This is a genomic window from Microcoleus sp. CAWBG58, assembly GCF_020883045.1.
GTDB lineage: Bacteria > Cyanobacteriota > Cyanobacteriia > Cyanobacteriales > Microcoleaceae > Microcoleus.
The window spans coordinates 1-48,409 of record NZ_JAHRFA010000007.1; the positions used below are offsets into that span (position 1 = coordinate 1).

At 45.0% G+C, this 48,409-nt stretch carries 37 protein-coding genes, 1 tRNA gene and 1 pseudogene; 17 read left to right on the forward strand and 22 right to left on the reverse strand.

Translation table 11 applies throughout. The features are described from left to right. Positions 1-237: 237 nt before the first annotated feature. Complete coding sequence (locus QZ918_RS04255; protein ID WP_367275227.1) at positions 238-513, forward strand: MerR family DNA-binding protein; 276 nt, start codon at positions 238-240, stop codon at positions 511-513. Positions 514-947: 434 nt separating this feature from the next. Here the strand turns inward: QZ918_RS04255 and QZ918_RS04260 are convergent, their stop codons facing one another. The 5 genes from QZ918_RS04260 to murA all read right to left on the reverse strand — a co-directional run bounded on the left by QZ918_RS04260 (position 948) and on the right by murA (position 5,689). Next, entirely contained in the window at positions 948-1,973 is a 1,026-nt protein-coding gene (locus tag QZ918_RS04260; protein ID WP_293331486.1) for a spermidine synthase, read from the reverse strand. Positions 1,974-2,097: 124 nt separating this feature from the next. Further along, entirely contained in the window at positions 2,098-2,973 is an 876-nt protein-coding gene (locus QZ918_RS04265) for a DMT family transporter (protein WP_293331489.1), read from the reverse strand. Positions 2,974-3,148: 175 nt separating this feature from the next. Next, positions 3,149-3,230 (reverse strand) — tRNA-Leu (locus QZ918_RS04270). Then, on the reverse strand, positions 3,209-4,081 hold the full coding sequence (locus QZ918_RS04275; protein ID WP_293331492.1) for a M48 family metallopeptidase: 873 nt from the start codon (positions 4,079-4,081) through the stop codon (positions 3,209-3,211). The genes QZ918_RS04270 and QZ918_RS04275 overlap by 22 nt, the downstream gene beginning before the upstream one ends. Positions 4,082-4,297: 216 nt before the next feature. Continuing rightward, on the reverse strand, positions 4,298-5,689 hold the full coding sequence (gene murA / locus QZ918_RS04280) for a UDP-N-acetylglucosamine 1-carboxyvinyltransferase (protein ID WP_293331495.1): 1,392 nt from the start codon (positions 5,687-5,689) through the stop codon (positions 4,298-4,300). A 223-nt stretch (positions 5,690-5,912) separates the two neighbouring features. Here murA and QZ918_RS04285 point away from each other — a divergent pair, with 223 nt between their 5' ends. The 6 genes from QZ918_RS04285 (at position 5,913) to QZ918_RS04310 (ending at position 14,394) form a co-directional block, all read left to right on the forward strand. Continuing rightward, a complete protein-coding gene (locus tag QZ918_RS04285; protein WP_293331498.1) occupies positions 5,913-6,101 on the forward strand; it encodes a hypothetical protein in 189 nt (62 codons plus the stop codon). Next, positions 6,088-9,900: a chromosome segregation protein SMC gene (gene smc / locus QZ918_RS04290; RefSeq protein ID WP_293331501.1), complete on the forward strand. Its 3,813-nt coding sequence runs from the start codon at positions 6,088-6,090 to the stop codon at positions 9,898-9,900. The genes QZ918_RS04285 and smc overlap by 14 nt, the downstream gene beginning before the upstream one ends. A 451-nt stretch (positions 9,901-10,351) precedes the next feature. After that, positions 10,352-11,368 carry a PRC-barrel domain-containing protein gene (locus QZ918_RS04295; protein ID WP_293331504.1) on the forward strand — a complete coding sequence of 339 codons (1,017 nt, stop codon included), beginning with the start codon at positions 10,352-10,354 and terminating at the stop codon, positions 11,366-11,368. A 130-nt stretch (positions 11,369-11,498) separates the two neighbouring features. Next, on the forward strand, positions 11,499-11,816 hold the full coding sequence (locus tag QZ918_RS04300) for a DUF433 domain-containing protein (protein WP_293208271.1): 318 nt from the start codon (positions 11,499-11,501) through the stop codon (positions 11,814-11,816). Further along, on the forward strand, positions 11,813-12,160 hold the full coding sequence (locus QZ918_RS04305; protein ID WP_293208269.1) for a DUF5615 family PIN-like protein: 348 nt from the start codon (positions 11,813-11,815) through the stop codon (positions 12,158-12,160). Before QZ918_RS04300 ends, QZ918_RS04305 begins: the two co-directional genes overlap by 4 nt. 386 nt (positions 12,161-12,546) lie before the next feature. After that, positions 12,547-14,394: a DUF6798 domain-containing protein gene (locus QZ918_RS04310; RefSeq protein WP_293331507.1), complete on the forward strand. Its 1,848-nt coding sequence runs from the start codon at positions 12,547-12,549 to the stop codon at positions 14,392-14,394. Between the two features lie 104 nt (positions 14,395-14,498). On the opposite strand, the gene QZ918_RS04315 is transcribed toward QZ918_RS04310, so the two are convergent. From QZ918_RS04315 to rfbC, 5 genes are all read right to left on the reverse strand, one after another. Beyond that, a complete protein-coding gene (locus tag QZ918_RS04315; protein WP_293331510.1) occupies positions 14,499-15,473 on the reverse strand; it encodes a glycosyltransferase family 2 protein in 975 nt (324 codons plus the stop codon). Between the two features lie 139 nt (positions 15,474-15,612). After that, on the reverse strand, positions 15,613-17,415 hold the full coding sequence (locus QZ918_RS04320; RefSeq protein WP_293331513.1) for a hypothetical protein: 1,803 nt from the start codon (positions 17,413-17,415) through the stop codon (positions 15,613-15,615). A 194-nt stretch (positions 17,416-17,609) separates the two neighbouring features. Further along, entirely contained in the window at positions 17,610-17,855 is a 246-nt protein-coding gene (locus tag QZ918_RS04325; protein WP_293331516.1) for a hypothetical protein, read from the reverse strand. Between the two features lie 4 nt (positions 17,856-17,859). Beyond that, positions 17,860-18,732 (reverse strand): dTDP-4-dehydrorhamnose reductase, encoded by an 873-nt coding sequence (gene rfbD / locus QZ918_RS04330; RefSeq protein WP_293331519.1) that lies wholly within the window; start codon positions 18,730-18,732, stop codon positions 17,860-17,862. A gap of 3 nt (positions 18,733-18,735) precedes the next feature. Next, on the reverse strand, positions 18,736-19,281 hold the full coding sequence (gene rfbC / locus QZ918_RS04335) for a dTDP-4-dehydrorhamnose 3,5-epimerase (protein ID WP_293157105.1): 546 nt from the start codon (positions 19,279-19,281) through the stop codon (positions 18,736-18,738). A gap of 50 nt (positions 19,282-19,331) precedes the next feature. Here rfbC and QZ918_RS04340 point away from each other — a divergent pair, with 50 nt between their 5' ends. After that, entirely contained in the window at positions 19,332-20,012 is a 681-nt protein-coding gene (locus tag QZ918_RS04340; protein WP_293331522.1) for a class I SAM-dependent methyltransferase, read from the forward strand. 50 nt (positions 20,013-20,062) lie between these two features. Here QZ918_RS04340 and QZ918_RS04345 read toward each other — a convergent pair whose 3' ends face one another. Then, on the reverse strand, positions 20,063-20,611 hold the full coding sequence (locus QZ918_RS04345; RefSeq protein ID WP_293331525.1) for a Uma2 family endonuclease: 549 nt from the start codon (positions 20,609-20,611) through the stop codon (positions 20,063-20,065). Positions 20,612-20,774: 163 nt separating this feature from the next. On the opposite strand from QZ918_RS04345, the pseudogene QZ918_RS04350 reads away from it, so the two are divergent. The 3 genes and pseudogenes from QZ918_RS04350 (at position 20,775) to QZ918_RS04360 (ending at position 22,212) form a co-directional block, all read left to right on the forward strand. After that, positions 20,775-21,380 (forward strand): annotated as a pseudogene (locus QZ918_RS04350) (Uma2 family endonuclease). A 78-nt stretch (positions 21,381-21,458) separates the two neighbouring features. Beyond that, positions 21,459-22,091 (forward strand): hypothetical protein, encoded by a 633-nt coding sequence (locus QZ918_RS04355; RefSeq protein WP_293331528.1) that lies wholly within the window; start codon positions 21,459-21,461, stop codon positions 22,089-22,091. Then, on the forward strand, positions 22,063-22,212 hold the full coding sequence (locus QZ918_RS04360; protein WP_293331531.1) for a hypothetical protein: 150 nt from the start codon (positions 22,063-22,065) through the stop codon (positions 22,210-22,212). Before QZ918_RS04355 ends, QZ918_RS04360 begins: the two co-directional genes overlap by 29 nt. A 196-nt stretch (positions 22,213-22,408) precedes the next feature. On the opposite strand, the gene QZ918_RS04365 is transcribed toward QZ918_RS04360, so the two are convergent. From QZ918_RS04365 to QZ918_RS04380, 4 genes are all read right to left on the reverse strand, one after another. Continuing rightward, positions 22,409-26,926 (reverse strand): NACHT and WD40 repeat domain-containing protein, encoded by a 4,518-nt coding sequence (locus tag QZ918_RS04365; protein WP_293331534.1) that lies wholly within the window; start codon positions 26,924-26,926, stop codon positions 22,409-22,411. A gap of 379 nt (positions 26,927-27,305) precedes the next feature. Further along, positions 27,306-27,701: an NUDIX hydrolase gene (locus QZ918_RS04370; protein WP_293331537.1), complete on the reverse strand. Its 396-nt coding sequence runs from the start codon at positions 27,699-27,701 to the stop codon at positions 27,306-27,308. A 63-nt stretch (positions 27,702-27,764) separates the two neighbouring features. Then, complete coding sequence (locus tag QZ918_RS04375; RefSeq protein ID WP_293331540.1) at positions 27,765-27,950, reverse strand: ribbon-helix-helix domain-containing protein; 186 nt, start codon at positions 27,948-27,950, stop codon at positions 27,765-27,767. A gap of 84 nt (positions 27,951-28,034) precedes the next feature. Then, a complete protein-coding gene (locus tag QZ918_RS04380; protein ID WP_293331543.1) occupies positions 28,035-28,223 on the reverse strand; it encodes a ribbon-helix-helix domain-containing protein in 189 nt (62 codons plus the stop codon). Between the two features lie 232 nt (positions 28,224-28,455). On the opposite strand from QZ918_RS04380, the gene QZ918_RS04385 reads away from it, so the two are divergent. From QZ918_RS04385 to QZ918_RS04395, 3 genes are all read left to right on the forward strand, one after another. After that, a complete protein-coding gene (locus QZ918_RS04385; protein ID WP_293331546.1) occupies positions 28,456-28,689 on the forward strand; it encodes a hypothetical protein in 234 nt (77 codons plus the stop codon). 108 nt (positions 28,690-28,797) lie between these two features. After that, positions 28,798-29,421 (forward strand): hypothetical protein, encoded by a 624-nt coding sequence (locus QZ918_RS04390; RefSeq protein ID WP_293331549.1) that lies wholly within the window; start codon positions 28,798-28,800, stop codon positions 29,419-29,421. A gap of 139 nt (positions 29,422-29,560) precedes the next feature. Further along, positions 29,561-29,710: a hypothetical protein gene (locus QZ918_RS04395; protein ID WP_293331552.1), complete on the forward strand. Its 150-nt coding sequence runs from the start codon at positions 29,561-29,563 to the stop codon at positions 29,708-29,710. Positions 29,711-29,717: 7 nt separating this feature from the next. On the opposite strand, the gene QZ918_RS04400 is transcribed toward QZ918_RS04395, so the two are convergent. After that, positions 29,718-30,782, reverse strand: coding sequence for an NAD-dependent epimerase/dehydratase family protein (locus QZ918_RS04400; RefSeq protein WP_293331555.1), 1,065 nt, complete (start codon positions 30,780-30,782; stop codon positions 29,718-29,720). A 48-nt stretch (positions 30,783-30,830) separates the two neighbouring features. Beyond that, on the reverse strand, positions 30,831-31,664 hold the full coding sequence (locus QZ918_RS04405; protein WP_293331558.1) for a glycosyltransferase family 2 protein: 834 nt from the start codon (positions 31,662-31,664) through the stop codon (positions 30,831-30,833). A 122-nt stretch (positions 31,665-31,786) separates the two neighbouring features. Here QZ918_RS04405 and QZ918_RS04410 point away from each other — a divergent pair, with 122 nt between their 5' ends. After that, positions 31,787-32,953 (forward strand): RNA-guided endonuclease InsQ/TnpB family protein, encoded by a 1,167-nt coding sequence (locus tag QZ918_RS04410; RefSeq protein WP_293153525.1) that lies wholly within the window; start codon positions 31,787-31,789, stop codon positions 32,951-32,953. A gap of 8 nt (positions 32,954-32,961) precedes the next feature. Here QZ918_RS04410 and QZ918_RS04415 read toward each other — a convergent pair whose 3' ends face one another. From QZ918_RS04415 to QZ918_RS04435, 5 genes are all read right to left on the reverse strand, one after another. After that, on the reverse strand, positions 32,962-34,758 hold the full coding sequence (locus QZ918_RS04415; RefSeq protein ID WP_293331561.1) for a hypothetical protein: 1,797 nt from the start codon (positions 34,756-34,758) through the stop codon (positions 32,962-32,964). Between the two features lie 397 nt (positions 34,759-35,155). Next, positions 35,156-37,162 carry an HlyD family secretion protein gene (locus QZ918_RS04420; RefSeq protein WP_527250385.1) on the reverse strand — a complete coding sequence of 669 codons (2,007 nt, stop codon included), beginning with the start codon at positions 37,160-37,162 and terminating at the stop codon, positions 35,156-35,158. Positions 37,163-37,476: 314 nt separating this feature from the next. After that, positions 37,477-40,485 (reverse strand): peptidase domain-containing ABC transporter, encoded by a 3,009-nt coding sequence (locus tag QZ918_RS04425; RefSeq protein ID WP_293331568.1) that lies wholly within the window; start codon positions 40,483-40,485, stop codon positions 37,477-37,479. Continuing rightward, on the reverse strand, positions 40,482-41,231 hold the full coding sequence (locus QZ918_RS04430) for a peptidylprolyl isomerase (RefSeq protein WP_293331571.1): 750 nt from the start codon (positions 41,229-41,231) through the stop codon (positions 40,482-40,484). The genes QZ918_RS04425 and QZ918_RS04430 overlap by 4 nt, the downstream gene beginning before the upstream one ends. Positions 41,232-41,357: 126 nt before the next feature. Then, positions 41,358-45,224 carry a glycosyltransferase gene (locus QZ918_RS04435; RefSeq protein WP_293331574.1) on the reverse strand — a complete coding sequence of 1,289 codons (3,867 nt, stop codon included), beginning with the start codon at positions 45,222-45,224 and terminating at the stop codon, positions 41,358-41,360. A gap of 360 nt (positions 45,225-45,584) precedes the next feature. Here QZ918_RS04435 and QZ918_RS04440 point away from each other — a divergent pair, with 360 nt between their 5' ends. After that, positions 45,585-47,258, forward strand: a complete 1,674-nt coding sequence (locus tag QZ918_RS04440; RefSeq protein ID WP_293331577.1) for a methyltransferase domain-containing protein — start codon at positions 45,585-45,587, stop codon at positions 47,256-47,258. 237 nt (positions 47,259-47,495) lie between these two features. Beyond that, entirely contained in the window at positions 47,496-48,365 is an 870-nt protein-coding gene (locus tag QZ918_RS04445; RefSeq protein WP_293331580.1) for a calcium-binding protein, read from the forward strand. Positions 48,366-48,409: the final 44 nt, after the last annotated feature.

Here is a 48,409-nt window from a genome sequence, read left to right on the forward strand (position 1 = left end):
TTTAGCTGAATTTAACAAGCTTCTGTAACGCTAACGCTGCATAATTTCAGCCCAAAAGCGTTTGGCTTTCAAGTTTTCACAACTGATAAAAAAATCCAACCCACATCTGCGGAATGTGGGTTGGATCTTTGAGGCTTGCTGTATGAATATTACTGTTGCCGATCGACTCTACAAAATTGGCTCTGTAGCGGGTTGTAGCAGTTTATCTGTGAAAACTGTTCGTTAAACTATAACGAGATGGGCTTGCTTTCTCCGGCGGTAGAGCGATCGCCCGCTGGTTATCGCTTGTTTGGAGAAGCCGCATTCAACAGGTTGGCATTTGTTAAACGCTCTCAGGTTCTGGGTTTGAGGCTTCAGGATATTAAGGATATTTTACAAGTTCGCGATCGGGCAAAGTTGCCTTGCTCCGAAGCGAAACAGCATCTAACGGCGAAGGTTGAGGCAATTTCCGGGCAAATTGCAGCGTTAGAAACTTTGAAAGGGGAATTGCAAGGAATTCTCAACCGCTGGTAAGAGCAACCCTTGTCGGAGTGTATCACTCGCACGATTTGTCCGAACACTCAGCGGAATTGAGCAACGGCAGTAAAGAGACAAAAAAGGGAAGGAATTATCGGTTTCCTTCCCTTTGTTGTTTGGTTTGTGGTTTGGGCGATCGTTTGGTTTGTCGTTTGGGCGATCGTGCTGGGCTTTTAACTGTTTTCGGAGAGTTTGCTGTTGCTTTTTGAGCTGTCGAGCCCTGGCCGATCCACCTTTGCCTTTGGAATTTCTGCCCTCACTGCGGGGAGACTCCCAACTTTTTAGTCTCATGTTTTTATTTATGTGTACTACTTATATATTACACCGTCACCCTGGCAGTGTCAAGTAATTTGTTTCATACCAATTTCAAAAATCAATGCAACAGTATGTATGGTGCGTTGCGATCGCTCATGCTTAGTATAATATGGCGCTCAGTCCAAATATTCCCTCGGCATTGCAGCATCTGTAAAAATTGGTAGCGTTTCCCAAATTTTCAGCCATTCAGGCAATTCCGCTAATGTTTTGAGCTGAAGGGACATTTCTGTTAACGAAAATTCTAAATTGTGGAAATTTTGAATAAGTTCAGCTTTCAAGAAGATTTCATCTTTAGCTAAATCTGGAGCATTAGTCGCGAACGCTATACAGTTACCAGCATCTAAATTGCATATATAAACTTGGGCGAACACAGTTTGAATTGTTTTAACCGCCGCTGCATTAAACTTTTGTTTGTGGAATAGGTGGATAGCTACAACGCCCGTATTTGACAAGCGCGTTTTGCAGAGTTGGTAAAATTCTTGTGTTACCAAAGGATAGGGCATATAGCCGCTGCCAAAACCAGCATCTACAATAATTAGATCGTTTTTTATGGTGGGATTTTGTTCGGCAAGATATTGACGACCATCTTGAATCGCGACTTTTAGTCTATCATTTAATTGAATGCCAAAAAATCTTTGAGCAACTTCGACAACTGTTGCGTCTATATCAGCAGATTCAACTATCGCCTTAGGGAAATAGTGATGCAAAATTCTGGGAAGAGTGCCACCCCCAAAACCGATTATATAGATATTTTTGGGTTGACTTTTCCAGAGTAATGCTAACAGCATTGCTTTGGAATATGGGAATATTAATTTAAGTGGATTGTTGAGGTCGAGGATTGATTGAGCTACACTTGTAGTCAAAGTTTCTCTGTCTACCAAAACCAGGAGCAAGCACGATCTATCTTTTTTTATTGCTACGATGCTGTCGCCGGAGTCTTGTTGAAATATGATGCCGTCTGGCTGTTGTTGAATCCAGTTAATCTGTTGGCTGGCAATTGCTAAATAATACCAATTATCTAAAATTGTGCAACACTCTTCGACCCCCCCTAGCCCCCCATGAATCAGGGGGGGGACAAGAATACTGTTATTTCGTTGAAAATTGGTATAGTTATTGTTTTGCTTGCCTGTATCATAATTCATAGTATTCTAAATTAGACGTTTGAGATTAAAAATTGATGACTAAAATCGTGGTTGGGATCTGACGTATAGTTTCATTATTGTTGAGAACTTATATCAAATCTAAAATCTAAAATCTAAAATCGAATCACCTCAAACCCAATAATAGCGCGATTCCGCCGATCGCACAAACCACGCCCACAAAAGCCCGAAGACTAACCTTTTCGCCCGCGAGTACGGCTAGAGGCAGTACAAACAGGGGACTTGTGGAGCTCAGTGCTTGGGCGATAGCTGCGGGTGCATATTTTAGGGAAGTCTGTTGCAGGAAAATTCCGAGATAGGTTCCCAAAAAAGCTGCTAAAATTATTGCGCCTAAGATTTTGGGGGCTTTTAATTGTTGGAAAGTGCCAAGGTTTGTGGAGTTGAGAAAGCACAGCATAACTGCCATACTGCCACTCAAACGCAAAACCGCTGTCCACAAAGGATCGATATCTATTTGAGCAAATGCAGCACGGGATAAAACTGCTCCGGTTGCGTGGGCTGTTTGTCCTAACAAACTAATGCCTAATCCTTGCCAAAGATGTTTTGATGGTAAGGTTGTTTCGGCGGTTCTTTCGGCAATTACCCAAGCTACGCCACAGATTGTTAAAAGAATGCCGGTACAAGCAATGGGCGATAGCTTTTCTTGCAAAAATATTAAGCCGAATAAAGCTGTCAAAGGGGGAGATAGGGTTTCTAGAAGCAGCGCTCGCCTCGCACCTAAATATTTTAAGACGATAAAGAAAGCGGTGTCTCCGATGCCTATTCCTAGGGCGCCGCTGACGAGCAGCATTGTTAAGATATTGGGGTTGACGGCTGGTAAGGATTTACCTAAAATTAGTATGGTGGCAAGAAGCATGACCAGGGCGATCGCGCCTTTGAGCAAGTTTAGTACAACTGCCGGGATTTGCTGTCCGACTCGCTGCCAAATCGTGGAAGATAGAGCCCAGACAAATGCAGCACCTAAAGCGGCGATTTCACCCATAAAATTCATGTAAATTTAGATTTTAGTTGTCAGTGTTTGTAGTGAGGACTTTAGTCCTCAGATTTTAGAAGGACTAAAGTCCTTACTACAAACCAGTGGCACCTTCGGAAACAATATAAATTAGGGTTCCAGATGATATATCTGGAACCCTAAATTTATCAAGCTCTGTAAGTAGTGGGCGGGGAGAGAATCGAACTCTCATACCTTTCGGTGTCAGATTTTGAGTCTGATGCGTCTACCAATTTCGCCACCCGCCCTTTTTTGTGGCTTCACCATCATAACACACCGATCGAGATTGTGCAAGCAAAGATTCATAATTTTTTGAACTTGCCCAGCGATCGATCTCTTTGGCGCGCAATACTGGTACAGGATGGGACAACTGAGCCGTTTGAGCTTGCTTGAGCATTTCCCCTAGTTCACTGCTGCTGAGGTCGTCGTAGGCACGCGCTTGCGCCAAAAACGCATCCAAATTCAGTTTCGGAGCTAACGTCGGCGAACCTCCGGCCAGTTTCATCAACACCGATGCTACCACTCTGGGGTCTTGGGTTGCGAGTAAGGCGGCGCGATCGCACGTAAATTCTGCACAGCGCAACCATTCCAACATTTGCGTTTGCAAACCCTGGGCGAGTACGGTTCCCAAAGGCGAAATTTGACCGGCGGCCAACACAATTAAATTAGCCAGAGTCAGATAAACTCCGTGTTCGCATTTCAAATGTCCCAACTCGTGAGCGATTACGGCTTTCACTTCCTCGTCGGTGAGCAAATCAATCAGCGAAGTGTGCATCACCACAAACGGCTGTTTTCCACGCATCGCAAAGGTGTAAGCATTGGGCATCGGATGCTGGCGGACATAAAGCTGCGGTACTTCCAAATCCAGAGTTTTGCAAGCATCCACCAGCAATTGATGCAGGTGCGGTAATTGATTTTCGCCGACTTGGACGCTGGAAGCCAGATTTTCGAGCATAAAAAACTGTTCGCCAAGTTGTCCCAGCAACTGTCGCACCATCAAATCGAGTCCTGGCAGTTGTTTGAGAGTGTTGGTGGCTTCCAAGTCCAGCGGGTGCCGAAACTGGTCTGCTTTTAAACCGATGAGCGGGATGTTCGACATTTTAGTCCTGAGTCATTAGTCATTGGTCATTAGTCATTGGTCATTAGTCATTGGTTATTTGCCATAAGTCTTTGATTGATAGGTCAACCGCAGATCTAAGGCAGATTAACACAGATAAACGCAGATTCATTTCCGGATGATTTGCCAATGAAAGCAATCTTGTCTACTGGCTAGTGACTGCCAACTAATGACTAATGACTGCTGACTGCTGACTACTTAACAGTTTAAACTCGATCGCACGGGATTGACAGGAGCCTCAACCATCGCTGGATCCGTGCCCTCTTTGACTCGTCGCAACTTAGCTCCCAATTTTTGAAGTTTCATCTCTAACTGTTCGTAGCCGCGGTCTAAATGCTGCAAGCTGCTGATGGTGGTGACACCATCTGCTGCAAGTCCCGCGATTACCAAAGCCGCCGAAGCCCGCAAATCTGTTGCGACTACCGGCGCACCCGACAGCATTGGGACTCCGCGCACCACGGCGACATTCCCTTTAACGCGAATGTCGGCGCCCATGCGGTTGAGTTCTGCTACGTGGCGCAAGCGGTTCTCAAATACGGTTTCTTTGATCATGCTGTCTCCCTCGCTCAGCGTCAGCAAAGCCATAAACGGAGCTTGCATATCTGTGGAGAAACCGGGGTAAGGCAGAGTTTCGATGTCTGTGGCAGTGAGAATTTTGCCGGGAACTATCCGCACAATGTCGGACTCTACAATAATTTTCGCCCCCATTGTCTGCAATTTGGCAATAACTGCGGTCAGGTGGTCGGGAATTACCGACGACAAACTGATTTCTGAGTGAGTGATGGCTCCTGCTAATAAAAATGTTCCGGCTTCGATGCGATCGGGAATAATTGCATAGTCTACCGCGTGGAGTTTCTCAACTCCCGAAATGACGATCGTATTTGTGCCTGCGCCTTGAATTTTGGCTCCCATCGCGCGGCAGAAATTCGCCAAATCGACGACTTCCGGTTCTTGAGCCGCGTTTTCAATCACGGTTTCTCCTTCAGCCAAAGTCGCCGCCATCATCAAAGTTTCAGTGGCACCGACGCTGGGGTAGTCCAAATAAATTTTGGCTCCTTTGAGGCGGCGGTTCGGCCCTTTGACGTAAGCGTTAACTGTACCGTGGTCAATGTGGACTTCGGCGCCGAGGGCTTGCAACCCCCGAACGTGAAGTTCAACAGGCCTGGCGCCGATGGCACAACCACCGGGTAAGGGTACTTTGGCAAATCCCAAACGCGCTAGCAGCGGCCCGATGATGAAGAAGCTCGCCCGCAGTTGGCTGACTAATTCGTAGGGGGCTTGAGCATCCATGAGGTTGCTGGCGTTGATGTCTAAAGTATCGCCATTCTGCTGTACTTTGACTCCTACAGCCGAGAGAATCTGACCCATGCGGGCGACATCGACCAATGCGGGAACGTTGCGGATGTGGCAATCGTCAGGGCATAGTAGAGCTCCTGCCATGACTACTAAGGCAGAGTTTTTGGCGCCACTGATTTTGACGTGTCCTTTCAGGGGCTGGCGACCCCAAATTTGTAATACTTGTTGGTCGCTTTCTGGTGAAGCGGACAGGTTAGACGAGTTTTGAGCTGGTGTAATGATTTTGCCCTCCATAATATTCGCTTCGTTACTTTATACATTATTAATTTTGGTTTCGATTTTACCGGAAAGTTTGAATATGTCTAGGGGGTAATGTGAGGAAGGTCTGACTTTATCTTGGCTAAATTCTTACTGGGTGGGGGTTTCAGGTACGATCGCCAAATTAATGTTGATTTAGTTTCATGAAGTTATTTGTATCAAACTTTACTTTTCTTTGATGGTGTCGCTGGGGGCGCAGATGTTGAACCATTTTCAACAAGCTTTCAGTGAAGAAGTTGAATCTGACTCGGTTGTTGACAAAAGTGGCAGATACCTGTTCGATCGACAATGCCGAGAAGTTCTCACGTTGTCGATCGCCCCAATGCCTGTGCTAACCTGTGACAACACCCTAGAGCCAAAGTTAGTGCTAGCAAATGGTTCACATTAAGCGGATCGAACTAACTAACTTTAAATCTTTTGGCGGCACAACGTCGATTCCCGTGCTGCCTGGTTTTACTGTGGTTTCCGGGCCCAACGGTTCGGGGAAGTCCAATATCCTCGATGCTTTGCTGTTTTGTCTGGGACTTTCGACTTCTAAGGGAATGCGGGCTGAACGTTTGCCGGATTTGGTGAACAGCGCCCAAAATAAGCGCGGTACGATTGAGGCTAGCGTGACTGCTACCTTTGCGCTGGAAGATGTGGGTGATGAATGGTTCGCTGAGGATGAAGCTGAGGATGAGGTAGAAAAGGCAGCGGATGATTTGTCTGTTGAGTCTGGTGAAGCAGAAGATGTAGAAGCAATCGAAATTCCAGAAACTGAAGACAACAACGGACAATCATCCAATCGAAAATCTCAAATTCCCAATCAAAAATCGGATGAGTTATCTGTTGAAGAAGTCGAAGAAATAGAAATCGCCGAAACTCAAGATAATAACGGACAACTACTCGCTACCAATCGAAAATCTAAAATTCAAACTCCCAAACCGGATGAGTGGAGTGTGACGCGCAAACTCCGAGTCACTCGTCAAGGAACTTATACGTCAAATTATTACATTAATGGCGCACCTTGCACGCTGACTCAACTGCACGAACAACTTAACCGTTTGCGAATTTATCCCGAAGGTTATAACGTTGTTTTGCAAGGAGACGTTACTAGCATTATTTCGATGAATTCTAAGGAACGCCGCGAAATTATTGACGAATTAGCTGGAGTGGCTCAATTCGATCGCAAAATCTCTCTCGCACGGCAGAAGTTGGATGAAGTTAAGGAAGTTGAAGAGCGCAGCAGTATTGTCGAAAAAGAGCTAATTTCTCAGCGCGATAGACTGGCGAACGATCGCGCAAAAGCTGAAAAATATCAAAAGTTGCGGGCGGAATTTCAAGAGAAGTCACAGTGGGAAATTGTTCTGAAGTTCCGCCAGTTGCAAAAGCAAGAGTGGAAACTGCGCGAACAAATCGAAACGGGCGATCGCAATTCTGCATCTCTTACCGAACAATTGCAAGCCGTTACCACCCAAATTCAAGCTGCAACCGCTGAACTAGACGCCCTGAATGCTCGCGTTAAAGCTTTGGGCGAGTCGGAATTGTTGGCTTTGCAAGCAAGTATTGCCACTCAGGAAGCGGAACGGCGGCAACTCCAAAACCGCAAACAAGATTTGGAAACAACTGCTGGACAAATGGCGGCTAATATAGCACAAACTGAGGAAGAAGTGCGGCAGTTTCGGCAAAGTTTGGAGCAAATTGAGATTGAAATATCCTATGTGATGTCTCAAACAGGAACTTTGCAGGAACAGCGAGACGAAGCCCAGCAAAGTTTAGCTGAAAGTCGGGAAGTTGCCAATGCGATCGCCTCGACGGCGGAAGCTTGGGTACAGCAACAAACGGAACTTCACCGCCAAATCGAAACAATTCAGCAAACTTTGGAGCCGCAGCGCACCGAGCAAGCTACTATTGGCGAAAGAGCCGATCGCCTGCAAAGTCAAATTCAAGAACAAAACCAATCGCTGCAAGTATTGGAACAGGAAATTACAGCCAAAAAAGTTCAGCAATCAAACCTTGGGGAAACCCAAAAAGTTGCTGCTTTGCAAGTAGAATCGCTGAATCAGATTGTAGTCGCCGCCGAACAAGAATTGCAATTACAACAGGAAACTCAAACTCGTTTGTTGGAAGAACAGCGGGAAAGACAGCGCAAGTTAGATAAGCTAGAAGTGCAGTTTCAAGCCCAGCAAGAAGCGAGCGGCACGTTTACTGCAAAAATTATCATGCAAAGCGGAATTGGCGGAGTTTGTGGTTTGGTGGCTCAACTGGGCAGGGTGGAACCGCGCTTTCAGTTGGCGCTGGAAATTGCAGCCGGTGCCCGCATGGGTAATATGGTGGTGGAAAATGATAGTGTGGGGGCTGCTGCGATCGAATTGTTGAAGCAAAAACGGGCGGGAAGGATGACGTTTTTGCCTTTGAATAAGATTAGAGGCGGCAGGTTTTCGGTGAATGAAAATTTGCGGCGCGCGGCTGGGTTTCTCGATGCGGCGGTGAATTTGATTGAGTGCGATGCGCGCTATCAGGAGATTTTTGCTTACGTTTTTGGCAGTACGGTGGTGTTTAGCAATCTGACTGATGCCCGCCGCTATTTGGGACAGTACCGAATTGTCACTTTAGATGGGGAAATTCTGGAAACTAGCGGCGCGATGACTGGAGGAAGTTCTACTAATAAATCTACCTTGCATTTTGGTACGGTTGATGCTAGCGATGCTGCGGATGAAGCGCGGACAATTGCTGCTTTGCAAGAACGGATTGAGGAAATTGAGCGAATTTTGGAACGGTGCAAAATTGCGATCGATCGCGCTGCTGTTGCTGTCAAAACTCGCAGCCAAGAATTGATGGAAGCAAAGCAGAATTTGCGCGAACATCAGTTGCGCTTGGAACAGTTGGAGTCGGAAATCAAGAATTTGCAAGCGCAACAGGAACAAGTGCGATCGCAAATTGCTAAAAATACTCAGGAATTGACTGATTCGCGATCGCGATTGCAGTTGCTTGCGAGGGAATTGCCCGCCCAGGAAACTCAATTGCAAGAGTACCGCAAAACTTTGGCGCAGTTGGAAGAGTCCAACAGTCACAGCGAATGGCAGCAAATGCAGTCGGGTTTGCGCGCTCTAGAAGCACAACTGCAAGAGCGCGAATTGGCTCACAGAAACGCCCAGCAGCGCCAAGGAGACCTGCAAAATCAATTCGGACGCTTGGAAGAAAAAATTAAGGAAGGCAGCGAGAAATTGCAGGAATGGCAAGTGCAGCAAAATGCGGGAACCGATGCTGTCAACCGGATTGTTTCGCAGCAGTTAGAACTAGACGCACAGATTGCAGCAGCTAAAGAGGCTTTGACTCAAATTGAAGAGAGATTGGGTTTGGAGAAGGGAGAGCGCGATCGCGCCGAATCGCAACTGCGAGAGCAACATTTGGCCAAACAACAGTTACAATGGCAGTTGCAAAAACTGCACGAAACTCAGCAAGAACGCCGGGAACAATTAGCCGCCGTCCGCACTCTCATGGAAACGCAGCGCGCGGAAATGCCGGATCCCGTGCCGTCAATTCCGGAAAATGTCGAGAAAGCCAATTTGACCGAATTGCAGCAAGAAGTAAAGGCGATCGCCAAACGCATTCAAGCTTTAGAACCGGTGAATATGCTAGCATTGGAAGAGTACAACCGCACTCAAGAACGCCTGCAAGAATTGAGTCAAAAATTGACGACATTGGCAGGAGAACGCACCGAACTTTTGTTGAGAATCGAAAATTTTACCACCCTCAGGCGGCGCGCTTTTAAAGAAGCTTTCGATGCGGTTAACGAGAACTTCCAGACTATCTTTGCGGAACTTTCCGAAGGTGACGGGTATCTTCAGCTAGATGACCAGGAAGACCCCTTCAGCAGCGGTTTGAATTTGGTCGCTCACCCGAAGGGGAAACCCGTTCAACGGCTGGCTTCCATGTCGGGAGGCGAAAAATCGCTGACGGCGCTGAGTTTTATTTTTGCGCTGCAACGCTACCGCCCATCTACGTTCTATGCTTTTGATGAAGTGGATATGTTTTTGGATGGGGCAAATGTGGAGCGATTAGCTAGAATGATAAAACGACAGTCTGAACAAGCCCAGTTTATTGTTGTGAGTTTGCGGCGACCTATGATTCAATCGGCTGAGCGTACAATTGGTGTTACTCAAGCACGGGGAGCTTATACTCAGGTCATCGGACTTAAGTTGTAGTCCCAGTGTTTCTGTTGACGAACGTGTTCAGTAATATATGTACTTGTTGACACTCCTCGACCTAAAGGTACGAGGATTCTTGGCTCACCGAGACCACTTAAACTAGATTCCTTGCAGTCTCTAGCCCAGAGGTGGGACTCTCCCCAAGCGTTAATTCGGGTATGCCCTACCCTATTTGCTTTTGAGCAAGTCCTATTTCAGTTTGAAGCAAATTCGCTTCAAATGCTGTTCGTCTAGCTCCTCTGAATCTTTTACCTACTGCGAGGTGGAGTCTAGAAAAATGCAGTAGAACCGCTTAGATTCGATTTTCAAGGTTCAGCGCTTTGTCTTTCGACAGCTAGGTTTTTAGAGTGGTTGATTACCTTTCCACTACTACAAGCATACAGCAAAGCCGATGCTCCAAGCACGAGGTTTTGGGCCCATTTTTATGATAAATCAGGATTAGAGTTAGATGACATCCGAACAAATCTGCCAACGCTCCGATATTCTAGGCACTCAGGTAATCACCCGCGACAGAGGTAAACGCCTGGGTGTAGTCAGTCAATTGTGGGTGGACATTGACAGGCGGGAAGTTGTGGCGATCGGTCTGCGTGATAATATATTCGCGGTCGCTGGAATGCCGAAGTTTATGTTCCTAAGCAATGTTAGCGAAATTGGCGACGTACTGTTGGTGGAAGATGAAAGTGCGATCGAAGATGATGTAGATGTTGAAGTCTACAGCATTTTGATTAACAGCGAAGTAATTACCGAAACCGGCGAACTTTTGGGAAGGGTGCGCGGCTTTAGGTTTGACCCGGAAGACGGTAAGTTAGTTTCTATCGTCATCGCTTCCCTCGGAATCCCCCAAATCCCAGACCAAGTTCTCAGTACCTACGACTTGGGGATTGAAGAAGTTGTCAGCAGCGGCCCCAACCGCTTGATTGTGTTTGAAGGTTCCGAGGAAAGGCTGAGACAGCTTAGCGTGGGCTTGCTGGAACGCGTAGGTTTGGGACAAGCACCTTGGGAAAGAGAAGAAGACGAGCAAGGCTATTATCCCAAACCTGTGGCTCCGGGAAATCAATTGGGCCCCGGCGTGCGGATTCCTGCGCCGGAAATGCGCAGCCGAGTAGCAGCACCCGTGGTAGAAGAGGTTCCTTGGGATGAGGATTCGCAGTGGAATCGCCCGCCAGTACGACAGCAGCAGATGCGCGCGATGCCGCAGCCCCAGCAGATAGACGATTATGATGAGTATGAAGAGGATAATTGGGGCGGCGAGGACGATTACGAGGAAGACGATTACGAAGAGAAGCAGTACAGCCCTCAGGTTTCTCGCCCGAAGGAGCCTGTCGTGGTGGAGTACGAGTATGAGGATGATGTGGAGGCGGATGCTTGGGCTGACGAGGAAGTACCGAAGCCTTACCAAGCTCCTCGGGTGAATATCCCCGAGAAGACTAAGACTCCTGAGTACGAGGAAGAGCCTGGTTATTAGGATTAATCCACGGAACTCTTTCTGTAAGATACTGTTGGAAAACCCGCTTTGGCGGGTTTTGTGGTGATTGGGGCGATCGATCTAATAGATATAATAGAAGTATAAAAGTGCGATCGAAAAGGTAAAAACCGTGACTCTAACTGCAACCGAATACAAATATGTGGAATTAGACGAGAAGAACGTTCCTCTCATCGCCGGAACCACAATGAAAGTTGTTGAATTAATAACTTCGGTAAAAGCTTACGGCTGGACTCCTGAAGAATTATTCCAATCCTATCCTCACCTGACTTTGAGCAAAATTTACTCTGCCTTATCCTACTACTGGGATCACAAACAAGAGCTTGATGCAGATATGCAGCGCAGGTTCGAGTATGCCGAAAAATTGCGTCTAGAAGCTGGCGAATCTGCTTTGGCTAAAAAACTCCGAGCCCAGGGACTAATTAAATGAGTATAAATCTGTACATGGATGAGAATGTTCCTCTACCTGTTACAGAGGGATTGCGGCGACGGGATGTAGATGTTCTGAGAGTTCAAGACGACGGTAGAAAAGGTACCCCAGACAATATTGTACTCGATCGCGCAGCCGAGCTTCAGCGCGTTGTTTTTACCCAAGACGAGGATTTTTTAGCCATAGCAAACCGCCGCCAGCAAGAAGGAATAAATTTTGCTGGCGTCATCTACGCTCACCAACAAAGTGTAACTGTTGGCGATTCGATTCGTGATTTAGAAATCATTGCTAAGGTTAACGAACCTGAAGATTTAGCTAACTGCGTTCAGTACCTGCCTTTGTAGCAAAACCCGAAAGAGCGATCGCGCTAATCCGTGATATTATATCCAGTGATTAGATTTGCTATATTCCATCTGGGGCAAATTTATTCAATCTCTAGCTGATATTACAGATACTGGTTAAGTTAGCAAAGGATGTCATTGCGAGCGAGCGAAGCAATCGCAGAGACTATGACGCTTCTCGATTAACTGATGTACGCGCGGAGCAATTGCTTGTTTAACTGAACAGTATTGGCTGATATTACAGATACTGGTTAAGCCGTCCTACAAAAATTATAGATATAAATTCGCCCCTGCTTTCGCTCTTTTTCCTCCCCTGAGTCCTCTGCGCCTCTGCGGTTCATAAAAAAGCCCCTTCACTTTAATATCAGCTCAAAAAAATTGAACCGTCAATGCAGAAAACTGAAAAATCAAACAGGTATTTTAATCTATCTCTCTATACTGTTATCATCATCGGTTCATTCATAGCAGTAGGGTATAAGTTCCCGATTGGAGGCAACTTTCCCGAATTGCCACAAATCCAATCCCTGCTCAATCCTGAACTCTACAAAAATGACTATCACGTTCAGGAAATGGTTAAATTCAATCCGAGATACTATTATTATCAGATCATTTATTTGTTAGCAAGCTTAGGGTTAAGCATCCCCTCAGTACATTTTATTTATCAATTCCTAGCCTTTGGTTCAGTTATCCTAGCTTGTCGGGCAATTATCAGAATATATACTAATTCACAACTGCCAGTAGCAGCAATGAGTTTCTTGTGTTTGGCCGCTTCATTTACAGATGTGGGTAACACGCTGATATTTTCCACAAAGACAGTACCGAGTACCTTCGCAATGGGTGTCGCAATCTGGGGAATTTACTTTAGTTTGCGCCAGAAATGGCTGACAGGATATTTCTTTTTTGGACTGGCTTGTTTGCTGCAATTTTTAGTGGGTTTGCTGCCGGGATTGATGATGATTCCCGTTTTACTGATAGAATCTGTAAGAGAGCGGCAATTCAAAACGTTGATTTGGGCGATCGCACTTTTAGCAGCAATGTCAAGTATAGTGTACCTACCCATGTTATTGACAGGTACTACCGGTACTCCAACCATGGACAATGCCGAGTTTGTATTCATCCACGCCAAAGTCCGCAATCCTCACCACATCCTGCCGTCAAATTGGACTGTGGGGAATTGGTTGAACTTTATCTGCTTCATCAGTGGTGGCTTGCTGTGCATCAAAAATACCGACTTACTCCAAAAAGCAGACAAGATTAATTTTTACATAATTGTTGGCACTTCAATTTTCGCGCTTTTCCTAAACTATATATTTGTAGAAGTTTACCCGCTGGCTTTAATCGCCAAACTACAATTGGCGAGAACTGTTCCATTTGCTCAGTTAATTATATTTATTGCTGTTAGTTTAACCGTCGAGAGACTTTACACAAATAAAAAAATAGCTGTTAGCTTGTTGCTGCTCTCTGTACTGACGTTGCCTTTTCGAGGTGTAATTTTCCTCGGATTATCAGTTTGGCAAAGCAGAAACTACGTATTTCCCAAGAGATACAATATATTGCTGTGGATTTTTACAGCAGTAACGTTGATTTTTAGTTTGATATATCCGGCGACTGATTCGTGGGAAATTATAGGAAATCGCCTAATTAGCATACCTATCCTCTTTTCAATTCTTGCCTTGCCTTTCATTTTAGAACAAACATCTATATCTACAGCACTCACACAAATAGTAACCCATATTTTAGCTTTGGCAACTACCGCCATCTTAGTTTTGGGAGTAGGAGGAATTTTACCAAAGCCAATGTTAGAAGTATTTCAAAAAAGAGTTAATATTAATGTAGTTCCCAGCGACGACTTAAACAGATTAGCTTTACACTTTTCGCAAATTAGCAATCAAGATGCACTCATATTAATTCCACCTTCAGTTACCAGCTTCCAGTTTTACTCTCAAAGAGCTATAGTAGTTAACTTTAAGAATTTTCCCTTAACAGAAACAGGAATCAAAGAGTGGCAAAATCGCATGGAAGCTGTTTTAGGAGTTTCCTTAAACCCGCAAATGATTTGGGGAGGGAACGACTTATTCAGCCGTCGCAGCAGTGAGGATTTAGTCAAAGTAGCCGAAAAATATCATGCCGATTATATCCTGACTCGCAGCGATTGGCATCCCAACATTGCAGGAGAAATAGTAGATAAACAAGGCAAATGGATAATCTTTAAAATCACAAACAAAACAGGTTCGTAGTGAGGACTTCAGTCCTTCTTCATTCAGGTTCGTAGTAAGGACTTAAGTCCTTCTTCAAAATCAGAGGACTAAAGTCCTCACTACAAACATCATAAGATAAACAGTTAAATATCAAAATCCGAATCATCAATAATTTCGCAAATCTGCTTATCCACATAATCAGCAGCGACATTCCGGGCAATCAACTCAGCTAAAATCCCCAAAGAAATCAACTGCACAGACAGAATTGTACACAAAATCCCAAAAAATAGCAAAGGTCGATTCCCGATCGGCCCAAAGTGCATCCCTGCTAAATTCAAAAACCAAATTACAATCAAATAACCCAGCGATGCAGTCCCAATCAAGCCAAAGCACAACCCCAATCCGCCAAACAAATGACCTGGTTTGTGCAAATACTGAGTAGTCGCCAACACCGTCAACAAATCAATAAAACCCCGGGCGTAGCGTTCCCAGCCATAATTCGATTTACCATGTTTTCGCGGATGGTGTTCGACAACTACTTCGCCAATTTTAAAACCTAAATTATTTGCTAATGCTGGAATATAGCGGTGCAATTCCCCGTACAATTTAATTGAGTGTAAAACTTCCCGCCGATAAGCTTTGAAACCGCAATTCATGTCGTGCATTTTCACCCCAGTCAGCAAACACGCAACTGCATTAAACAGCCTCGAAGGCAAGGTTTTCGAGAGGGGGTCGTTCCGCTGTTTTCGCCAACCAGAGACCAAATCAAATCCTAATTCTAGATGATGTAAAAATTTGGGAATTTCGGCGGGGTCGTCCTGTAAGTCTGCATCTAAAGTAAAAATAATTTTCCCTGCTGCATTGCGAAATCCTGCTGAAAGTGCGGAGGATTTGCCAAAATTGCGGCGCATTCTTATCGCTTTAATTTGTTGGGGAAATTGACTGGCTAAATCAGCAATTTCTCGCCAAGAAGCATCGCGGCTACCATCGTCTATGAAAATGACTTCGTAACTGTCAATTCCTGTTTGGGACATGACAATGCTAATTTTTTCAAACAGCATTTTGAGGGTTGCTTCTTCGTTATGAACGGGAATTACGAAGCTGATTTGTTTGGGCATAAGGCAATTATATTTTATTTGTGTTGTCAATGAGTTTTTTTATTAACCGCAGAGGGCGCAGAGGGCGCAGAGAAGGAGGAGCACAGAGAGAGTAGGAAAAAGGGGTTTATAAATTATTTATGGTTGTTATGGATAAATTTTAATTTTTATCGATAAATTGGGAGTTTCGCAAAGCTACCCAACCTTCGCGGTTTTTGAATGAAGCATAGGCTGTCAATAATTTATCTGTTGGCGATGTTTGAATGTATCCTCTCCAAGCTGCGGATTCGTAGGCTGTCCCAAATAAGTTAACTAAGTCGGGGCGGGGAAATCCTGACATGGCGAAACCTCGAACTACATTTTCTTGGTTGAGAATGACAATACATTTTACATGATTTTCGGGATCTCCTATCCAACCAATTACTCTGGCGGCGGCTGGTGCGAGTTTGGTGATTGTATCAAAATATCCGGGTACTCCGTCTTTGGGGGCCGAGAGTAAATTCGGGTCGATTTTTGTGTCTAATGCTGCACAGAAGTTGTATTTTTTGATGTTTCGATTGAATGGTACTAAGTTGTTAGTTTTTAAGGCATCAATTAATCCGACAAATGCGGCGGGTTTGTTTCCTACTCTCTCTTTAATTAGGGTGATGTCGGTGATACCTAATTGCAATGATAGTGCTACTAGCGGTTGATAGGTTGCTCTGCGGCCGATCGCCCTTGCAGTTTCGCCGCCCACCCCGTACATTAAAATGACGGCGGCTGTTACGACTGCAAACAGCGGTGTCAGCCATCGTCCTTGATTTCTCGGTTTCGGCTGCAACTCTCGCACTGCAAGCACTGTGAGGATAATTGTACTCATCCAAAACAAGGCTGGGAGTGTGGCGTAGCGGGAAGCGGTAGCCTGTTCGACTCCAAATCCCGATCGACTAACTGCTGCCATTAAAGCCGTTTGCAGGGTGTACAATTGGATGGACAGCCAAGGCAGCCAATTTGGGCGATTCCCTACAGGATAGCCAAGCTGCACAGACTTTTTTGCCAATAGCCAATAACCGACAAAACCCGTTACAGCGATCGAGCCAATTATACCAATAATTGACGCAACAATAATATTTTCGCTAAAAATACCTCCGAGATAAATCGGAATATATTCGAGAGTTTTCAGCGGATTGATTTTAGTTAAAGAAGGATGGTTGGACGGAGTTTTGTAAGTTAAAAAATAAATACCAATCACCGCAATCGAAGCAGCAAAATATAAATAAGTTATCCGCCGAGGAAACCGCAGCACAATCGCAGCCCCACACAATATCGGCCACAAACCTAAAGGAGTGCTGTAACTAATACAACCTAAAATCCCAAAAACAATACTACCAATTACCCACTTGTTTTGTTGCACTCCCTCATTACCCATATCTGCCGGGGAATGAATATCTAAAGGTTCTGCTTCTCTGCTATTTAATAATAAATTCACGTAGGATTGCAAACAAAATATCGCACAAATCACAAATAGATTAGCAATAATCCAGTGGACGCCACTGAATCCCCGCATCCAGTTGTGTGCCGCCGCCGGAGTAAAATTAAAAATAGAAATACACAGGATGACTGAGATAAATTGTAGTGGAAAATTCCTTAATTTTAAAGGCAGTAAAGCAATCAAGACATAGCACTGAATCAAAGCCAAAAACCAAGCAATCAAACATAAACCAATATTTGAACCTTGGGTGACAATAATATTCAAGCCATAGATAATCGCTGGAATCAAGACAAAATGCTCGTTTGCCCGAAATATCCAATTAAAAGGATTTGTAGAGAAACCGTCTACTGAATAAAAATTCCAAGTCATCCACCAATAATCAAAATTAGACAAATCTCCGGCTTGGGATATCAAGTACAAAATATATGCAGCGGGTATCAAAATGCTGATAACTGAGGTGATAATTAAAACATATTGGTTGTTGATTTTCATTGATTCCGACATGGGGAGATTTTGAATTAATCGGGGGGTTTAGCCTAATAAAGTTCAGTTAAACCGGATCCCCCCTAACCCCCCTTAACAAGGGGGGGACAAGAAAACTGTCAAAGTCGATCTTTTTAAGGGAGATTTAGGGAATTTCCGGGGATAAACAGCGCCACAAAGATACAAACTAAGCACAGTAAAGCTTATAACTGAGCACTTGCACCATTCTCAACTAGCCTTTTATGGACGGGCAGGATGCCCATCCCACAAGAAATTTCCTCTTTGTGGAACAGGCATCTTGCCTGTTGCTGACGGGCAGGATGCCCATCCCACAAGAAATTTCCTCTTTGTGGAACAGGCATCTTGCCTGTTGCTGACATTGGTGGAAGATCAGTTATAACAGATAATTTCCAAACAAAACCCACCCTCGCGTTTTGAGTTTTACTCAATTTTTCACTTCATTTCTTTAACCAGCATTTCTCTGAGCCCTTGTCGCCAATGGGGAGGATAGGTTCCCAGAAGTGCTGATATTTTTACTGTAGAAAGTACAGAAAAAGCGGGACGTTTTGCGGGTGTGGGATATTCGGCGGTGGTGATGGGAATTACGCGCTTAATTTTGAGGGGAAAGCCGAGTTTCTCTGCTTCTTCAAAAATGGCGATCGCAAAATCGTACCAACTACACACACCGCTGTTAGTATACTGGTAAGTCCCAAAACTTTCCAAGCCAAGCAGAGGGATGATTTGGGCAGTCGCAGCACCTAAATCTGCTGTCCAGGTTGGACTTCCAATCTGATCTGCTACTACCCGAAGTTCTTCCCTATCTTTGCCCAATCTCAGCATGGTTTTGACAAAGTTGCCTTTGCCGCCGTTACCGTAAACCCAGGCGGTTCTAATAATAATATGTCGGTTTCCCGCTTTTTTAATTGCTTCCTCGCCTGCTAATTTGGACTTCCCGTAAATTCCCAATGGGTTTGTCGAATCTGTTTCGAGATAAGCAGAACCGCTGCTACCATCAAATACGTAATCAGTGGAAAAGTGGATTAAACTTGCTCCCAGTTTCTCGCATTCTTCGGCAAAGATTCCCGGTGCGATACCGTTGACTGCATGGGCTAAGTCTGCTTCGGTTTCGGCTTTGTCCACCGCAGTGTAAGCAGCGGCATTCACGACGACATCCGGTTGAATGTCAGCCATTGCTTGACGGATGGTTTCGGGCTGGGATAAATCGACGGAAGTGCGATCGACTGCAACAACCTCTCCCACAGATAATAAGATGGGATGCAATTCTTGAGCTAGCTGTCCGCTACCGCCTGCGAGTAAAATTTTCATTATCTAAAACACTTGAGCTCTTTTCAATGTTTGTCCGGCTTTGTCTTTAGGTGATAAAATTGGTTCGGCACCATCTAGTGGCCAGGCGATCGCCAAATCTGGGTCATTCCATACAATACACCGCTCGTGTCCCGGTGCATAGTAGTCTGTAGTTTTGTACAAAACTTCAGCAATGTCTGATACTACTAAAAAACCGTGAGCAAATCCCGCCGGCACCCAAAACTGCCGCTTATTTTCTGCACTAATCAAACAGCCCACCCACTGTCCGAAAGTCGGCGAAGTTTTTCTAATATCCACCGCCACATCATATATTTCGCCCGCCACAACCCGCAGCAATTTACCTTGAGGCTGCTGCATTTGGTAGTGCAAACCGCGCAGCACATTTTTAGAAGACTTGGAATGATTGTCTTGAACAAATTCTGCCGTCACGCCTGTTTTTTCGACAAAAGCTTGGTGATTGAAACTCTCAAAAAAGAAACCGCGATCGTCTCCGAAAATTTTCGGCTCAATTATCAGAACGTCCGGTATTTCTGTAGATATAACATTCATAGTTGGCTGTGTCGCGTGATAAACTCATACTTAGTCTATGCTATCTTACTATGAAAACTGACACATATCTCAAAAAGTTGTACGCCAACCGATTTAATTCCCGACAGATGCAAGCCAAGGTTGGACTTTGGAAAGTTTTAATTGACGAATTTTTACAAGATTATGTTCCTCCTGAAGCGGCAGTTTTAGATATTGGCGGCGGTTACTGCGAGTTTATCAATCAAATTCGGGCGCGCAAAAAATGTTTAATTGACCTGAATCCCGATTCCAAGTTATTTGCTAATGCTGATGTCAAGGTACTGAATATTGATGTGCTTAATTTAGATAATCGTACTTCTTTTACCGAACAGTTCGATCGCATTTTTATCTCGAATTTCTTTGAACACCTCCGCAACAAAGAGGAACTTGTAGAAATCATCTCATTTTGCTTTGATGCGCTAAAGCCTAGCGGTTCTCTTTTGGTGATTCAGCCAAACTTCAAATACTCTTACAAGGAATACTACGATTTTATCGACCATCAATTACCGATTACACATTTATCGCTGCAAGAGCTTTTACAAACTGTCGGGTTTAAAGTTGATGTAATGATACCGAGATTTTTACCGTTTTCGACGAAAGGGCGGCCGGCATCGCCGTTGTTGTTAAAGGTTTATTTGAAGTTGCCTTTTTTGTGGCGGTTTTTGGGAGGGCAAATGTTTGTTAAGGCATCGAAGATAAGAGTCGGCGGTTGAAACCGCGTCTACAAAAACAAAGTCCGCCTTCGCAGACTGAAGAAAATAGCTCATTTTAATAATTCATCGACTGGGATGCTAAAACCAGGTAAAACAATTTGGGTGCTAACAACTTCCCCAGCAATAAAGATAATTCTAGTTTGTTTTGTAACGACAATAACCCACTGATTTTCTGGATATACCAGCCAAACTTCCTCACTTCCAGATTCTAAATATTCCGTAGCTTTAGCTATTACATCTTCAGCCAAATCTGTTGGCGAAACAATTTCAGCACATAGAGGGAAACTTTGCGGTAGGACTTTGAGATTGCCAAATTGTGCTACTAATTCCCGAGGAAGGTAGGCAACATCAGGATAGCGTCCTTGCTGGTTTGTGCGGCAGGGAACATTAGTATAAACTTTTCCTCCATGCCCGCTAGAGTCTTTATAAGTTCTCCAGTAATAGTAAAGATTTCCTTGCACCTTACTATGCTTGAGAGTTATGCCATTTTTCTCCAATAATTCGCCATCAACCCACTCTTCTAGATCCGGTGGATTTTCCATCCATGCTTCTAGAGAGTAGGTTTTCGATGCCGGGGTGACAATTGTAGAAGTTATCATTTTTCGGTTCTCCGTGTGGAACTTTTTTCTATGATATCAGATACGATCGCCCTTTATGCCTCTCACATCCAAGTGTTATCATAAAAATGACGCATTATCAAGCATTTCAGACTGTCTGCTATTGAGATGAATCTGCCATAAAAGGATCAGTTTGAGGACAAAAATGATGAGACAAACTAAATCATCCGCCGCCCTTGCAATCAATCTTCCGCCAACACTCATACTCACCGTTACCCGCGAACAGTTCATCGAATTGGCGATCGCAAATCGGGATGTACAATTAGAACGCACAGCAACAGGAGAATTAATCGTCAACCCTCCCACAGGAGGCGAAACAGGAAGAATAAACATGGAAATCGGCGGACAACTTTGGTTGTGAAACCGACAAAATCAACTAGGTACAGCGTTTAGTTCTTCTACTGGTTTTGACCTACCAAACGGAGCAATTCGCTCTCCCGATGTGGCTTGGGTGCGTCAAGAAAGGTGGGACGCACTCACCTCAGAACAAAAAGAAGGTTTTGCTCCTATTGCTCCTGATTTCGTGGTGGAACTCCGTTCTAAAAGTGACAGAATGCAGCCGCTGCGAGATAAAATGAAAGAATATATGGCAAACCAAGTTCGTTTAGGTTGGTCGATCGATCGCAAAAACCGAAAGGTGGAGATTTACAGGCTAGATATGGAAGTACAAGTGCTGGACAATCCTGCAAGTTTGTCTGGTGAAGATGTTTTGCCGGGGTTTGTCTTGGATTTGGCGGAAGTTTGGGCGTGAAGTGCGATCGGCCGCAAAACCATAAGTGTTATAATTATGAAGAGCGATCGCACAAAATCTACTGCGAGTTAAAACATCATGATTAAGCGAAAAATCTTACAAGAAGGTCGGGAATACACTTTTCGCTCATACTTTGAAATGCCTTACGAAACCGACGAAATTGTAGCACAGTTCGATTACTCGCTAGTGAAAACTGAATTATCTTTACCGCATACATCTAGAGAAATAGAAGAAATAGACTATCTCAAACAAAGAATTAGAGCTACATTACCTTTTCTCGGCCTCAGCAGCGAAACAGCAAGAAGAGAATCATTAGTAGCGCCAGTTTTGCTAGATATCATTCGGTACTGCCAATGTCAGCTAAAGTTTGAGTACACTCTCAATGTTAATAGCTGGTTAAAGGGTAATTTAGATTATCTCGTACAGTCCGATCGAGAGTTGCTAGTTATTGAAGCAAAAAACGATGATATGACTAGAGGATTTACTCAACTTGCTGTACAATTAATTGCGATGTCCCACATTGAAGAGCGAGATATCTTGTACGGGGCGGTGACAATGGGCGATGTTTGGAGATTTGGCAAGTTAGACAGAGAAAGGCAGACGATTTTTCAAGATATGAATTTGTTTAAAGTTCCTGACGATTTAGAAGATTTAGTTAAAGCAATGGTGGGAATTTTAGACGGTGTTGAAGTTGAGTGCGATCGACCTTAATATTATAGCTGAACTGATTTATGAAACCAGGCAGAAACCGGGTTTTTGGCAAAATCCCCGCCGCAGCCTTAAATCTCCGAAAAACCCGGTTTCTTTAAGTGCGATCGCCCTCGATCGATAATTTCACAGTGTTCATTTTAGCAACTCCCAAAATTCACTACTTATAGTTGATTTTATCATAAATAAGGTCGATCGCCCTTAATATCCCAGCACGAGTTGACTAAAATGTAGGTAGAAACCGGGTTTTTTCGACAATTTCCGCCGCAGTTTTAAATCCACGAAAAACCCGGTTTCTTAAGTTCGGATCGCCCGCAATATTAAACCAGATCGCACACAGCCCCTAAAGATGCGATCGTCGCTTTTTCAGCCTCAGTCAAACCCGTAACACCAGCGATATTCATACCCTCATAAGGTCTTTCAGCTATCAGCGTTTTGAGGCACTCACCAGTCTTGACATCCCAAAGCTTAATTGTGCCATCACCGCTACTACTAGCGAGAGTTTTACCGTTTGGACTAAACGCGACTGAAGATATCCAATCGTTGTGACCTTGCCAAGTCTGGAGGCATTCACCACTGTGGCAATCCCACAATTTTATAGTTCGGTCATTACTGCCAGTAGCCAGAGTTTGACCATCTGGACTGAACGCGACTGAATTTATCCAATCAGTGTGAGCTTGGCAAATCTGGAGGCATTCACCACTGTGGTAATCCCACAATTTTATACTTCGGTCATTACTGCTACTAGCCAGCATTTGACCGTCTGGACTAAAGGCAACTGAACGTAGCAAATCGCTGTGACCTTGCCAAGTCTGGAGACAGTCACCACTGTGACAATCCCACAAATTTACAGTTCGGTCATTACTACCACTAGCCAAAGTTTGACCGTCTGGACTAAAGGCAACTGAACGCACCACATTGCTGTGACCTTGCCAAGTCTGGAGACAGTCACCGCTGCGACAATCCCACAACTTTACAGTGCTGTCATTACTGCTGCTAGCCAGAGTTTTACCGTCTGGACTAAATACAACTAAAACTACCTGATTGCTGTGACCTTGCCAAGTTTGGAGACAGTCACCGCTGCGACAATCCCACAGCTTAACAGTGCTGTCATCACTGCCACTAACCAGAGTTTGACCGTCTGGACTAAACGCGACTGAATTTATCCAATCAGTGTGGCCATACCAAGTCTGAAGGCATTCACCGCTGTGACAATTCCACAACTTGACTGTTCGCTCATCACTACCGCTAGCTAGAGTTTTACCATCTGGACTAAAGGCAACTGAACGTACCAAATTGCTATGACCTTGCCAAGTTTGGAGACATTCGCCACTGCGGCCCCACAACTTGACAGTTCGGTCATTACTGCCACTAGCCAAAATTTTACCGTCTGGACTAAAGGCAACTGAACGTACCCAATTGCTGTGACCTTGCCAAGTCTGGAGACAGTCACCGCTGCGACAGTCCCACAACTTGACAGTGCTGTCACAACCGCCACTAGCCAGAGTTTTACCGTCTGGACTAAAGGCAACTGAAAGTACCCAATTGCTGTCACCTTGCCAAGTCTGGAGGCATTCACCACTGTGGCAATCCCACAATTTTATAGTTCGGTCATAACTACCGCTAGCCAAAGTTTGACCATCTGGACTAAAGGCAACTGAACGTACCCAATTGCTGTGACCTCGCCAAGTCTTGAGGCATTCACCATTGCGACAATCCCACAATTTTATACTTAGGTCATTACTACCGCTAGCCAGAGTTTGACCATCTGGACTAAATGCAATTGAACGTACCCAATTGCTGTGACCTTGCCAAGTCTGGAGACATTCACCACTGTGGCAATTCCACAACTTGACAGTTCGGTCATCACTGCCAGTAGCCAGAGTTTTACCATCTGGACTGAATACAACTGAACGTACCATATCACTGTGACCTAGCAAAGTTTGGAAGCATTCACCACTGTGGCAATTCCACAACTTTACAGTGCTGTCACTGCTGCTAGCCAGAGTTTTACCATCAGGACTAAATGCGACTGAACTTACCCAACTATTGTGACCTTTACCAGTCAAAATTTCTCTTCCACTAGCAACATCCCAACAACGAACTACGCCATCTGTACCACCTGTAGCTAACAGTTTGCCATCAGGGCTAAATGCTACTGCAAAAATCGTACCGAAAGATTTAATAAAACTAGACTCACTCAAATTCGCCCCAGCAAAATTGACACGCCGCAAACTAGCATTAGAAAAATCCGCACCTTTAATCACAGCCCGCGATAAATCTCTCCCTTCCAAAGCAGCATTATCAACCTTCACCAATACCGTCGCCGCATTCCCCCCCACATAACCAACTTCCGCCTCAGTTTTACCTTTCGTCGCCTCCAAAATTTCCAACAGTCTCGACTTAACCTCACCAACAAACTCGGTTTTTGCCAACATCGGCACCAACAAATCCATCACCGCTTTCGTCAAAGGTTCCCGCCCGAAACTGTTAAGAAGTTGCCCTAAACTTTCACTAACAAAACCCTTCAAAGCCGGAATCGGCACAATCTCACCCGCATTGTCCGCCTGACGGCTAAAATACCCAGACCAAGTATAATTCACCGACTCAACAGAATTATCCAAATACAATTGTGCTTGCGATAACTCCGTAAAATCAGCGGGCAAAACCCCCAACTCCGCCGCCAATTTATACGCTATAAAAAACTCCAAAAGTGACCTGTGTGCCGGAGAATAATCGCCCTCAGCATTGCGAATTAACATCGTTTGACCCATCATGTCGTAATGCCAGTGGTCTAAATCCTTTTCTGCTTGCACCACAGCCCCAAACAAGCGGCGAATTCTGTCGGGAAACAGCCGATAATTCAAACTCATCTGGTCTGTTGATAGCATTTCCCAGGACAGTTCGCACAGGAAAAATAGCTTATCTGCCAGCGATGTAAACGTCCTTTCTGCCTTAATATCCCGTTCCATCTTCCGGCGCACCGCATACAAGTATACCCGCGACATATCCACGTATTTACCTGCTTGAATATCGGGCAATGATTCTAAGATTAATTCCGCCATCACCGGCCGCCGCGCCAAATCCAATAACTGCGGATTATTCATCACCTGTGCTACAGTTTCGGCATCGGCTTGGTGAGACAATACTTGACGGATTTGGTCGTCGTCGAATGCTGCCAATTCCAATACTTCAAACTGCGGGGTTTCTCCGCTGAGATTGGCAGTCGAGGCTTTTAATTCGGCATTCAATAAAGCGCGTCCTTCCTTGGCTTCGGGAAAGTGTTCTGTCCGACAGGTTAAGATGACTTTTGCACCGGGAACAATCACCTTTGCTAGTTCCCAGAAGTTGTTAATTGTTTGTTGTCGATCGCACTTAGCGGCCATCTCATCAAACCCATCAAAAATCAACAGCAACTTACCCATCCGATTCAGTTGGTCGAACACTTCGCTATTCAGTCGGATGTTGTGCTGGGTAAAAAAGAAACCAGCCAAAACATTCTCAACATTCAAAGCTTTTGCATAGTCGCGCAAAGTAATAATTAAAGGCAAGCGAGGCCGTTGAGTTCCTTTTTGTTTTGCCTGTTGGTAGCGCTGCAAAGCCGTCCAAGCATAGTGAAAAGCAAACCAAGTTTTCCCCGTCCCGAATTCGCCCAAAACTGAGATGTGTTCCTTCGCCGGATCGTCCATCCACAAGTCGATATAACCGTCAATCCAGCCGTCCTCTTCGCCGTAATAGCTGGCATCAATTTGTCGCTTATTAACGGAGTCTAACTCAGCTTTCGTACAACCGAGAGGCACGTATTTACCATCAATTTTCCGGCGCTTAACTTCGTTTTCCAACCATTCGATGTAGCCGCTAAAATCAGCATCAACATCAATCAATTCGTCAAACGTATAACAATCGAGATGGCGATTTTCTGGTTGGTCAACTTCCTTGCGGGCTGCTTTAGAAATCCGCCGCGATGTCACCAACCAACCTTCATCGGTTTTTTGCGTTTTTACCGACTGTCTCAGCGCCCCAACATCTTGAATTCCCGCTTCTCCCGCCATACCGCGAATCAAAATGCGATCGAACCTTCCCCGCCTTACCGGAATCCGAATAATCCATTCAAAATAGTTATCTTCCCAAACCTGATACGGCTCAAAATCGTAGCCCAATATTTCAAACCAACCGCGCATTTGCTGCGCTAAAGCAAACTCTTGGGATTTTACCGCAGTTTCATTTCCTGCTGGTAAAGCCGGGTTAATTTCCACAGCCAGCCGCGCCATTTCCGCGCGCATTCCTTCGAGAGTTGGCAGTCGATCGAGCCTTTCGTGAAGTGCTACAATTTGTTTGTGGACTGAATCAATCTGATGATTCGTCAAAGCTTCTTTGGGATTGCGAGTGCGTTTGGTGACGGCGATAAAAACTGCGGAAAAAGCAGCAAATTCGCGCCGAATGTCAATCCCTAAATCTTTAATTTCATCTCCCAAAGCATAGGTATCGAGAAAATCTTCTCCTTGTTTGAGAAAAATAGCGGGAGAATTGCGATCGAACGCTTGGCGAAAAGCTTGTTTAATCTCTTCTTTCCGAAACAGTTCTAAAATAGGTTTGGGTTTGCCGATGCCGTATTCTACTAACGTATAGGCGTAAATGCTGCTGAAATCCGGTAGCGGGTGTTCGGGGTCGAGATTAAATTGTTTGAGTAATTTGATGACTGTTTCGCTGCGCTGAAACTTATCTTTAATTATAGGATTGGCGATGCTGGTAATCGCGCCGATAATCATATCAAGATTTGGTACAATCATGCTGGGATTTTGAGGTAGTTGGTGGGGAATTAGGAAATGCGATCGCACCCGACAGACTTGTTTTTATCTTAAGGTCAAAAGTAGTCACAGACTGCTGGCAAGATTATTAAAGCCCGATCCCCCGGCGCCTTGAGGGCGGGCACGGGGGCGCCGCCCCTACGAAGGGGGGGATCGGAATCTTCTTAAAGTCCCCCTTTTTAAGGGGGATTTAGGGGGATCGAGACTATGGTAAAAACGAGATTTCTCAAGACGTTTAGTCTTAAATTAACACCAGTGGCTACTGCCGTCTCCCTACGGTATATTATGAAAATTCATCAATTGGCAGTACATCTAACATCAGCATCCTCACATTAGTTTCCGCAAATCCTGTTCGAGATAAGAGCGATCGCCCTTCAACGCCGCTTTTACCAAATCTTTAACCAAAAGATTAGTCCTGCGTCTTCAGCAAAACCGCGCTGTGCCCAGCGTAGGCGTCATGGATGCGTTCAACATGATTGGAAAACGTGTTAACCGGCAACTCCGAGGGCAGATACCACTGGATTTCGTCTGCTTCTTCCGTCGTGCGCGGGCTACCTCCGACGACTTCGCAGCGGAATGTAAACACCAAGTCCGATCGCACTGGTATAGCATAAATGCCGATCGCACCTATCACCTTAACCAGCAAACCAACCTCCTCTTCCGCCTCACGCACAACCGCAGCCCACGGAGTTTCCGCCGCCTCAACCCTACCACCAGGCAAATTCCAAGCATCCCTATCGGTGCGATGGCACAGCAATACCTTGCCGCCGTTATCAATAATCGCAAAAGCACCAATAGTGTGCATGGTTGACAAGCCTAATTTTTGTAATGAATAGCATTGAAATTTTCAGCGAAGTGCGATCGCACTTCACTGCTGTGTATCCTGTTTTGCCTCGGTTTCCTGCTGTTGAAGGTTTTCCAAAGCTTTGTCGATCGCCTTGCTAACAATCCATGAAACAGAACGTTCTTCAGAAGTAGCCCATTCCTCAAGAGCCTCCTTTTTTTCCTTTGTTACATACACAGCTATCAACTCAAGCTTGCGCTTTCCGCCCATTAGGTTTTTCTCTCTTAAATTGACTCACATTTTAACTTATATCCAATCTTTAACCAACTCACAGAGCGTTAATAGCTGCTGGATTCATTCTTTCACCTCCGGTGTAGATGCTCGTTGTTGTTCTTGACTTTGATACTCTTTAACACCTTTTTCAATCAGCTTTCCAGCCAACCAAGACACGGATCGCTCGTCTTTTTCCGCCCATTCCTCTAATGCTTTGGCTATTTCAGGATTGACGTAAGTTGTTACTCGTGTAAGATTTTTTGCTGCCACGCTTGTGTTTTTTCCATAACTACTTTAGATAACATTCTACTTTTTGACGTTACCTCTTGACATGGTGTCACAAAGAATGGTACTACTTTACTAAGTAACAAAAGATGTTACTCAATTTCGACAAAAACCAAACCCCCGCCGTTTCAGACTGGAATCGAGACGCGGCAGGGGTTTGGACTCCCAAATTCAGGAAATAACCCTATTAGGAGATAACTCATTAGGAGACAACTCTATGATACCAACTCTCAAGTCCGTTCCCGAACTACTGCGCGAAGAAATTCCCGACGCGCCGCCCGACAAAAAACCCGTCCGCTTGCTGCTGTGCGGCACTCCCAAGGGCGTTAACTGGATCGTAGATATCCTGCAAATCTTGGGTTTTGCCAAGGTTGAGGAATGGAGCCCGCCTTTACCCTCGCCGATTAGCGGTGAAATCATGCGGATTTTGACTCGCTATTTTGCTGAGTAGAAATTGATGGTGATGAGGGGTAGGAACGAGGACACTACCCCTACAAATCTGTATGAATGATTTAGATTTGTTATAATGTACCAATAAAATATTGCGATTTCAAACACTATGAGCAAGCAAAAAATCTTACAGGAAGGTCGTGAATATACCTTTAGTTCATACTTTGACTTACCTTACGAAACCGATCAAATCTTAGCAGAATTTGATTACTCACTAAGCAAAGGAAGGTTATCTTTACCGAAAACAACTAGACAGTTAGATAGACTTATAGAGCTGAGAGATAAAATAGAAGATATCCTTCCCTTAGTCAGTCTCAGCAGCGAAATAGCTAGAAGAGAATCTTTAGTATCCCCTGTACTTCTGGATCTAATCCGATACTGTCAATGTCAACTGCGATTTGAGTATACTCTCAACGTTAATAGCTGGTTAAAGGGAAATTTAGATTATCTCGTGAAGTCAAATCAAGAGTTGCTAGTTATTGAAGCAAAAAACGACGATATGACTAGAGGATTTACTCAACTAGCTGTACAATTAATTGCGATGTCGCACGTTGAAGACCAAAATATATTTTACGGTGCTGTGACAATGGGAGATGTCTGGCGATTTGGCAAGTTAGATCGAAATCAGAAAACTATTTTTCAAGACACTCTTTTGTTTAGAGTACCTGACGATTTAGATGATTTATTCAAAGTAATGGTGGGAATTATAGATGGCGATGACATTTCGCGGTAGGGTGCGTCGCCTCCAACCACTCAAATAGTGGCGAAAATTCTCATAGCGACGCACCTGACTAAATTTCGCGGTAGGGTGCGTCGCCTCCAACCACTCAAATAGTAGCGAAAATTCTCGTAGCGACGCACCCTACTATTTCTTGTTTAAAGTCCCCGACGATTTAGTCGATCGCACTTATCCAAGAAAGTGCGATCGAGTTGTAGTTGTAGAGTGCGTCGCTGCGAGTCACTCAAACAGTGGCGCAAATTCCCATACCGACGCACCCTACTATTTGCAATTCACCATTTAAAAAATTCCTACAATATAGAACTCAAAACAACCTCATTAGCAGCAATCCAATCATAAATATCTTGCAAAGCCGCTTCCGGGCCAATGACAGGTTGCCATCCAGTCTTCTCCATCACCCTAGAAGAATCGGTGATAAAAATCGGAATATCCCCCGCCCGTTCCTCCAAAACCGGATTAATTGTAATAGACTTTCCCGTAATCTTTTGGCACAATTCAGTTGTTTCAACTAAAGAAAGACTGTTATTCAAACCCCCACCAACATTGAACACTTCGCCGTCAAATTCCGCAAAATGTTCCAACTGATAATTAACTAATCTCAGCAAATCTTCAACGTGCAGCAAATCCCTAACTTGTTTACCACTGCCGCCAAAACCGATATAATTAAGCGACCTTTGAAAATAGTGAGCCGCCACCCACAAACCGCAAACACCCTGATCCACTTTGCCCATTTGCCAAGCACCGGTAATTAACCCGCAGCGGTTGATAATTGCCTGCACGTTGTATGCTTCCCTGTACTCCTCAATCAGCAATTCCGAAGCTAATTTAGTTGCTCCGTAAAGCGAACGGTGTCCTTTTAACGGGAAGTCTTCGGAAATGCCTAACTTGGAGATACCGGGTAATGTTTGTTCTGGGGCGATCGCAAATCTATCATCCAACTCCAATAACTCGATCGACTTGACAGAGGCGATCGGATAAACCCGACTCGTAGACAAAAACAACAAACTCGCACCAGTCTGTCTCGCCAACTCCAAAACATTCACAGTACCCAGCAAATTCGTCTGCAAAACGTACTGAGGCGAACTAAAACCGGCCAGCACAGAAGGTTCTGCCGCGCAATCTATAATACAATCAGCATTGAGTGCAACTGGATCTAAATCAGCCGCCGTGCGAATATCCCCGTAAACAAACTGAATCCCAGAACTTTTAAGTCTGGGAATATTCAATTCCGAACCCCGGCGGCGCAGGTTATCCAAACAAATTATTTGCCATTCTGGGTGAAGTTTCTTCAGGCCAATTGCCATACAACTGCCGATAAAACCCGCACCGCCCACAATTAAAATTCTTTCAGGCATTAACTAAATTTCTTGCTAAAATATGGTTCGTAGTAAGGACTTCAGTCCTTATTCCTTCGCAGTCAGGACTTCACTCCTTGACTTAGGCAACAAATCTAATTTCAACTCATTCATCTTTTTAGTCCGGTGGTAGTCGCCGCGAGAGAGATGTTTTTCCAGCCAGACATACAAGACAATAAACAAGTATCGACTGCCCATCTCTTTGATTTTCAGCTTAGAAATACCAGCAGTCCGATTGTACCACCTCAGAGGAATCACCGTATAGGAAAAACCCCGGACAATTGCTTTTAGGGGAAGTTCGACAGTCAAATTAAAGTGATGGCTCAAAATCGGTTGTATGCCTTCAATCACTTCTTTCCGGTAGATTTTAAAAGCATTGGTGACATCGTTGTAGCGCAACCCAAAAATACTTTTGACAAACCAGTTTGCTAAGCGATTAATTCCTAACTTGTGAATTGGATAATCAACGACAAACCCGCCTTTGATAAATCTGGAACCGAAAACGCAGTCATATCCTGCTTGCAATTGGCGGTATCCTGCTACCAAATCTACGGGATCGTCGGAAGCATCCGCCATCACGATCGCCACAGCATCGCCTTCAAATTCCGCCAATCCCCGGCGCACGGCAAATCCGAAACCGTTGGGAGGTTGATTGTTGACGTATCTAACTGTCGCAAAAGTCTCTGACAATTCCTGGCAAATGTCAACGGTTTTATCCGTACTATTGTCATTCACAATCAAAATTTCGTGCTCGATCCCTTCTAAATCAAGCGTCTGGGCTAAAGCCCGCACAGTACCTTCCAAACAGCCCTCTTCATTGTGGGCTGGTATAACCACCGAAATTTTCACCAAAACCTCCGAGAAGCCCCTGGCTTCAGACATGGGGAGGGATAGGAGCGGCGATTGAGGGGGTTCGATGCCCCCTCAATCGCCATGCAATCTCCAGGAATGGCTCGTAATCTTGCTGTATAATTAGACATATCAATTGTCAAATTTTTTGAATTGTGGAACAAGTATTGACGTTAGTTTGCAAACTCCAACCAACGCCTGAGCAAGCTTCTAAAACAGATGCTTTGTTGAAGGCGTTTGCGGATGGTTGCAACTGGGTCAATCAGGTTGTTAAAGGTGGCGTGACCAGCAAAACGACGATTCAAAGCTTGACCTACCAAGAATTGAGAAAACAGTTTGGATTGAGCGCAAATCAGGCTGTGCGCGTCTGTGCCAGGGTTGGCGCAAATCGTAAAACCGCCAAGCTGAAAAACAAACCTGTGCAAGCGTTCAAAGCAACTAGCGCTGATTATGATGCCCGAATCTTTGGCTTTAGAGAAAAGGATTGGACGGTTAGTTTGACTCTGCTTAACGGACGTGAGCATATCAAATTGGATTTGGGAAACTACCAGCGAGGCAAGCTCAAAGGTCGAGTTCCTACCAGCGCTCAATTGTGCAAGCACAGGGACGGACGCTACTACATTCATATTCAACTCAAAGACGAAACGCCAGAGCCGATTCATTCCGATCGAGTGATTGGTGTTGACTTTGGGCGGCGTGATATTGCGGTAACAAGCGAGGGTGATAAATGGGACGGTAAGCAAATTCAGCAGGTCAGGGATAGGTTCTCTAAGGTTAGAGCATCGCTTCAAGCAAAAGCCTCGAAGGGCACAAGATCGACTCGTCGTCGGGCGAGACAGATTTTGCAACGGCTGTCGGGACGTGAGCGGCGCTTTCAACAATGGTTGAACCATAACATCAGCAAAGTAATTGTTCTGTCTGCCCTTCAACACAATGCCATTATTGCAATTGAGGATTTGACGGGTATCAGGGAACGCACCAATCAGCAACCCAGAAACAAAACCGAACGCCGCCGATCTAATAGTTGGGCGTTCTTCCAACTGAGGATGTTTCTGAACTACAAGAGTTTGAATTACGGCGCCCTGTTGGTGACAGTTAACCCTGCCTACACCAGCCAAACTTGCCACGTGTGCAACCATATCGGGTCCAGAAGCGATAAGCGATTTAAGTGTGGCAACTGTGGCTGGCATGGTGACGCTGATGTAAATGGTTCGTTTAATATTGCCAATCTTGGAGCCGTTGTAAGTCGGCTTAGAGGCTCGGACACGCTTAGTTGCGATGTCCAGGGCTACCAAAAGCCCCCCGCTTCAGCGGTGGGGTAACTTACTCCTCATCCTCCGCGCAACTGGACAAACTGGTTGTCAACAGGATTATACACCCAAGCTTTGATTTCGGTTTGGCCGATCGCCAAATTACTACCCGACACATCAACCGCCCACCTCGCATTGTTGTACAACTGCGATTTCAAAGTCTTAGCAATATCCGGGCTGTCCAAATTTACATAAGCGTTAGCAAAAAAAGATTGTTTGTCACCCACAGATAGCAGTACAATGTTCGGCTGTTTCCTGTTGTCTGGCAAAACCGCCCAACCAGCAGCTTTCAAGAATTTATCGCCCGTTGCAGGTTTGTCTAAATAGCCGTAAACTTTCTTGGTATTAGTAATAAACTCTACATTTTTCGCAAACTTTCTCCAACCAAATTTATCGAGAATAGCAGCACCATCTCTCACCAGCCAAGTTTTTTTGCTCAGCACCCTCAAACAGCTTTCTGGCGAATTATTGAAAAAATCCGACGGTTCTAGGTAGTTAATTAACTGCAAACAATCTTGAGCGCCTTGTTTGTAAACGAGTGCAGAGCTAGTTTGGGCGATCGCCTTTTGAGAATTAACAATAATTATCCCAATTAATAGCAATAAAACTCCTCTATAAATAAATTTATAGTTGAATTTAAACAGAGCTTTTGTTTCTCGAATAAACAATTGTCCTAACTGAACCAAAACAATTAACAGTAAAATCGAATTAGTCGTATATCTTGAAGATTCGATCGCCTGAATTGCCCCAAAATTAGCCCTACCAGCCGTAATAAACAAAGCCGACAAAACCGAAAACAAACCTATTGACAGCCAAGGCAAAGCCTGAGATCGCAATCCTAAATCAATTGTGGGATCGGCATCTTGCCCGTCCCCACCCAATCCCAAATCTGTTGATAAAATATTCTTCCCAAAATACCATACAAAAAATCCGAAAATTGCAAATACTACCAATCCTACAAATGCCGAAATTCCCGGAAATCTAACAATTGGTGAACCCAACAAACTCAAAAAATAATCAATTACCACCAGCGGCTTATTCAACAATGCAATAATACTTGTTTTACGGCTAGGATGATAATCAATGGAGTAAATAGCACAAGTTGCTGCAAACAGTAATATCCATAGAATTAATCTGCTTTTTTTCTGTACTCGATTTCCCTCCAAATCCACCACAGCCGGAACCGCCGCCAACCAAGATAGCAAACCTTGAGCCAAAGAAAAACTAGCAATAAAACAGAATACAGCAGCAATAGAAATCCTAATATTAGGCAATAATTTGTGAGTTGCAACCAGCGCATACACCGCCGCTATAAAACACAGATTTACGAAAAACCAAGCTAATTGAAATCCCCAAAGCCAGTTTTCATGTTGAACCAGGGAGAAAAGTAAAATACAAGTTAAAATATTAGCTAAATGCCACAAATTATCTACATTTTTAAAGTCTTTTGTAGGGGCGGTGTCCCCGTGCCCGCCCTCTCGCGGCCTGAAATCAGGTGTAACCGGTATCGAGGATAACTTGTACAGAGTCATAAAAGTTATCCCAGCCAAACCGATGCTGAGACACAACTGATAATTGATATTCCATCTGGAAGCAAAAACCAGCACAGCAATAATTAATTTCGGAAAGACTATGCGGTGGTTGCTGTGCAAAGCCCAAAAATCGTTAAAGGTTACACTTCCCTGAGCGATTTTCTCAAACAGGCTAGCCAACCTCCACTCGTCATCAATGGGCACGTTAACGCTAAAAGTGGCTACAAATCCGATTAAAAGGACAACTGGGAGTAGATATAGCGTAAATAAAATGAATTTTTTCATGAATGTGCGATCGCACCAATTGCCATCACCATGTTATATCATATCAAATCCACTTTTCATCGGAATCATTCATCTCTCTAAACTCTCCCTCTGTGTCCTCTGTGCCCTCTGTGGTTTAATAATTCCGGTACAGCCAGATTTAATATCAAATGTATATAATTTCATCATTGCATGACGAGAAAGCAATCACAGGGCTTTAACTTGTTTATCGTCCTAGTTTCAGTTAGATATTGTAGGGTGCGTCAGCTCATAGCATAATCTTCATGCGGTATCGAGAATTGGCTGACGCACCCTACTACTGTTTCCCTAATTTTGCAATCTTGTCTATTGCTCGCTACAAACTTGATAACTGGTTTGTAGTGAGCAATGTAAGTCCTCTTCAATTCTGTTCGCCCAATTACTTAACAGTCTTGAACGTATCCAGTTTGCCCGTAAATCGGTTGATAAACATCTGCAAAACAGTCCGCTTGCCGATGTTGATATTAGAACTTACGGCCATTCCCGACTGCAAGTTAACTTCCTGTTCATTTGACTTGCCCTTGTTCAAGACAAACTTTTGATTTTTGAGCTTAATTTTGGTTTTGAAAGCGTAGTATTTCCGAAGTTCAGTAGGAGGTTCAGCATCGCTGCTAATCTCTTTTACTTCACCCTGAGCAGTACCAAACTCCAAGGCAGGAAAAGCTTCAACATTGAGTTCCACAGGAACGCATTCGTAGTGCGTCAGACCCAATTTCTCTCTATTAACTTCCTTCTCAGGACACAGGCAGCTTTTACCTACTTCGCACTCAATTTTTTCTCCATCTAATTGTTTGCCGTGATATTTTTCTAATTTTTGTCGCTTCTGTTTCATACCATCCAAAACGAGAGCTACGTTGCTGTTTTCCAGGTAAACAACTGCTTGCAAGCCGTTTTCATCATCCAAAACCTTGAGCAGCTTCTCTGTTTGCTGCGCTTCGTAATAAGCTTCTTCGCAGCGTTTGGGGCGCGGTTCTCCAGGTTTTACCACTGAGTTAATAATGGATTGGCAAATCGGATCTTTAGCTAGATCCAACTTCGCATTCTCCTTCTTAGAAGGTTTCAAATCGAAGATAACGCCGGATACGGGAGCCTTCATAATTTGAGTATCGCGAACTTGCTGCGCTTTTTCTAGCTGAGCATTTACTTCGGACAGCTTTTTCAGGTTTTCCACTTTGAAGCGGCTGAGTTGAGAATCGCTGCTGGCAATTTGTTTCTGGTTTTCAGCAATTTTGGTGTAAAGTTCTTTTGCCCAGGCATCCTTGGTATTTTTCAACTGTTCTTGGGCGCGGGCGATCGACTCTTGAATGCGCGCTTGCTCTCCTTGCTGGCGCTGTACTTCAGCGGTTATTTTTTGGATGTCACCTTGACGGGCGTTAATTTCGCCTCGGCGCGTATTGATCTCACCTCTGCGGGTATTGATTTCGCCTCTACGGGCGTTGATTTCACCCTCGCGCTGCTTGATTTGATCTTGCTGTTTCAGAACGTCGCCTTGCCCTCTGAAAACATCTTGTTCCTGCTTTTCTCTTTGTAATTCAGCGATCGCTCCTTGCTCCACCAGCGGGCCTAGTCTGCCCAAAATGCCTTGATTTGACTTCAATACTTGTTGGGATTTGGCTAACTGTTCTTCGGCCAACTCTTTCTGAGCTAGAGCTGATTTGACTTGCTCTTGGGAAGAAGCTAACTGCTGCTGAGAGTAATTTAATTGGTTCTGAGCAAAACCTAATTGTTGCTGTGCTACCATCATTTGATCGCCGGCGGCTTTCTCAGCATTTTCAGCTTGCTTGAGTTGTTTTTCTAATTCCTGAACTTGTCCTTGGGCGGCGGCTACCCGAGACAGATATTCCGATCGATAATTAACATACAGTCCTTGCTGGGCTGCATCAAAATTTCCGCTGGCTCCCCGGTTAAGGTATAGCTCGTCAATCAAAGCTTGCAGCACTTGATTTTGTGCTGCGAGGCTCTGTCTGTCTTTGATTGTCGATTCTAGGTTGGAAGGAATAGGGCCTTGAACTTTGCCACTAACGACATCTTCGTAAAATTTATTTTCTTTTTCCAGCGCTTCTTTCGTTTTCTTAATCGATGTTAAATCGGCACTGGGTGCAAGGGGGTTGAAAGTGAGCAGGGGCTGGTTTTTTTCGACCCGATCGCCATTTTCGACGTGCAGCCTCACCACAGCGCCCGTAGCAGGCGCTTGGATGTCTCTAGCACCATCTTTGAGTTCCAATTGGCCGACAGCGGGGACAGCTTGCTCTACGCTAGCAAAATAAGCCCAAACTACGGCAGAAGTGGTCATCAGCATGATCATCCACAAAAACAAGCGCGACCAAATCGCTGGTTTTTCCAGAATGACTGCTTGTTCAGAAAGGATTACCGATTTCATAGCCATTTGTTAGGTGTTAGTTGTTAGTTGTTAGTTGTTATTTGTTATTTGGGCATTGGGCATTGGGAATTGGGCATTGGGCATTGAGCATTTATTATTATAAAAGCTATTAACAAGCGATCGCTAACCACTAAGTATTACCAGAAAGAATTGGTTGAAAGCCGGAACCCTTTGAGGGAGAAATTAAAATCAGACGATTCATTACTCCAATCAGACGATTCATTACTCCAATCCTCTTCCTTAAGGATAGAGGTCGCTCTCAAACTGTCAACTGTCAACTGTCAACTGTCAACTGTTGAACGATGCCCCATTCCCCACCATTAGGTGCCCGATGACTCTTGTTGTTGGAAGAGGCAGTAGTAACGCCCTTTAAGAGCCATTAATTCTTTATGCGTTCCCTGTTCGACTACAGAACCTTGATCCATCATAATAATGACATCAGCATTTTGGATTGTAGTCAGGCGGTGAGTGATGAAAAACACCGTGCGACCGGCGAACGCTTCGGCTAAGTTATTGCAAACTTGGCGTTCGGAATGGTAGTCCAGGGCGCTTGTAGCTTCGTCCAAAATCAGCAGTTTCGGGTTTTGCAAAATCGTCCGGGCGATCGCCAAACGCTGCCGTTGACCCCCAGAAAGCGATGAACCGCGTTCTCCCACCACCGTATTGTAACCAGCGGGCAAGCCCATGATAAAATCGTGAGCTACGGCTAATTTCGCTGCTCGCACAATCTCATCCGTACTCGCATCAGGATTGCTCAGAGCAATATTTTCTTGGACTGTACAGTTAAACAGCAAAGTATCTTGCAACACCACCCCAAGCTGAGCGCGGAGCGAATATAATTCCACTTTGGAAATGTCATAGCCGTCAATAAAAATGCGGCCCGACAGTGGCGGATAAAGACGCTGCAACAGCTTCATCGCCGTACTTTTTCCGGAACCGCTTCCCCCCACAATTCCCACAAAACTGCCAGCGGGAAAATCCAAGTTCACATTCGCCAATTGCAGGGCCCCACTCTCCAGGAATCGGAAGGAAACCTCTTCATAGGAAACCTGCCCTTGAATTGCCGGCAGCGGGATATTGCTCCGGTCTTCCTCGCTGGTTTCCGTGGGTTTATCGATGATATCCTTGAGCATATCGATCGACATCGAGACCTCTTGGAAACTCTGCCACACGCTCACAAACCTGAGGAGCGAACCAGTCACGTTACCGGAAATAATTCGGAAAGCAATCAACTGACCCAAAGTAATGTCATTGCTAAGTACCAAATAAGCTCCCACCCACAACTGAGCTAAGTTACCCACCTGGTTTAAAAAGCTGCTAATCGTACCTGCCGTAGTCCCCGTCAGAATAGTTTTAAAACTAGCTGTAATATATTTTGCGTAGCGGCTAGACCACTCCCAGCGAGATTTCAGTTCAATATTTTGAGCTTTAACAGTTTGAATTCCGGTGACTACTTCCACTAGATAGGATTGAGAGTCAGCAAAACGCATATTTCTTTGTTTGATCAGGCGCAGTACCAGCGGATTGATCAGAACAATCATCAGCGCCAGCACTGGTACGACTGCCAAAGATACGAAGGTTAGCTTCACGCTGTAGGAAAGCATCACGGCGACGTAAACCACCGAAAATACTGCATCAAGAACCACTGTTAAAGCGGTACCTGTCATGAATTCCCGAATCTGGCCCATCATGCTGAATTTGTAGACCAGATCTCCGACGCGCCGGTTGTCAAAGTAATTCTGAGGCAGCCGGAGCAAGTGGTCGATTACTTCCGCACTCAATTTGACATCGATGCGGTTGGAAGTATCTACAAATAAGAAGGTTCGTAAACCGTTGAGCAATCCTTCAAACAGGGCAACACCTAACAGAAACGCACCCAAAATATCCAAGGTGTCGATGCTGCGCTGACCTAATACTTTATCAATAATTACTTGGCTGATTAAAGGGTTGGCAAGACCAAATAGTTGCACAAAAAACGAGGCGAGCAATACCTCAATAAATACTGTTTTGTGTTCCATCAGCGCCGGCACAAACCACCAGAAGCTGAACTGCTCTTTTTGTTCGACTTGTGGCGCTTGCAGCAGCAGGACTTCTCCCTGTTCGCCCCAGTCTTCTCTAAACTGAGGTACCCGCATCCGCATCAGCCCCTTTTCTGGGCTGGCTAGTACCAATTCTTGCTCGGTGATGCTGTAAACAATGGCAAAGCTATCTAGGAATTTAATCATGACCGGAGCTTTGATCCGGTTGATCGCATCTGCTGGGACTTGCGCCAATTGAGGCGTCAGGCCGATGCTTTGGGCGATCGCCCCGCAGGCTTGCAGATTGATAACACCAGCGGTTTTTAACTGATTTTCTAGAACTTTGCGGATGATATCCCGACGAAATTTGATGCCAAAATACTTGCTCAACATTTGGAAGCAAGCTAGCGGGGCATCTATTTGCCCTTTGGCGCGGAAAACTGGATATTTCCCCGCCTCTGGTGTTGGGATTGGGTTTGGGGGGCGCTCGGGGGCGGGGGGTACATCGCCAAAAATGATGGGTGGCTTTTTCCCTAAGCCTCCTGTTCCTGTGGCTGTCGGGTCAGTTAAGGGATCTTCTAGCTCTGTTGGTGATGCTGAGGGTTCCCGGAAGCCGACCAAGCGGGCGCCGGCGCTGCCTTCTACTTTTAAGGATTTGGCTGCATTTTCAACAGAGAAGCGACTGCCGGTGGGAAACTCGCCCAAGACGCCGCTGCTGACTAGCCAAATTCGATCGGCATCTAGTTCGTTAGCGAGGTCTTGAGTTTTTTTGTTACCCTTTGGGACGTTGACAACTGTCGCGTCTTCCCAAGCTTGCCGAGTTAGCTCCTTGAGATCCGAAGTGCCGTCGGCTTGGCGCTGCAATTCCAGGCTCAACAGCTCAAACACTTCGCTCAAGGAAGAGTGAGCGTGAAAAGCTTCTCCAAATGTCGGCTGTTTTTCCAGTAAGTTCAGGAAATCTTCAGCAGGTAGGACGATCGCGATTACATCTGTAGAGGCGATCGCAGTTTCGCAGGGAACTCCTCTGAGCAAGCCAGCCCAGCCGAGAATTTCCTGCGACTGCACCAACCGCAAACTGACGTGGCGTTGCGATCGCTGGTCAAAGCCCAGCAGCCTGGCCTGACCTTGATAGATAATTGCCACCTGAGTCGGCATTTTTTCGCGTTCAAACAGGGGTTGCCCCGTCCGGTAGCCCAGGAGTTGGCATTTAGCCACCAAGGCTGTTAGATCCGTCTCTGACAGTCGGTCAAAGGGAGGTGTTTGAGCTAAGAAATCCTGAATTTGGGTGAGGGAAACAGCGGAAGAAGTCATGATATTGAAGACACGGAAGAGAGGGGCTGTAGCGGGCCTATTTGCGATATTTGTTCGGCGAGCCAGCTTTCAAAGAGTTCGTTAATCAGGTGCAGCCGCATCGATTCGTCGAGCTGGGCCGGCATGAACTTTTCTAGTCGAATAATTACCATCCATTCTGCCAGAGGACGCGGCGTCCAGAGTTGATTTGGCTGGCTGACTGATAAAAGTTTACTAATTGCCGGGTGAGGCTGACTGAGGGGTACTGGGCCCAACAGGCCGCCCGACTTTGACTCTGGGCCTTCTGAGAAGTCGCGAGCTACTTCAGCAAAGGTTTGTTCCCCTTCGAGGATGCGGAAGTAAAGTTCGTTTGCCAGTGCTGGATTTTTGGTGCGTACCAGGGAATAGACTACGTGGTCTAGACTGGCTTTGCGGGTTAAAAAATAATTATCTACTTTAGGTCTCCAAGTCTCTTGCTTAAATTTTTCGATCAGCAAGGGTCTGACGGCCATCTCTTGAAGTTCTTCTTCTGTCATATTTTGACTCCTCAGCCAAGCTTCTCTGGCGTCGGGGGCTGTCAGTTGGTGCTGTGCCAGAAAGTTCTCGACTGCTGATTGGCGTTCTTCGTCGCTGCAACTAAAGGATGCGATCGCTTGGTCGATGATTACACCCCGCAAGAATTGGGGCATCAACTGGTAACGCTTCAGGAGCGATGGCATATCCTGAGCTTGCAGTAATTTATCGCCTATTTGAAAAAGTCCTGTCATTTTTTAATCTCCAACTGACTTGCGCTTCCCCTTTTAATTTAGCTGTGGCAGGAAAAGAGCGACAACCACTAACCCCTCAATCTCCCGATGATAGCAGAGCGTTAAGAAACCTAGCGCTATTGCTGTCTAATTCTTGACGCTTTGCATCCAGACGGGGTTCCTTTCAAATAGTTTGCCTATTTGATGGGAGTAAGCGCGACTGTCAAGAATTTTGGGGTTGGCCGCCATTGTTTGCTGGATTCGATCCCGATAGCGCCGGCGCATTTCTGGGTTGGTTCCCAGTGCTGTACTCATTTCTATATAAGAGTTCTCGCTATGTGCTACCAGTTCCGGAAGTTGTAGTTCTTCAAGGACTGCTGCAAATAGTCCCGATCGAGTTTTTTGCCCTTTTCTTGCCACTACAGGCAACCCGGCCAACAGCGGTTCTGCTAAGGAGCCGGCATCGCTGTATGGATAGGAGTCTAAATATATATCAGCCAATTCCAAACATTTTATGCAATCTGCGCGATTTGATAGCGCTCTTATCACAACTAGCTGCTTTTTGTCAATTCCAAATTCCCCGAAAGTCGATCGAATTTGATGGTAAAAAGGTACGGTCGGATAGTCTTCTGTGCGGGAACGAAAGGGATACAAAACTAAAATAGAATTCGGTACGCCGGCAATAATTTTTGCCCAAGTTTCTCGCAATTCTGGGATAATTGTTCCAGCCCGAGCACAGGAGATGAATACTACAGATTCGTTGGTGGCTCCCCAACTGCTGCGAGTCGGTTCAACGGTGGCAGGAGCTAACTCTACAGGATAGCTGAAACAAACTCCCGAGCCTTCTAAGGTAATTAATTTTTCGCGATACTCTGCTGCATCTGCGGGCAATGCCAAATCTCCGACAATCAAACAATCGATATTGCGGGCTGCGGTGGTGGCCCGAGTAGATGCAGCGGCAGCCATTTGCACGCGCGCCAGTCGGTGCAAGCACAGCAGTGCGCTGGGCCCCGAAGTGTCGGCGATATTGGTGGTAATTAACAGAATATCTAAATCGTGCGATCGAATTTCTTGCACTTGCTGGGGCAAATTTGCCGGCAGTCGCACCAGCTTGTCAGCACAACTTTCGCAATATTTCACCAGTTGCTCGTCTTCTACCCCAAAACTGTAGGCGATAACTTCAAATTTATTTCTATCTAAATATTCAAAACTCGGAATAGCAGCCCAAGTTTCCGATTCTGCACTAATTTTGTCGAGCAAAATCCCCAATCTAACTTTAATTGGCTTCGATACTCTTGGAGCAAAATTCCAGTTTATGTCACAGCCAATTTTTTGTAAATAAAATTCCAGAATATCAGCTCGCTGGCTCAAGACATTCAGCAAATTTGCATCGCTCAAGTACAACGCTTGGAAACTAACACTCTTGGCAATAAAGGCGGCCACATAACACCAAACTCCCGCATTTGGAAAACCGGCGATATTCGCAGCAACATACTCGATCAAATCCTGGAAATATTCAGAATATCTTTCAACATCTCCCATTTGTTGAAAACAATTCGGAGACTGAAATAGAAATTTCAGAAAATCATCAAAAAACCACTGGGGAATCGCTGAATCTTTATACTCTAACGGCAACTGATAAGCCTCTCGGTACAGCATCGCTGCCAGACAATATGGCATCTTATCGGCAATTGTCCCTGCTGAGCCAAGTTTCGAGTATAACTGGCGGACAAAACTTTGTTCCGACTCGGTTAAAAGTTCATGTTTGAGGTGGCTCTCTAGTAGCAATTTATGAGCTTTCCCCGCTGCTTGCGAGTAAGCACTTTCTATTTTATCGACGGGACAATTTAGCCAAGCTTCAGCTAGTTGTTGGCGGCGTTGCCGCATTTGCGCCAGAATAGACTGGTTTGATGGCAATTTTTTGTACTTTTCAACCAGTGCTGACAAGTCAGATATATTAGGTTGGGTTCTCGATGCCAACTTTTGCCGGATTGTCTGTTTAATTTGTTGATTCAGGAAATTGTAATCAGGACTATTTAGGAGTTTCTTGTAAAATCTGACGACATCTTTATGATTTTCCCCAGCAGCGAAGTTTTTCCAGGTTTGTTGTTCGGGATGAATCCGCAGTGACGACAGTTTTTCGTCTACAAACCCGACGTGATAGTTTCCCATGATCCGCCACCACATATCTAAGTCTACATACTGAGATAATCCTGAATCAAACAATCCGATTTCGGCAAAGACTCGGGCGGCAATTAAGACGGTACTCGGTTCGCCAATTTTGTTGATGGGGTTGTTCAAGCAGTTAGCATCTGCTAGCAAGTCTTTTCCGGGCTGAATAGATTTTAAATTCGACCAACTTTTGTGCAAATCTTTGATTGATTGGGAAGCTTTCCGCAAAATTGGGTGAGATTCGTCTTCAGCGATGGTGATGCCGCGGGGGGAGAAAATCATACCTATGTCTGGGTTTTGTTGGGCGAGGGCGACCATTTTGGCGATACATTCTGGTGCCAGCAAGTCGTCTTGAAACAGAAATTTGATGTATTCACCTTTGGCTTGAGAGATGCAGAAGTTCCAGTTTTGCGATAAGCCGTAGTTGCGGTGGAGGATGATGCGGAAGTCGGCGGATGTTTGGGATAGGAAGGATTGGGCGATCGCAATTGTGCGGTCTGTGGAGCCGTCGTCGGATACAATCAGTTCTATATTCGGGTAAGTTTGGGCGATCGCGCTTTTGATTGTTTCCTCAATAAATGCTTCTCCGTTGTACGTCGGAATGCAAATGCTCACCAAAGGCTGCCAGTTTCCCAGTTCTACTTTTGATTGAGTTTGTTGGTTTGACTGTGGGAATTCATGCTTAATTTTTGCAGACTCTGCTTTGGCACTTCTTGACAGAGGCAAATTTTGAAAATTATCGGTAATCTCGGCAATATATTCGAGACGTTTCCTAATTTTAGTCCCTGTAACTTCCGGGTTGAGTAAAGTCTGAATTTCCGCAGCAGCGACAACTCCAATTTTTTGAGATTCTTGGTAATTATTAAAAACATAGCCCATTAAATCAGCAGCGTGTCCGACATCCGGTTCGGCCCAAACATTGCCTTTTTTATAAGGCCCGCAATCTTCCTCAATTGGGACTAACTTATACCTTACTAAAAAGCTATTCCCGACATTCATAAATTCTGTATTTGATGAATAGCCGGTCGCAATTACAGGCTTGCCGTAAAACATCGCTTCAGCCATTGTCAAGCCGAATCCTTCGCAGCGGTGCAGCGACACGTAACAATCGCAATTATAAAGCAAACCGTTGATTTTATCTTTGGATAAATACCCGTCTTGATGTCTGATATTTGCAGAATCATCTATGGCAAAATTCAACAATTCTAAATCCTTAAGATTTTTGTCGGAGTTGGAAGATTTGATCAGCAATAATACGCGGTCATCTTCACCAAAAGCTGTTTTAAATGCTTGGATGACTGCCAAAGGATTTTTGCGTTCGATGCGGCTGCAAAAGTCGAACACAAACAGAAAAATAAATTTATCTTTAGGTAAATGTAGTTCTTCTCTGCTGAGGGAAGGTGCAGGCAAAGAAATACTGGGCATGATTTTGATGACGGGAATTGGCGAAACTTGAGAAATTGCTTCGGCACAAGAATTGCTGTAAGTCCAGATTTCGTGAAAGTGATTAAATGCTGCCTGCCATTGAGGGGGAAAGCCGGGAAGTTCCCAGGCCCAAAAGCCGATATTGTATTTATTTGCAAAATAGCTGGAACTTCTATCTTTGATAAAAGTGTCAACTTCGTCGGCGTTGACTTGAATTAAATTTACCGGATGGGGATTGTCTGGACTAAAGTTTTGATATGTGGTGTCTTTTTTGCGGTGGGGACTGCGGGTAAAATTGTTGATAGCCAAGGTAATTCCGGCGGCTTCGGCGGCTCTGATGTTGGCTCTTACTCCTTCTCCTATGCCAAATTCGCCGTTGATGTAGCCGGCGATGTTTATTCCTAGATTAGGATTCATAATTTATAATGTATTTATTACAGTGCTGTGTTTATTTTTGGGGTACGTTGTTGGGCTTGGGCCCTCTTATTCTAAGTGGTTATATAAGCTGTCAGTCATACCTCATTTTTTGAGAACCGCTATATATCAATCTTTACACGATTGGTGCATAAGGTTTAATTGAAACGCAGAGTACGCAGAGTACGCAGAGTGAGAGAAGAGAGGGAAGAGAAAGAGTTGGTAACTGAAAATTTAGTCCTTGACAAATGTGCCGATCGCCATTGTATAATTGCATCGCCATGCTAACCTTCGGCTGGCTGTGGGTCGGCATGGATTGCTCTGCTTTATTTTACGGCAAACTAATCAGGAATTTTAGAGAAAGTGATCGATCGCGCCAACCACGACCTCTTCAAGCTGCTACCGCCGGATGCTAAAGTCATTGTTGAAATTGGCTGCGGTACGGGTGAGAGGGGCGAACACTACAAGCTGATCAATCCCCACTGTCAGTATATTGGCATTGAATGCGATCGCGAAAAAGCGAAAATTGCAGTCGATCGGCTAAACTGGGTGGCGGTAGCCGATATTGAAGAAATTGCGATCGGCAGTCTTGACATCGAACCCGAAACTGTCGATTGCTTGATTTTTGGCGACTTGTTACCCTATCTCAAAAACCCCTGGGAGATACTACAGCAGTACAGTGCTTTGCTCAAGCCGGAGGGGCAAGTTTTCGCCACAATTCCCAACGTTCAATACTGGCGGCGCATTGTCAATCTGTTGCGGGGACATTGGGAAAATCCCGACAGCAAGATGCAGCACTGGTTTACCCTGGAAAGAATTAAATCATTATTTGCTCAAGCCGGATTGCAGGTTTACGAATTGCAAGGGAAGGGACACAAAACCGAAAATTTTGCCCAATTCCAACAATTGCTGCATCCAATGGTGAAGGCGTTAGAGCTAAAATCCAGCGATTTTGCTACGGAAACGGGTGCTGAATATTATATTGTGCGATCGACCAAATCGACCGTAGAGCCCCGCAGACTGCTGATCCAAACCATTATTATGGCTCCTACAGGGTGCGATCGCGTGCGAGTTCTGGAACCGGACAAATTTAGCGCCACAATTCCCGGTGTCCGCACCGTATCGGGAGTGAAAACAGCAGCATTAATTACCGAGTTTCCGGGAGAAGAAAAAGTCTTCGTCTGGCAACGGACAATCATGCAATATCCGGCTTACATTCCCAAACTCAAAGAACTACTAAAACAAGACTACTTAATAGTAGCCGAAATTGACGACAATCCCGTCCGCCGCCGCGAATACGCAGACAATAATTACCTCAGCTATCGCGGCTGTCACTGCGTTCAAACTACAACAGAACCGCTAGCCAAAATTTTGCGGCACTACAATCATAATGTTGCCGTATTTCCCAATCAACTAGCCTATCTACCACCGCCGCGAATCTATCCAGCAGAACATACAGTCACAATATTTTTTGGCGCGCTCAACCGCGAAAATGATTGGCAGCCAATTATGGCAGCACTGAATCGAGTTTTAGTTGCACACAAACACCGAATTAGAGTTAAAGTTATCCACGACCGCAGATTTTTTGATTCCTTAGAAATACAGCAAAAGGAATTTGAATCATTTTGCACTTACGAACGGTATCAAGAAATCATGTACAGTTGCGATATAGCTTTGCTGCCGCTCGTTGCCAACCCGGTTAACGAAATGAAATCTGACTTGAAATTCATTGAATGTGCGGCGCGAGGAGTAGCGGTACTGGCGAGTCCAACCGTCTACGAACATTCGATAGTCGAAGGTGAAACCGGATTGATTTACAAACACGAAAAAGAGTTTGAAATCAAGCTAAATTCGCTCATTTCAGATACTTCTATGCGCCAAGAAATAGCCGCGAATGCTTACGAATGGGTGCGCGACAACCGCTTGCTGTGCGGACACTACCGACAGCGCCGAGACTGGTACTTGCAAATGCGGGACGAGTTGCCGCGTTTAAATGCTGAGTTGCGATCGCGATTGCCCGAGTTGTTTGCAGACTGAATGCGGTAAGATTGATAGGGGTTTTTGTACAATACGGTTGGGAGCAGATAAGACGGCGGTTGAAACCGCGTCTACACAAACAATGTCTGCCTCCGCAGACTCAAGAATGAAGATTTGACCTAAGGTTGGAACCGATTGCTCTTCAACCTGCGGAGGCAGGTTTTGTCTGTATAGACGCGGTTTCAACCGCCCAGTCTTCCGTTTTATTGTTTAATTTTTAATTGTTGATACACACAAATGCGAATCCTATTCACTATTGCTCACTTCTACAATCCTAGCGGTGACGGGAAACACGCTTCCCAACGAAACGATCCCCAACCGCGCATCAATGCTTTAACTGCTTGCGTGACTTCGCTGCAAGCTTTGTATGGCCAATCTCAGTGCATGATTGACATTAGTGAATGTGCCACTATCCCAGCCAATAAATCTCAAAAGCACGAAATCGATATTGTTGTTTGCACTACTCAAGGTTATCACCTGTTGCCTCAACTGCCTGTCCAGCCGAGGTCTTTTATGCACCACGCTACTAAATGCGAACCGCTGCTGTTGGGGTTTGAGTGTCAGGCTGTTTTGCGTTCTTGCCTTAACAAATACGATTACTTCTGTTATTTGGAAGATGATTTAGTTCTCCACGATCCGTGGTTTTTTAGTAAATTAAATTGGTTTACGCATCATGGTGGACATGGAAATTTGTTGCAACCCAATCGCTATGAAGTATCGCCTCAAGGGGCTGTTTTTAAAGCATATATTGATGGTGATTTAGTGGCCGGAGCTACTGCTAAATTTCAAAATGTGGAGGAGCAGCCGCAGTTAGTAGGGAAAATTATGGAACAGCCAATCTCTTTTGAGCGGACTTTGAATCCTCATTCCGGTTGCTATTTTTTGAATGCGGAACAGATGGCTCACTGGGCTAAGCAGTCTCATTTTTTGGACAGAGATACTAGCTTTGTTGGCCCGCTGGAAAGTGCGGCAACTTTGGGAATTATGCGGACTTTTAGAGTTTATAAGTCAACTCCTGCTTATGCTAATTTTTTGGAAATTCAACATTTTGGAGTGAGTTTTCTGAAGTTGATTGGTAATAAGGTGCGGATTTCGGAGGAAGCATAATATGAGGTTCGTAGTGAGGACTTCAGTCCGCATTATGGAAGGAC

Bases quoted from the DNA above. Each gene is read 5' to 3' on its own strand.
- QZ918_RS04375 (WP_293331540.1), bottom strand. From the start codon at position 27,950: ATGGGCGGAAAGCGCAAGCTTGAGTTGATAGCTGTGTATGTAACAAAG.
- QZ918_RS04385 (WP_293331546.1), top strand. From the start codon at position 28,456: ATGATACCAACTCTCAAGTCCGTTCCCGAACTACTGCGCGAAGAAATT.
- QZ918_RS04260 (WP_293331486.1), bottom strand. From the start codon at position 1,973: ATGAATTATGATACAGGCAAGCAAAACAATAACTATACCAATTTTCAA.
- smc (WP_293331501.1), top strand. From the start codon at position 6,088: ATGGTTCACATTAAGCGGATCGAACTAACTAACTTTAAATCTTTTGGC.
- QZ918_RS04265 (WP_293331489.1), bottom strand. From the start codon at position 2,973: ATGGGTGAAATCGCCGCTTTAGGTGCTGCATTTGTCTGGGCTCTATCT.
- QZ918_RS04370 (WP_293331537.1), bottom strand. From the start codon at position 27,701: ATGCACACTATTGGTGCTTTTGCGATTATTGATAACGGCGGCAAGGTA.
- QZ918_RS04345 (WP_293331525.1), bottom strand. From the start codon at position 20,611: ATGATAACTTCTACAATTGTCACCCCGGCATCGAAAACCTACTCTCTA.
- QZ918_RS04275 (WP_293331492.1), bottom strand. From the start codon at position 4,081: ATGTCGAACATCCCGCTCATCGGTTTAAAAGCAGACCAGTTTCGGCAC.
- QZ918_RS04315 (WP_293331510.1), bottom strand. From the start codon at position 15,473: ATGCCCAAACAAATCAGCTTCGTAATTCCCGTTCATAACGAAGAAGCA.
- QZ918_RS04295 (WP_293331504.1), top strand. From the start codon at position 10,352: ATGACATCCGAACAAATCTGCCAACGCTCCGATATTCTAGGCACTCAG.
- QZ918_RS04305 (WP_293208269.1), top strand. From the start codon at position 11,813: ATGAGTATAAATCTGTACATGGATGAGAATGTTCCTCTACCTGTTACA.
- QZ918_RS04255 (WP_367275227.1), top strand. From the start codon at position 238: ATGGGCTTGCTTTCTCCGGCGGTAGAGCGATCGCCCGCTGGTTATCGC.
- QZ918_RS04285 (WP_293331498.1), top strand. From the start codon at position 5,913: ATGTTGAACCATTTTCAACAAGCTTTCAGTGAAGAAGTTGAATCTGAC.
- QZ918_RS04310 (WP_293331507.1), top strand. From the start codon at position 12,547: ATGCAGAAAACTGAAAAATCAAACAGGTATTTTAATCTATCTCTCTAT.
- QZ918_RS04430 (WP_293331571.1), bottom strand. From the start codon at position 41,231: ATGACAGGACTTTTTCAAATAGGCGATAAATTACTGCAAGCTCAGGAT.
- murA (WP_293331495.1), bottom strand. From the start codon at position 5,689: ATGGAGGGCAAAATCATTACACCAGCTCAAAACTCGTCTAACCTGTCC.
- QZ918_RS04420 (WP_527250385.1), bottom strand. From the start codon at position 37,162: ATGGCTATGAAATCGGTAATCCTTTCTGAACAAGCAGTCATTCTGGAA.
- QZ918_RS04320 (WP_293331513.1), bottom strand. From the start codon at position 17,415: ATGAAAATCAACAACCAATATGTTTTAATTATCACCTCAGTTATCAGC.
- QZ918_RS04390 (WP_293331549.1), top strand. From the start codon at position 28,798: ATGAGCAAGCAAAAAATCTTACAGGAAGGTCGTGAATATACCTTTAGT.
- QZ918_RS04415 (WP_293331561.1), bottom strand. From the start codon at position 34,758: ATGAAAAAATTCATTTTATTTACGCTATATCTACTCCCAGTTGTCCTT.
- QZ918_RS04340 (WP_293331522.1), top strand. From the start codon at position 19,332: ATGAAAACTGACACATATCTCAAAAAGTTGTACGCCAACCGATTTAAT.
- QZ918_RS04400 (WP_293331555.1), bottom strand. From the start codon at position 30,782: ATGCCTGAAAGAATTTTAATTGTGGGCGGTGCGGGTTTTATCGGCAGT.
- QZ918_RS04355 (WP_293331528.1), top strand. From the start codon at position 21,459: ATGATTAAGCGAAAAATCTTACAAGAAGGTCGGGAATACACTTTTCGC.
- rfbC (WP_293157105.1), bottom strand. From the start codon at position 19,281: ATGAATGTTATATCTACAGAAATACCGGACGTTCTGATAATTGAGCCG.
- QZ918_RS04425 (WP_293331568.1), bottom strand. From the start codon at position 40,485: ATGACTTCTTCCGCTGTTTCCCTCACCCAAATTCAGGATTTCTTAGCT.
- rfbD (WP_293331519.1), bottom strand. From the start codon at position 18,732: ATGAAAATTTTACTCGCAGGCGGTAGCGGACAGCTAGCTCAAGAATTG.
- QZ918_RS04435 (WP_293331574.1), bottom strand. From the start codon at position 45,224: ATGAATCCTAATCTAGGAATAAACATCGCCGGCTACATCAACGGCGAA.
- QZ918_RS04405 (WP_293331558.1), bottom strand. From the start codon at position 31,664: ATGTCTGAAGCCAGGGGCTTCTCGGAGGTTTTGGTGAAAATTTCGGTG.
- QZ918_RS04445 (WP_293331580.1), top strand. From the start codon at position 47,496: ATGCGAATCCTATTCACTATTGCTCACTTCTACAATCCTAGCGGTGAC.